45 protein-coding genes (1 of these 45 running past the window's edge) are annotated in these 57,671 nt (G+C 48.5%); 29 read left to right on the top strand and 16 right to left on the bottom strand.

Annotated elements, in window-relative coordinates:
* The 7 genes from ACYVGO_RS28370 to ACYVGO_RS28340 all read left to right on the top strand — a co-directional run.
* On the top strand, positions 1-589 hold the 3' end of the coding sequence (locus ACYVGO_RS28370) for a SusC/RagA family TonB-linked outer membrane protein (RefSeq protein ID WP_460972167.1). Its footprint begins 2,765 nt before the window's first position; 589 of the gene's 3,354 nt are visible here — the last part of the coding sequence; the start codon falls outside the window, past its left edge; it ends in the stop codon at positions 587-589.
* Positions 590-606: 17 nt separating this feature from the next.
* Complete coding sequence (locus ACYVGO_RS28365; RefSeq protein WP_460972166.1) at positions 607-2,130, top strand: RagB/SusD family nutrient uptake outer membrane protein; 1,524 nt, start codon at positions 607-609, stop codon at positions 2,128-2,130.
* 226 nt (positions 2,131-2,356) lie between these two features.
* On the top strand, positions 2,357-3,304 hold the full coding sequence (locus ACYVGO_RS28360; protein ID WP_460972165.1) for a dihydrodipicolinate synthase family protein: 948 nt from the start codon (positions 2,357-2,359) through the stop codon (positions 3,302-3,304).
* 22 nt (positions 3,305-3,326) lie between these two features.
* A complete protein-coding gene (locus ACYVGO_RS28355; protein WP_460972164.1) occupies positions 3,327-4,445 on the top strand; it encodes a Kelch repeat-containing protein in 1,119 nt (372 codons plus the stop codon).
* A 23-nt stretch (positions 4,446-4,468) separates the two neighbouring features.
* A complete protein-coding gene (locus tag ACYVGO_RS28350) occupies positions 4,469-5,737 on the top strand; it encodes an MFS transporter (protein WP_460972163.1) in 1,269 nt (422 codons plus the stop codon).
* Positions 5,712-7,277 (top strand): sialate O-acetylesterase, encoded by a 1,566-nt coding sequence (locus ACYVGO_RS28345; RefSeq protein WP_460972162.1) that lies wholly within the window; start codon positions 5,712-5,714, stop codon positions 7,275-7,277. Before ACYVGO_RS28350 ends, ACYVGO_RS28345 begins: the two co-directional genes overlap by 26 nt.
* Positions 7,274-9,271, top strand: coding sequence for a family 20 glycosylhydrolase (locus ACYVGO_RS28340; RefSeq protein WP_460972161.1), 1,998 nt, complete (start codon positions 7,274-7,276; stop codon positions 9,269-9,271). The genes ACYVGO_RS28345 and ACYVGO_RS28340 overlap by 4 nt, the downstream gene beginning before the upstream one ends.
* A gap of 48 nt (positions 9,272-9,319) precedes the next feature.
* Here the strand turns inward: ACYVGO_RS28340 and ACYVGO_RS28335 are convergent, their stop codons facing one another.
* From ACYVGO_RS28335 to ACYVGO_RS28325, 3 genes are read right to left on the bottom strand one after another with little or no spacing between them, the layout of a single operon-like run.
* Positions 9,320-9,937: a LutC/YkgG family protein gene (locus tag ACYVGO_RS28335; protein WP_460972160.1), complete on the bottom strand. Its 618-nt coding sequence runs from the start codon at positions 9,935-9,937 to the stop codon at positions 9,320-9,322.
* A 13-nt stretch (positions 9,938-9,950) separates the two neighbouring features.
* On the bottom strand, positions 9,951-11,345 hold the full coding sequence (locus tag ACYVGO_RS28330) for a lactate utilization protein B (RefSeq protein ID WP_142774162.1): 1,395 nt from the start codon (positions 11,343-11,345) through the stop codon (positions 9,951-9,953).
* Positions 11,345-12,082 (bottom strand): (Fe-S)-binding protein, encoded by a 738-nt coding sequence (locus tag ACYVGO_RS28325; protein ID WP_460972159.1) that lies wholly within the window; start codon positions 12,080-12,082, stop codon positions 11,345-11,347. Before ACYVGO_RS28325 ends, ACYVGO_RS28330 begins: the two co-directional genes overlap by 1 nt.
* Positions 12,083-12,346: 264 nt before the next feature.
* On the opposite strand from ACYVGO_RS28325, the gene ACYVGO_RS28320 reads away from it, so the two are divergent.
* Positions 12,347-12,745, top strand: coding sequence for a T9SS type A sorting domain-containing protein (locus tag ACYVGO_RS28320; RefSeq protein ID WP_460972158.1), 399 nt, complete (start codon positions 12,347-12,349; stop codon positions 12,743-12,745).
* Positions 12,746-13,018: 273 nt separating this feature from the next.
* Here the strand turns inward: ACYVGO_RS28320 and ACYVGO_RS28315 are convergent, their stop codons facing one another.
* Entirely contained in the window at positions 13,019-13,780 is a 762-nt protein-coding gene (locus ACYVGO_RS28315; RefSeq protein ID WP_460972157.1) for an NUDIX hydrolase, read from the bottom strand.
* Between the two features lie 508 nt (positions 13,781-14,288).
* Here ACYVGO_RS28315 and ACYVGO_RS28310 point away from each other — a divergent pair.
* The 8 genes from ACYVGO_RS28310 to ACYVGO_RS28275 all read left to right on the top strand — a co-directional run bounded on the left by ACYVGO_RS28310 (position 14,289) and on the right by ACYVGO_RS28275 (position 26,832).
* On the top strand, positions 14,289-14,672 hold the full coding sequence (locus ACYVGO_RS28310) for a hypothetical protein (protein ID WP_460972156.1): 384 nt from the start codon (positions 14,289-14,291) through the stop codon (positions 14,670-14,672).
* Between the two features lie 152 nt (positions 14,673-14,824).
* Positions 14,825-15,631, top strand: coding sequence for an SDR family NAD(P)-dependent oxidoreductase (locus ACYVGO_RS28305; RefSeq protein ID WP_460972155.1), 807 nt, complete (start codon positions 14,825-14,827; stop codon positions 15,629-15,631).
* Between the two features lie 3 nt (positions 15,632-15,634).
* A complete protein-coding gene (locus ACYVGO_RS28300) occupies positions 15,635-18,067 on the top strand; it encodes a glycoside hydrolase family 2 TIM barrel-domain containing protein (RefSeq protein ID WP_460972154.1) in 2,433 nt (810 codons plus the stop codon).
* Between the two features lie 28 nt (positions 18,068-18,095).
* Entirely contained in the window at positions 18,096-20,234 is a 2,139-nt protein-coding gene (locus ACYVGO_RS28295) for a beta-N-acetylhexosaminidase (protein ID WP_460972153.1), read from the top strand.
* Positions 20,235-20,274: 40 nt separating this feature from the next.
* A complete protein-coding gene (locus ACYVGO_RS28290; protein WP_460972152.1) occupies positions 20,275-22,410 on the top strand; it encodes a PKD domain-containing protein in 2,136 nt (711 codons plus the stop codon).
* Between the two features lie 58 nt (positions 22,411-22,468).
* Complete coding sequence (locus ACYVGO_RS28285) at positions 22,469-25,237, top strand: family 78 glycoside hydrolase catalytic domain (RefSeq protein ID WP_460972151.1); 2,769 nt, start codon at positions 22,469-22,471, stop codon at positions 25,235-25,237.
* Between the two features lie 515 nt (positions 25,238-25,752).
* Complete coding sequence (locus ACYVGO_RS28280; RefSeq protein ID WP_142774152.1) at positions 25,753-26,328, top strand: antitoxin Xre-like helix-turn-helix domain-containing protein; 576 nt, start codon at positions 25,753-25,755, stop codon at positions 26,326-26,328.
* Between the two features lie 24 nt (positions 26,329-26,352).
* Positions 26,353-26,832, top strand: coding sequence for an RES family NAD+ phosphorylase (locus ACYVGO_RS28275; RefSeq protein ID WP_460972150.1), 480 nt, complete (start codon positions 26,353-26,355; stop codon positions 26,830-26,832).
* A 100-nt stretch (positions 26,833-26,932) separates the two neighbouring features.
* Here ACYVGO_RS28275 and ACYVGO_RS28270 read toward each other — a convergent pair whose 3' ends face one another.
* From ACYVGO_RS28270 to ACYVGO_RS28250, 5 genes are all read right to left on the bottom strand, one after another.
* A complete protein-coding gene (locus ACYVGO_RS28270; protein ID WP_460972149.1) occupies positions 26,933-27,763 on the bottom strand; it encodes a sugar phosphate isomerase/epimerase family protein in 831 nt (276 codons plus the stop codon).
* 109 nt (positions 27,764-27,872) lie between these two features.
* Entirely contained in the window at positions 27,873-28,175 is a 303-nt protein-coding gene (locus ACYVGO_RS28265) for a hypothetical protein (protein ID WP_460972148.1), read from the bottom strand.
* Positions 28,176-28,180: 5 nt separating this feature from the next.
* The gene (locus ACYVGO_RS28260; RefSeq protein ID WP_460972147.1) at positions 28,181-29,122 is read right to left on the bottom strand and encodes an ATP-grasp domain-containing protein; all 942 of its coding nucleotides are present in this window, start codon (positions 29,120-29,122) and stop codon (positions 28,181-28,183) included.
* Complete coding sequence (locus ACYVGO_RS28255) at positions 29,119-29,904, bottom strand: hypothetical protein (protein ID WP_460972146.1); 786 nt, start codon at positions 29,902-29,904, stop codon at positions 29,119-29,121. The genes ACYVGO_RS28260 and ACYVGO_RS28255 overlap by 4 nt, the downstream gene beginning before the upstream one ends.
* A 57-nt stretch (positions 29,905-29,961) precedes the next feature.
* Positions 29,962-31,800 (bottom strand): M6 family metalloprotease domain-containing protein, encoded by a 1,839-nt coding sequence (locus ACYVGO_RS28250; protein ID WP_460972145.1) that lies wholly within the window; start codon positions 31,798-31,800, stop codon positions 29,962-29,964.
* A 785-nt stretch (positions 31,801-32,585) separates the two neighbouring features.
* On the opposite strand from ACYVGO_RS28250, the gene ACYVGO_RS28245 reads away from it, so the two are divergent.
* From ACYVGO_RS28245 to ACYVGO_RS28235, 3 genes are all read left to right on the top strand, one after another.
* On the top strand, positions 32,586-34,670 hold the full coding sequence (locus ACYVGO_RS28245; protein ID WP_460972144.1) for a sensor histidine kinase: 2,085 nt from the start codon (positions 32,586-32,588) through the stop codon (positions 34,668-34,670).
* Positions 34,671-34,815: 145 nt separating this feature from the next.
* Complete coding sequence (locus ACYVGO_RS28240; RefSeq protein WP_460972143.1) at positions 34,816-35,247, top strand: response regulator; 432 nt, start codon at positions 34,816-34,818, stop codon at positions 35,245-35,247.
* A 401-nt stretch (positions 35,248-35,648) separates the two neighbouring features.
* On the top strand, positions 35,649-36,152 hold the full coding sequence (locus ACYVGO_RS28235) for a hypothetical protein (RefSeq protein ID WP_460972142.1): 504 nt from the start codon (positions 35,649-35,651) through the stop codon (positions 36,150-36,152).
* Between the two features lie 44 nt (positions 36,153-36,196).
* On the opposite strand, the gene ACYVGO_RS28230 is transcribed toward ACYVGO_RS28235, so the two are convergent.
* Together ACYVGO_RS28230 and ACYVGO_RS28225 are read right to left on the bottom strand one after the other, a co-directional pair.
* On the bottom strand, positions 36,197-36,430 hold the full coding sequence (locus ACYVGO_RS28230) for a hypothetical protein (RefSeq protein ID WP_460972141.1): 234 nt from the start codon (positions 36,428-36,430) through the stop codon (positions 36,197-36,199).
* Positions 36,431-36,705: 275 nt separating this feature from the next.
* Positions 36,706-37,467 carry an SDR family NAD(P)-dependent oxidoreductase gene (locus tag ACYVGO_RS28225; RefSeq protein WP_460972140.1) on the bottom strand — a complete coding sequence of 254 codons (762 nt, stop codon included), beginning with the start codon at positions 37,465-37,467 and terminating at the stop codon, positions 36,706-36,708.
* A 562-nt stretch (positions 37,468-38,029) separates the two neighbouring features.
* On the opposite strand from ACYVGO_RS28225, the gene ACYVGO_RS28220 reads away from it, so the two are divergent.
* The 3 genes from ACYVGO_RS28220 to ACYVGO_RS28210 all read left to right on the top strand — a co-directional run bounded on the left by ACYVGO_RS28220 (position 38,030) and on the right by ACYVGO_RS28210 (position 43,589).
* On the top strand, positions 38,030-41,308 hold the full coding sequence (locus tag ACYVGO_RS28220; protein WP_460972139.1) for a LuxR C-terminal-related transcriptional regulator: 3,279 nt from the start codon (positions 38,030-38,032) through the stop codon (positions 41,306-41,308).
* A gap of 493 nt (positions 41,309-41,801) precedes the next feature.
* Entirely contained in the window at positions 41,802-42,764 is a 963-nt protein-coding gene (locus ACYVGO_RS28215) for an SDR family oxidoreductase (RefSeq protein WP_460972137.1), read from the top strand.
* A 30-nt stretch (positions 42,765-42,794) separates the two neighbouring features.
* A complete protein-coding gene (locus tag ACYVGO_RS28210; protein WP_460972136.1) occupies positions 42,795-43,589 on the top strand; it encodes a helix-turn-helix domain-containing protein in 795 nt (264 codons plus the stop codon).
* A 6-nt stretch (positions 43,590-43,595) separates the two neighbouring features.
* Here ACYVGO_RS28210 and ACYVGO_RS28205 read toward each other — a convergent pair whose 3' ends face one another.
* Both ACYVGO_RS28205 and ACYVGO_RS28200 read right to left on the bottom strand, forming a co-directional pair.
* Positions 43,596-44,438, bottom strand: a complete 843-nt coding sequence (locus ACYVGO_RS28205) for a helix-turn-helix domain-containing protein (RefSeq protein WP_460972135.1) — start codon at positions 44,436-44,438, stop codon at positions 43,596-43,598.
* 12 nt (positions 44,439-44,450) lie between these two features.
* Positions 44,451-45,260: an oxidoreductase gene (locus ACYVGO_RS28200; RefSeq protein WP_460972134.1), complete on the bottom strand. Its 810-nt coding sequence runs from the start codon at positions 45,258-45,260 to the stop codon at positions 44,451-44,453.
* A gap of 569 nt (positions 45,261-45,829) precedes the next feature.
* Here ACYVGO_RS28200 and ACYVGO_RS28195 point away from each other — a divergent pair.
* The 3 genes from ACYVGO_RS28195 to ACYVGO_RS28185 all read left to right on the top strand — a co-directional run bounded on the left by ACYVGO_RS28195 (position 45,830) and on the right by ACYVGO_RS28185 (position 47,887).
* Positions 45,830-45,994 carry a hypothetical protein gene (locus ACYVGO_RS28195; protein ID WP_460972133.1) on the top strand — a complete coding sequence of 55 codons (165 nt, stop codon included), beginning with the start codon at positions 45,830-45,832 and terminating at the stop codon, positions 45,992-45,994.
* A gap of 714 nt (positions 45,995-46,708) precedes the next feature.
* A complete protein-coding gene (locus ACYVGO_RS28190) occupies positions 46,709-47,116 on the top strand; it encodes a hypothetical protein (protein WP_460972132.1) in 408 nt (135 codons plus the stop codon).
* A gap of 144 nt (positions 47,117-47,260) precedes the next feature.
* A complete protein-coding gene (locus tag ACYVGO_RS28185) occupies positions 47,261-47,887 on the top strand; it encodes a hypothetical protein (RefSeq protein WP_460972131.1) in 627 nt (208 codons plus the stop codon).
* Positions 47,888-48,037: 150 nt separating this feature from the next.
* Here the strand turns inward: ACYVGO_RS28185 and ACYVGO_RS28180 are convergent, their stop codons facing one another.
* Positions 48,038-48,610 carry a hypothetical protein gene (locus tag ACYVGO_RS28180; RefSeq protein ID WP_460972130.1) on the bottom strand — a complete coding sequence of 191 codons (573 nt, stop codon included), beginning with the start codon at positions 48,608-48,610 and terminating at the stop codon, positions 48,038-48,040.
* A gap of 194 nt (positions 48,611-48,804) precedes the next feature.
* Here ACYVGO_RS28180 and ACYVGO_RS28175 point away from each other — a divergent pair, with 194 nt between their 5' ends.
* Complete coding sequence (locus ACYVGO_RS28175) at positions 48,805-49,818, top strand: thioredoxin-like domain-containing protein (protein WP_460972129.1); 1,014 nt, start codon at positions 48,805-48,807, stop codon at positions 49,816-49,818.
* Positions 49,819-50,875: 1,057 nt separating this feature from the next.
* Here ACYVGO_RS28175 and ACYVGO_RS28170 read toward each other — a convergent pair.
* Positions 50,876-52,255, bottom strand: coding sequence for an alpha/beta hydrolase family protein (locus tag ACYVGO_RS28170; protein WP_460972128.1), 1,380 nt, complete (start codon positions 52,253-52,255; stop codon positions 50,876-50,878).
* 770 nt (positions 52,256-53,025) lie between these two features.
* Between ACYVGO_RS28170 and ACYVGO_RS28165 the strand changes: the two genes are divergently transcribed.
* From ACYVGO_RS28165 to ACYVGO_RS28155, 3 genes are all read left to right on the top strand, one after another.
* Positions 53,026-54,018: a ligand-binding sensor domain-containing protein gene (locus ACYVGO_RS28165; RefSeq protein ID WP_460972127.1), complete on the top strand. Its 993-nt coding sequence runs from the start codon at positions 53,026-53,028 to the stop codon at positions 54,016-54,018.
* A 261-nt stretch (positions 54,019-54,279) separates the two neighbouring features.
* A complete protein-coding gene (locus ACYVGO_RS28160; RefSeq protein ID WP_460972126.1) occupies positions 54,280-55,308 on the top strand; it encodes an SDR family oxidoreductase in 1,029 nt (342 codons plus the stop codon).
* 143 nt (positions 55,309-55,451) lie between these two features.
* Positions 55,452-56,237, top strand: coding sequence for a helix-turn-helix domain-containing protein (locus ACYVGO_RS28155; protein ID WP_460972124.1), 786 nt, complete (start codon positions 55,452-55,454; stop codon positions 56,235-56,237).
* Positions 56,238-56,399: 162 nt separating this feature from the next.
* Here ACYVGO_RS28155 and ACYVGO_RS28150 read toward each other — a convergent pair whose 3' ends face one another.
* Positions 56,400-57,512: an acyltransferase family protein gene (locus tag ACYVGO_RS28150; protein WP_460972123.1), complete on the bottom strand. Its 1,113-nt coding sequence runs from the start codon at positions 57,510-57,512 to the stop codon at positions 56,400-56,402.
* Between the last annotated feature and the right edge of the window lie 159 nt (positions 57,513-57,671).

Raw genomic sequence — 57,671 nt, 5'->3', positions numbered from 1 at the left:
GGGCGACGCCCGCTGGCGGGATGTTGACAAGAACGATACACTGGACTACCGCGATAACGTGTATGTAGGCCGAACAACACCTACGATTCAGGGCGGGTTCTCCTCAAATCTATCCTGGAAAGGCTTTAACCTGTACGGTCAGTTTGACTATTCACTGGGCTTTATTATCGCCAATCAGTCGTATCTGCGCGGCATGTCGCAGGTGCAGGGTTCGCAGAATGGGCCAATTGACGTAACAAATACCTGGTCGCCCGAGAATCCGACGGGTACACTGCCTCGCTATTACTGGGCCAACTACGGTCGGAACTACTTTACCGATGCTGGTGGCAGCGCGACACCCCCCGCCAATTTCTGGCAAAAGGGCGATTACCTGGCCATGCGCGAAGTTACGCTGAGCTACGATATGCCCGCTAAGCTGCTCGAACGGGTGGCTCGCAATCGGGTCAAGAGCCTTCGGGTATTCCTGACGGGTTCCAACCTGGTGTATTTCACGGGGTACAACGGTACGTTCCCCGAAGTGGGCGGCAACGATGTCGGTCGATTCCCGCTGCCCCGAACCGCCACACTGGGTGCCACAATCAGTCTCTAATCGCCAAGCCGAACATCATGAAAACGTATAAACTAACGATTACTTTAGTCGGCTGCCTGGTTGCCAGTTCCGGCCTGTTTTCCTGCCAGGACCAACTTCGGGAAGTCATACCACAAACGTCGCTCAACCAGAGTCTGGTTTTGTCAGATGCCAACGCGGCACAAACCCTGTATACGGGCGTTTACAGTTCATTCCGGAGCTACCATAGCACGCTGTTTACGCTGGGCGAAATGCGTTCCGATATCTGGTCCGATGGATTGTTTACCGAATCGGAGGACACGGGGCTGAAACAGTACTGGTCGCATAACATCAGCGCCACGAATGTGCCACTCGACAACTGGGGCGGGTTGTATAATCTGATCGACCGTGTAAACACCGTTATCAAGCTGTTTCCGGGGGCACCTCTGGATGATGCCAAACGCAAAACGTATCTCGCCGAAATGTACGGCATGCGGGCCTTTGTTTATTACACCCTGCTCCGAACCTGGGGGGGTGTTCCCATCACGACAGAGCCCGTTACGGCGGTGGGTAATCTGACCGATCTCTATAAGGCCCGGTCAACGCCCGACGAAGTGATGAAACTAATCAAAAGCGATCTGGAACAATCGCTGACGCTTTTTGCGGGTAACAATGCCTTTGCCACCAAGCGGGTTAACTGGAGCCGGGCCGCTACGCTTACCCTGAAAGGCGACGTGTTTATTTGGTCCGGTACGCATATGGGGGGTGGTAATGCCGATTTCACGACGGCCAAATCGGCGCTGGAGGAGGTAAAAGCCCTGCCAACGCTGGGCTTACAGGCTACGTTCGCCGACATCTTCGATCCAGCTAAGAAGAGCAACAATAAGGAGATCATTTTTGCGATCAACTACGAGAAAAACGAAGCCACCCAGGGCGTGTACGGCAATTTTCTGGTGAACACGACGCAGGCCGGCACGCTGTTTTTCGATCCGGTTCCTGGCCCGGCCGTAGCTGTCAATGCGGCCTATCCGCTCGTTAGCGGAGCCAGTCGGGTTGGGATGTCCAGCGCAACCATAGCCAAGCTAAGCGATCCAAAAGACCAGCGCATTCGTCCTTCGTTTCGGGTGATGTACCGGAATACCGCTGGCTTCCCCATTGCCGGTGTTATGCTGACCAAATTCATTGGGCGCGTCGATTCGGGTATACAACTGTACGATACCGACTTTCCCATTTATCGGTACGCGGATGTACTACTGCTACTCGCCGAAGCAACTACGAAACTAGGCAATGATCCATCTGCCGACATCAATGCCATTCGGGCACGGGCGTATGGTACAGGTTTTACACCGTATACCAATGGAAGTCAGGAAGCCAACATGAACGCGATTCTGGATGAATACCTCCGGGAGTTTATCGGCGAAGGCAAGCGCTGGTGGGCTTTGCGTCGGGCTGGCAATGCATACGTATTCGCGGCTGTAAACCCGGTGTACCTTCCTGCTACGCAAGCCTTTAAGCTCGTGCTGCCCATTTCGATTTCGATGCTCAACACCGATCCGAAGCTGGTTCAGACGCCGGGATATTGATAGAACGCAACTTGGTGGTATCAGTGGTGCCGTTGGGTTCCGTGATGTCAGTTTCTTAAAACTGACACGGTATGTTTCTTAAAATCTACCGTGTTGGCTGGCAGCTAGAGGTTTTGAGAAACCTCGCCTGTCAGTTTTGAGAAACTGACAGCACACTAGCCGGTTCGCCGGTGTGGTTCTACTTTAATTTTCAACGATCAACTACGTTCGTTTCCCTACATTCTTTATGTCATATATTCCCAAAACCGAAGGGCTGGTGGCCGCTCCGTTCACACCCATGCAGGCCGATGGTCGCCTGAATCTGGCCCTCATTCCTCAGTATGCCCAATTTCTTGTTCAAAACGGCATTAAAGGCGCTTTCGTTGGTGGCTCAACGGGAGAGGGCGTTTCCCTTTCCTTTCCCGAAAAACTGGAACTGATTCAGGCCTGGGGCCAGATCGATGAACCCAGTCTGAAAAAAATCATGCTGGTTGGGGGTACATCCCTGGAGGAGAGTAAACTGCTCGCCCAGGAAGCCTCCCGCGCTGGTTTTCAGGCGGTAGCGGTGCTAGCTCCATTCTACTTCAAACCGGCCAACGTTGAATTACTGGCCCAGTTTTGCATTCAGATTGGTGAAGCTGCGCCCGATCTGGGACTTTACTTCTATCATATCCCCGCTCTGACGGGTGCCAATCTGTCGATGATTGATTTTCTGGCCTGTATCGACGGACGGCTTCCGAATTTTTACGGCATCAAATACACGCATAATGACCTGATGGATTTTCGCCAGTGCGTGTTGTTCGGAAACAAAAAATACGACATCCTGTGGGGATGGGACGAAATTTACCTGGCGGCTATGGCCATGGGTGCCCGTGGCGCAGTAGGCAGTACGTTCAACTACGCGGCTCCGTTGTATTACGACCTCATGGCTGCCTTCAACGCGGGTGATCTGGACAAGGCCCGGCTGTTGCAGGACAAATCCATTGCTATTGTCCGTATCCTGGGTAAATACGGCGGCATTGCCACTGGTAAAGCATTTATGCGGGCGGTGGGTATCGACTGCGGTGGTTTCCGGCTTCCGATTGCCAATATGTCGGCTGAACAGTATCCGCATTTTCTGGATGATCTTAACGCCATCGACTTCTACGCTTATGCCTCACAAATGCCCGTATCGACGGCTGTTAGTCAGGATTAAACAAGCTGGGATAGGACTACTTATGACTCAGTTAGCAGTGTTATCAGCGAGTGCGCAGGCTCAGTTGCACTATGTCCGGCTCCCGGATTTGCCAGTCCTGAATGGCCAGCCAAATCCGGGCGTTGCCGGGGCTTTTGCGGGTGTCAGTCACGACGCCTTACTCATTGCGGGAGGGGCCAATTTCCCGAATGGCTACCCCTGGCAGGGCGGCACGAAGGCCTGGCATTCGACTATTTATGTGCTTGTTCGCGAAGGAAGTTCCTACCAATGGCAATCCACGTATCAACTGGATCGGCCACGGGGATATGGCGCTTCGGTAGTCTGGAATGAGCAACTGATTTGTGTGGGTGGTAATGAGGCTAACCAGCGTTTCGCCGATGTGTTCAGTCTATGCTGGAATCCGTCAACAGCTACGCTCGACCGGCAACCGCTACCTGAATTACCCATGCCCTTAGCGAATCTGGCTGCTGCTGTTTCCGGAAATAGGTTGTATGTGTTCGGCGGTGAATCGGATCGGGGTACGGAAGCAAGTTTGCATGTACTCGACCTAAAAACCCCGGCTAATGGCTGGCAAAAACTGGCTGACTTGCCTGGTCCGGCCAGAGCCTATGCCGGGATGGCGGCTCAGTCAAACGGGACCAGTCAATCATTGTATGTGGTAGGCGGACGGCAGACGGTAAATGGCGTAACCACTATTTATTCCGATGCCTACGAATACCAGATAAGCCAGAATCGCTGGCACCGGTTGCCCGATATGCCTTCCCCGCTGGCGGCCCATCAGGCTATTGCCAGTGGTTCACGGTCGCTATTGGTATTTGGCGGTGATGATGGAAAACGACTTCAACAAATTGAAGCCCTGTCGAATCAGGTGAAAGAATTACCCGAAGGGGCTTATAAAGAGAAACGTACAGCGGAACGGAACAGGCTACAGATCAATCACCCCGGCTTTATTAAAACGGTCTGGCAGTTTCGAACGGATACGAAAAAATGGTCGGTTGTGGATACGCTGCCCTTTCAAACACCTGTGACAACCCCCTTGGTACGCTGGGGCGATAGCGTCATTATTCCCAGTGGAGAAATTACGCCCGGTATCCGAACGCCTGCCAGCTGGAAAGTTGATATTGACCAAACGAAATACTGAGGTAGGCTACTCTATATAAGCGAATGAACGACAAGACAGTAAGTCAACAGGGGCGATTCTATCCCTGGGTGGTGGTGGGGCTTTTATGGGTGGTAGCCATGCTGAATTATATGGATCGGCAGATGCTGGCTACTATGCGGCCGTCCATGCAACTGGATATCAGCGAATTGCAGTCGGCTACCAATTTTGGTCGGTTAATGGCTATCTTCCTTTGGATCTATGGCTGCATGAGCCCTGTGTCGGGAATGGTTGCCGATCGATTCAACCGGAAATGGTTGATTGTGGGCAGTTTATTTGTTTGGTCTGGGGTTACGTTTTCGATGGGATACGCTACCACCTTTAATCAGCTTTACTGGCTGCGCGCCATCATGGGCGTTAGTGAAGCCTTGTATATTCCGGCGGGTCTGGCGCTGATTGCTGATTTCCACACGACTAAAACCAGGTCGCTGGCCATTGGCATTCACATGACGGGCCTCTACATGGGGCAGGCGCTGGGTGGCTTCGGCGCAACCGTTGCGGAATCGTATTCCTGGCCAACAGCCTTCCATTGGTTCGGGATTGCAGGCCTGGTGTATGCCGTTGTTCTAAGTTTCTTTTTACGGGAGATCAACCGGGGCGCGTCAGCCCAGAGCCTGGCTACAGATGCGCTGAAACCGAACGAAATACCCTTGACGAAGGGACTGGGTCTGCTGCTGGCGAATGCGTCGTTCTGGGTCATTCTCTTCTATTACGCCATTCCAAGTTTACCCGGTTGGGCAACTAAAAACTGGCTCCCCACGCTCTTTGCCACGAATCTGCACATCGACATGGCTACGGCTGGGCCTCTTTCTACGATCACGATTGCTGCATCGTCCTTTCTGGGCGTGCTGTTTGGTGGCATCTTATCCGACAGGTGGGTGCAAACAACTAATCGGGGGCGGATTTATACCAGCGCCATCGGTTTGTCCTTAACGATACCCTCTCTACTGCTGATTGGTTTTGGCGATTCTCTCCTTCATGTGGTGAGTGCAGCCTTGTGTTTTGGGTTCGGCTATGGCATGTTCGACGCCAACAGCATGCCCATTTTATGCCAGTTCGTTCCCGCCCGCAACCGCGCAACGGCTTATGGCATCATGAACATGACGGGTGTGTTTGCGGGTGCACTGGTTACCAACTGGCTGGGGAAGTCGATGGATTCGGGCCAATTGGGGGCTGATTTTGCCATGCTGTCGGGTATCGTGTTGGTGGCGTTGCTGGTGCAGTTGTATTTTTTGAGACCAACCGTCAATGATTTTGTTACAACTGACCGTTAACGTATTTAAATCGTTGACGTATGCACTGATTTTCGGTGTTGTGTTCAGCCCGGTTTATGCCCAACTTCGCCTGGCCGACGTCTGGCAAAGCGGGATGGTCATCCAACGCGATAAACCCATACCGATCTGGGGGTGGGCTATTCCCGGTCAAACTATCAATGTTCAGTTTGGCAACGAACAGCGGCAGGCCTTGGTGAAGGCAGATTCAAGCTGGTTACTTCAATTCCAGCCTCGTGCTGCGTCGGCTATTCCCACTCGCCTGATCATCAGAACGAATCAGGACTCGCTCCAACTGACTAACCTGCTGATTGGCGATGTGTGGATTTGCGCGGGACAGTCCAATATGGCCTTCCCGGTGATGAATGACCAGTTTGCAGCTCAAACACTTCGGCAATCGAAGAACAGAAACCTTCGGCTTTTCAACAAACTTCCTGGCCTGTCAACCTACAACGTAGCGTATAACCCGGCTGACCTTCCGCACCTGAACCCGGCCGGATTTTATAAGTCGGCAAGTTGGCAGGAAGCGGATTCGGTGTCTATCCGGTTGTTTTCTGCCGTTGGATACTACTTCGGGCAGGTGATTCAGCAGGCACTCAACATCCCTATTGGGTTGATTAATCTGGCCGTTGGCGGCTCACCAACAGAAGCCTGGATACGTCCGGCCAGTGTCATCTCAGACCCAACGGTGCCGCCGGTGTTCAACGGGGATTGGTGGCGAAATTCCTTTCTGGAGCCCTGGTGTGTTCAACGAGGGCATGAAAATCTGGACAAACTGATCCATTCCGGCTACAACCCGCCCGCTGATTCACTAGGGTATAATCATCCGTTCAAACCGGGTTTTCTGTACCAGTCGGCCATCGTGCCGTTGCTTCGGTTACCCATCAAAGGTGTCATCTGGTATCAGGGAGAGAGCAACGCCTTAAGTCTGGTGAGGGCTCAACAGCATGAGCACCTGTTTCCGCTTTTAGTTAAGGATTGGCGCCAGCAGTGGCAGCAGGGCGATTTCCCTGTTTATATCTGCCAGCTTTCCTCCATTGGTACTGAAAAAGGCTATAAATCTGAGAACTGGCCATGGTTTCGGGACAGCCAGCGTCGATTGGCCCAACGGCTGCCTAACGTCGGCATGGCCGTTACCAGCGACGTTGGCAATCCCACGGATGTTCACCCTATCAACAAACGGGTTGTGGGCGAACGACTGGCGCGCGAAGCGTTGGTTAAAACCTATGGCCATAAGGCTCTAATAACGCCTGAGGCTGTGGCTGTCTCTCGGGTCAGGGATGGAATTAAATTACGCTTTCGGCAAACGGGGACGGGGCTTCGGACCGCCGATAATCAAGCCATTCGTGGCTTTGCGGTGGGTGACTCTATAGGTCCTCAAACCGATGTGCTAGCCCGAATTCAGGCCAATCAGGTCTTTCTTGATGTGCCCAAAGGTCAACCGTACTCCCATGTATATTATGGCTGGACACCCTATACCACGGCTAATCTTGTCAACAGTGCCGGTTTGCCGGTCTCTACATTTGCACAGTCCATACCATGAGAAATCTCGTTTGTTTCCTGATTTTGCTTAAGACACTCGATTGCCTGGCTACTCATCCGCCATTACTGCCAGCACCTCAGCAAGTTGTCTGGACGGAGAAGTCGGTAGGAGTGAAGGGCGTAGTTAGCATACTGGCCCAATCGCCCGGTAGTGCGGCTGTTGCCGATTCGATTCGGGATTTTCTCAAAACAGTTGGTGGGGCAAGCGTACGCCTGACATCGCAAGCATTGCCTGCTAAAGGCGCTTTAGTGATTACGGTTTCGCTGGAAAATGAGTTGCCGGCACTTCGGCAAAATCAGGAAGGCTATCAACTGCTCGTGTCGCCTGGTCGTATTGACCTCAAAGCACTGACTGCGACTGGGCTTTTCTGGGGCTATCGAACCCTTCAGCAGTTAACGGATGTGAAACGCAAATCAATTGCGGGTTGCACAATTATCGACTTTCCAGCCTTTCCTATTCGGGGTTTCATGCACGACGTGGGGCGTAGTTTCATTCCGATTGAAACCCTCAAACGACATATTGATCTGCTCTCTCACTATAAAATCAATACGTTTCACTGGCACCTGACCGAAGATCTGGCCTGGCGATTACAGAGTGACGTTGTTCCCCGCCTGACCGACTCATTAGTAACGACCCGGTTTCCGGGGCAGTTCTATACCAAACAGCAAGCCCGCGATTTGGTCGATTATTGTAAACAACGCCATGTACTGCTTATCCCCGAAATTGATATGCCGGGACACAGTGCGGCCTTTCGTCGGGCCACCGGGTACGATATGCAATCCGGGGAAGGTAAAGAACTCGTAAAGCAATTACTGCGGGAGGTGTGCGACCTGTTTGACGTTCCTTACCTGCATATTGGCACCGATGAGGTGGCGTTTAAAGACTCCCTCTTCGTGCCCGAAATGGCGAACGTCGTGCGTGACTGTGGCAAAGAAGTGATTGGCTGGTTACCCGGAGCCCGATTGGATAAAAAGATGATCCGACAATTGTGGATGAGTACCGTAAAGCCAACTGCCGGACAGCCAGTAATAGATTCCCGAAATCTGTATCTGAATCACTTCAGCACACTGGCCGACCTGATCAGCGTTTATCAACGAACGATCTGCGATACAACCTGGGGCTCATCGGAACGCCTGGGTGCCATTGCCTGTGTCTGGAACGATCGGAAGCAGCAGAACGAAACGGAGATCGAACGGCTGAACGGATTTTACCCGATCATGCTGGCCCTTGCCGAACGAACCTGGCGTGGGGGAGGATTACCTGAAACCCAGGCCGGTACCGTCATACAAAATCGAGCTAATTTCGCCGAATTTGAAGACCGATTGCTAGCCCATAAACGGCAGCATTTTAGTTCGTTGGAATTTCCCTACGTTCGCCAAAGCAATATTCACTGGCGAATTAGTCAGCCTGTTGCCAATCAGGGTAAACTGGACGCTGTTTTTCCGTCCGAAACAAGAAATCTTGATTTCCAAGGTATAGATGCAATAGGGGGCACTATTTACCTGCGTCACCTCTGGGGGCCGGATGTGGTACGGGCGTACCTGACCAACCCACAACCGAATCACACTGTCTATGCGTATACGTATGTGTTTTCGGCCCGAGCCCAGACGGTGGGTGCCTGGATTACTTTTCACAACTATGGCCGATCGGAGAAAGATGCCAGCCCACCCCAGGGCCAGTGGGATTACAAAGGCAGTAAAATCTGGGTTAATGACCAGGAGCTAAGGCCACCCATCTGGACAAATGCAGGCTTACACCCGCTGGATAATGAACAACCCTACACAAACGAGCCCTACGAAAATCGCCCGCCAGAGCCAGTTACGCTAAAAAAGGGCTGGAATAAAGTGCTGATCAAACTACCGATCGGCGAGTTTCGGACGGATGCCTATCGTTTAGCGAAATGGATGTTCACCTGTGTTTTTGTCAGGCAAGTAAACAATCAACTGGAAGCCATTGACGGACTGGTTTATTCGCCTGATAAAAAGAAACGGTAGCGTTGAAGGTACGGCATTTACCGGTCGGGAGTCTGATTTGGCATAGCACTAGTTTATTCGTGACGAATCCGCTTTATCCGTTGCTTTCAGAATAAAGACGGTCATCGAGATTGGGCCGTGGGCGCCCAGCACCAGCGCCTGTTCAATATCCGCCGTTTTAGAAGGCCCACCAATAAAGGCGGCAAAGCCATAATCACCCGCCCCAATTTTCTGATAGGCTTTGTGTAGGGTCGGCACAATACGTTCGGCAGGTACCACTACAACCAGATGCTGGCAAATGTAGGGGATGATTCGTTGGCCCATCCGTTGTTCGGGTAGCCATACGGCTCCGTTTTCGGCTACAGCCAACTCTGCTTCAATCACGGCTACCTCTACATCATCAAACGTATGGGGATCAGCCTCTGGCGAGAGCAGTTCAAACGAATTGCCTAACTCGGGTAAGGTAGTGATAATACGCAGTGTCCCATCAAAGTTTTCCTGAATCAGGCTTGTGATCCTGGCTAGGCTTTCAGCTAAAAAGACGGTGCCACCGATGCTGGTGAATGTATCCGCGTATGTTGAAACAATATGCTGGTCGGCACCTTTAAAGGCACTGATACTAGGCAAAGGACTGGCTGGCGGCTGGTTCTTGATAACCGCGGCCAATATGCTTTCTCTCGTGTTCATTCAGTTTCGTTGATTAACGTTTCTCGGTGCCGTCCTTTGGCTCCTGTTTTGCATACCACTCACCAAACGATTCTTTTGGCGTATCAGGCATTTCACGTTGTTTGTACCAGGGGTTGAACTTATTGTTGACCGCAAACGGGATGTTATTCAATACCCATCGTCCCGCTTTTCCAATGGTTGTATAGGATGATGGCGATGAGAGTGTCCAGGCCATGGCTTTAATGCCCAGTACTTTTGTATTGGCGGCATAGCCTTCCTGAACAATCACTTGACGCCATTTATACAGTTGCTCATGAATGTTGATTTTTACCGGGCATACATTGGAGCAGGAACCACAGAGCGTCGACGCAAAGGGCAAATCCGCATGCTTTTTCATGTCGAGATTCGGCGCCAGAATCGCACCGATCGGTCCAGAAACGGTGTTGTGGTAGCTGAGACCGCCACTTTTTCGGTACACGGGGCAGGTGTTCATGCAGGCGCCACATCGGATGCATTTTAACGAATCCCGAAAATCGGCCCGGCCTAACTGGCGACTCCGACCATAATCGACCAGAATCAGGTGCATTTCCTGCCCTTTTCGCGGCTTTTTGAAATGGCTGGAATAAATGGTGATAGGTTGACCCGTGGCACTGCGGGCCAATAGTCGTAAGAATATACCCAGATGCTGTTTCTGGGGGATAATCTTTTCGAGCCCCATCGACGAAATCTGTACTTCGGATAAATGAGCGCCCATGTCGGCATTCCCCTCGTTGGTACACACGACGTACTCACCGGTTTCGGCCACGGCGAAGTTCACGCCCGTAAGGGCAGCCCGCCGGGTAATGAAGACTTTACGCAGGTGTCGGCGGGCAAATCGGGTCAGCGTTGTGGGATCGGATACCCCTTTTTCGGTACCCAGATGTTCATGGAAAATTTCGCCGATTTCTTCTTTTCGTTTATGAATACAGGGCAGAACGATGTGGCTCGGCGGTTCATTATCCAATTGCTGAATATATTCACCCAGATCAGAATTGATCACGTCAATTCCCCGCTCGATCAAATATTCGTTCAGATGGCATTCTTCCGTAAGCATGGATTTGCTCTTTACCATCTGTTCAATCCCTTTTTCTTTCAGAATACCATACACAATTGCATTGTGCTCTTCGGCATCGGCAGCCCAGTGAACGTTGATACCATTCTTGATAGCGTTGGCTTCAAATTCCAGTAAATAATCGTGCAGGTTGGACAGTACATTGCTTTTGATTTGGGAAGCTGCTTCCCGTAAGGCCTCCCATTCCGGTATGTTTTTGGCTGCCATGTCGCGTTTTTGCCGTATCCACCAAAGTGCTCCGTCGTGCCAGTCGACACGCTCTTCGTCTTTAATAAAGATCTCGGCTAAGGCAGCATGGTCGTTGACTAGTTTTTCCATTACAAGGTCGAGTTTAAAATTTGGGCAATATGTACGGCTTTAACGGTACTCTTGTTTCGCTGTAAAATTCCTTCGAGGTGCATCAGGCAGGAAAGGTCGACGGATGTGATGTATTCAGCCCCATGTCGTTCGTGATCAGAAACCCGGTCTTTGCCCATTTTTACCGATACGGCTTCTTCGGCCACGCAGAATGTTCCGCCGAAGCCGCAGCACTCGTCCGGGCGGTCCAGCGTAACCAGCTCCAGGCCGTCTACCATGTTTAATAACTGGACAGGTTTGGAGAAGGGTGCGGCATTTAGTTCGCTCATCTGAGCCAGATGCAGCCCGCGTAACCCGTGGCAACTCTGGTGGATACCCACTTTGTGCGGAAACCGTGCCTGTAGATTTTCCAGGTGCAGCACATCGGTCAAAAACTCAACAAGTTCATACGTTTTCGATCGGATGCTGTCTGCTCTGGCCGGATCGTTAACTGACTTGAGGTGTTCTTTTACGTGAAGCACACAACTAGCGGAAGGAGCCACGATATAGTCGAATTCCGAAAAGTTTTCTATGAAAAGGTTGTTGCACTCCTGCGTGAGGTGTTCAAAGCCTGAATTAGCCATAGGTTGGCCGCAGCAGGTTTGTTTGGGTGGATACACCACGCTTACCCCAAGCTTTTGCAGCAATTGCAGCGTAGCGATGGCTGCCTGCGGGTAAAACTGGTTTACATAGCAGGGTATAAATAGTCCGACAGTCATAGGAAAAAGTGATTGAATCAGCAGTAAGGGGCTCTTTCCTTATAAGGCGCTGGAAAGGCCGATTTACTAGAAAATAGTAGTAAGTAGTTTAAGTAGGGCGCATACGACCGTTTACTCAACCACCCTGTTTTTATTCCATTCATCCCGGGGGTCAACCGTTCCGGTAGTTTGTTATGCATAGTACCATCTATAACCCATACCTTTGACACATCAATCGGGAAGAACCCGACTCAATTTTAACGCAAACAACAACTACATAAAGTCATGAAATCCCTCATCAAACCACTGCTCATTGCCGTTACCCTTAGTGCCGTTACGCTTTCTACTTCCTTTGCTGCCGTTAACCCTGGTAGCCGCCCAGCAGCCGTTGCTGCCTATAAAGCCGGTATTTATTCAACTGTAGAAGGTAAGCTGAACATTGCCCTTGATAAAGAAACGACGGGTAAAGTAGACATCAAACTGAAGGGTACATCCGGTAAGGTTCTATTTGTTCAACATCTGGGTAAGAACGAAAAAACAGCGCGCATCCGCTTAAATCTTAGTGAGCTGGAAGATGGTGCCTACCAGGTAGAAATCACGAACGGTGTTGATGTAACAACCCATACTGTCACGCTGTCGACCACCCAGCCCAGCGCCCCGAATCGTCTGATCGCGGTCAACTAATTTTAGATAGCCCCATACTGCAAACGCCACGCTCCTGAGTGTGGCGTTTGCAGTATGGGGCTATTGCGCTCATTCACGACTGTCTAGTTCCAGTTGCAATGGGAGGTTTTCGTGGACGCTTTTTACAATCTATAAAAATAAATCAAATCACTCATTGTCAATAGAATATATGCCCAGATCTACCAGTTAAACTCCCCTTTTATTGAACGGAAAGCTCGATTGTGGATTCAAGAGGATTCATCCAGTAATATGAGATATTGTAACTATTTTTAATTAAAAAATAGAATTGATCGTCTGCTTAGTTGTTCTCACTTTAGGAAGTCGGTATAAGTAAGGTGCTTTGTTAGCCGCCCCGGTAAATTTCTTCTCCAAACGCTCTAATCCATTGATCTCTAATATCTTTTTCTGGAAGTTATTCCGGGCTAACGGCTTTTCTAAAAGTGCTTCGTAGAGTTCCTGCGCTTCTTTCATCGTAAAGGTTTCGGGTAACAGATTAAACACATCCAGTTTTCGATCAAGATTGATGAGTAGGGTTTCGTGGGCATTAACAACCGTTTCCCCGTGGTCCATAATCAGGGGCGGTAAGGCTTTGACATTATACCAGTCAACGGATTGATCAATGTCATGCTTTTGCGGAACGACCCGGTTAATATCAACCAGGGCGTAGTAACCAATGGAGATAAATCGCTGGGTAAACCATTCATACTCTTGCTTTTTGCGCTGTTTGGCGTCCAGCTTTTCGGGGTTAAGTTCAATTAACCGATCCAGGAAAGCCTGACTGTTGCGACTCGCTTTTCCTCGCACCTGAAACTGTTCGAGATAAATGTGTTTCAGCCCAGTCCGGTCTTCTAAGATTCGAGCAGCCGCTGCGTCAATATCCTCTTCTTGGTAGACAAATCCACTCGGCAGGGCCCAAAAATCACCGGTAAAGTAAAGTTTAGGAAGTAACACTTTTAGCTGCCCGTTCTGGTAGCCAAAAATGACGCAGTCAATTGACACCTGTTGAATGTAGCCTTGTTCACTGAGCGATTCCATATGCATTGATTATACCTCCTTCAGAGAAGGCAAAATTAGCTAGTTAATAAAACGTACTCTGCATAAACCTCAGGGTTGTGGTGCAGATTGCAGGGGAAGCGTCTTTCACCTTCAATCTAACCGAAACCAAGGGAGGCCTATGTCGGATTTAAAAGCTTCCCTGAAGGCCCGTTGCCATTGGTAGCTCAAGCATCATCCGTATCAAAAGTGGGGTTTCGAAGCTTAAATAAGGTATTGTTCCACAAAGATAGATGAATTAAAAATTTATTGTCTAAAAAATTAGACAATAAGAAAATTTCTTTTTTACCTTTGTAAAGTCACTTTTCAAATTCTATACCGCGATGCCTCTGAATGGTTTGGCTCTTGCTAGTTTGTCCGCAGTAGGTTAGGTCTTTTTGGTGACGAATCTCAAAATGGTTAAGCATTCGGTGGCATCCAGGCAAGCAAGGCGATTTTAAAAACTTCATTTAAACCACAAATTGGCAACAGCCAGTATATAAGTCAAACCATGAAAACAGCCAGTTTCATTCTCGTCCTTCTTCTATCAGCCATCACCTTTGGCTACGCGCAGACTACGGCACCGGCACCTGCTGATTTTTTTGCCGGCAAATGGGAAATCACCATTATTGGTACCCCGGCAGGAGATGCTAAAATGGTGACTAATCTGGTCCGAAAAGACGGTAAACTGACGGGCGAACTAACTGACCCAACGGGAGTTCGACCTGTTACCCCGATTAGCAAGGTGGAAGAAGGTACCGATAAGATTACCCTTTCATTCGAAAGCCCGCAGGCAGGGGAGGTTTCCATCGAGCTTGCCAAAGCGGATGCCGACCATTTGAAAGGGCAGCTCATGAATATGTTTGAGGCTACCGCCGTTCGGGCTAAACAGTAACCGGCTTTATTCGGAATAATAAGATCGAATCAAAGGCCGCTACTAAGCCCTAGGGAAACAACCCCGGGCTTAGTAGCGGACAGTCGTACCGAGTTGATCAGTCCATTTACTGCTTGTCCAGCAAAGAATTTGATCGCCGAATAAATTATCAAATGCAACTAACTACCAAAACGTTTGTGGTAACAGGTGCTGGCAGCGGTATTGGTCGCGAACTGGCTCTACAACTCCTTAAAAAAGGAGCCAGGGTGGCTGCCGTGGATATCAATTCCACGAGCCTGCAACAAACTGGTCAACTGGCTAAGGTGGGGGAGGATCAGTTCAAATCGTTTACGCTTGATGTGACCGATAAGCAGCAAGTGACCGCCTTTCCAGAGTTGGCCATTCAGCACTTCGGTGCAGTAGACGGTCTGATCAACAATGCGGGGATTATACAGCTGTTCAAGCCAGTACAGGATTTGTCCACGGCCGAAATTGACCGCGTTTTTGGGGTCAATTTCTTTGGTACGCTCTATTTGACCCAGGCCTTTTTAACGCACTTTTTAGGCCGCCCCGAAGCGCACATCACGAATGTGTCGAGCATGGGCGGCTTTTTACCCGTACCCGGCCAGACCCTGTATGGAGCCGCCAAAGCCGCCGTTAAGCTCCTGACCGAAGGCTTATATGCTGAGTTGATTGGCACGAACGTTCGGGTAACGGTTGTTTTTCCTGGTGCCATTGCGACCAATATTAGCGAGAATTCGGGCTTAGGCAAACCTAAGTCTAAAGCGGCCGGGGAGTCTAAGCTAAAGCCGCTGTCGGCTGGCGAGGCCGCCCGGCAAATCCTGGCCGGTATTGAAACGAATCAGTTTCGGGTGGTTGTGGGAAAGGATGCTCGCTTCCTGGACTGGCTGTATCGGTTGAATCCCCGGTATGCGACCCTATTCATTCAAAAGAAAATGAAAGCCCTTCGAACGTCCTAATCCATGAAACGAACGCGATTACTCGTTACGATCTTTTGCTGCCTTAGCTTCGCTCTGAACACCGTTGCGCAGCAGGCCAGACTGGTTCCCTTCGATGCCAACTGGCGTTTTGAAAAAGGTGATCTTATCGGAGCTGAAGCAGTAACGTATAGGGATGATCGTTGGCGTAAAGTAGACTTGCCGCACGATTGGAGCGTTGAAGACCTGCCGAATCAACTGCCCGATAGCATCAGCGGGCCGTTTTCCAGGGCTAGTATCGGCGGAACGGCCACTGGTTTTACAGTCGGTGGAACGGGCTGGTACCGGAAAAAATTTAGAGTGTCTAAAACGGGTCAGGCTGAAAAGGTTTCCATTTATTTCGATGGGGTCTATATGAATTCGGATGTATGGCTGAACGGACATCACCTGGGTAACCATCCTTATGGCTACACGGGTTTTTACTATGATCTGACTCCCTTTCTCAAACCTGTCGGTGGGGAAAATGTATTGGCTGTCCGGGTACGTAATGAAGGCAAGAATTCGCGCTGGTACCCAGGATCGGGCATTTATCGCCACGTGTGGCTTTTACAAACAGGCCCAGTTCATATAGCTCCCTGGGGTCTAGCCATCACCACGCCGGACGTAGCTGACGATAAGGCAACTATCACGCTGAAAACTACGATCAATAATGGGTTATCATCCGGGCGAACGATTCAGGTAGTGACTACTCTGATTTCACCCACCGGAAAGACCGTTGGCAGCGCGCAGCATTCCCTGACCCTATCAGGTAATGGATCGGGTGAACAGACGCAATGCATTATGGTTTCCCAGCCTGCTGTATGGTCCGTAAATTCGCCCCAACTATACAAAGCCATTACCGTACTCAGGGAAGCGGACGGACACGTTTTAGACAAGGTAGAAACCCCGTTTGGCATTCGCAGTATTCAACTGGATGCGGAAGGTGGTCTACGGGTCAATGGCAAACGTGTGCTGCTGAAGGGAGGCTGTATTCACCACGACAACGGTCCCTTAGGCGCGGCTGCCATCGACCGGGCCGAAGAGCGTAAGATTGAACTCTTAAAGTCAACTGGTTTTAATGCCGTCCGGCTTAGCCACAATCCACCCTCTCAGACATTGCTGGATGCCTGCGACCGGCTGGGCATGCTGGTCATTGACGAAGCCTTCGACATGTGGGAGCGTGCCAAAAATCCCCAGGATTACAGCGTTTATTTCAAGAACTGGTGGCAGCGGGATTTGGAGGCTATGGTGCTTCGGGACCGCAACCATCCCTCCGTGATTATATGGAGTATCGGCAACGAAATTTCTGAACGGGCAGATGCTTCGGGGTTACGAATAGCTAAATCGTTGCGCGATGCCGTGCGTCGGCTGGATACCACGCGTGCGGTGACTCAGGCGGTCAATTTGTTCTGGGACCATCCTGGTTATAAGTGGGATACGACAGCGGCTACGTTTGCCCTGCTGGATGTAGGCGGTTATAATTACCAGCTATCCGAATACGAGCGGGATCATCAGAAACATCCGACGCGCATCATGTTGGGCACTGAGTCGTACCCCCGACTGGCCCTGGAAAACTGGAACATGGTCGAGAAACACCCCTATGTCATTGGTGACTTTGTGTGGACGGCCATGGATTACCTGGGCGAAGCTTCCATTGGTCACACTAAGCTGGACAAAGCAAAGAAGTTTAGTGTGTTTTTAGGCTGGCCCTGGTTCAACGGGTACTGCGGTGATCTCGACTTGATTGGCAACAAAAAACCTCAATCCTACTACCGGGATGTTGTTTGGCGAAACAGCCCCATCACCATGGCCGTTCATGCGCCCATTCCCGAGGGTATGGTCGAAAATGTCAGTATCTGGGGATGGCCTGATGAGCAGCAAAGCTGGAGCTGGGCGGGGGCCGAGGGGAAGCCCTTCCAGGTACGTATATTTTCCAGAGCTCCCCTGGTTCGGTTGCTGCTCAACGGCAAGGTTGTTGGCGAACAGAAAGTGCCAGAAGGCAAAATAACCGCCGTGTTCAACGTGCCTTATCAACCAGGTGTGCTTAGGGCGGTCAATGTGGTGGAAGGTAAAGAAACCGACGCCACTGAGTTCCAAACGGTGGGCACTCCCAGCCGCCTTCGTCTGGTGGCTGATCGGACAAGGCTTAAAGGCCAAAATGACTTAGCGTATGTGATGGTGGAAGTAACCGATGAGCGGGGACAAGTGGTACCCAATGCCGAACTGCCTATTCAGTTTTCCATCAGCGGAGCTGGCCAGATTGCCGGTGTCGGTAGTGGGAATCCAACCGATGTCGCCAGCTTTCAACGCCCGGAGCGCAAAACCTGGCGCGGCAAATGCCTGGTCATTGTCCGTCCAACCGGAAAGGCAGGGTCCATCTCGTTGCAGGCAACGGCCACCGGCTTGACGGCGGCAAAGGTTATTTTATCTACCGACTAACGTCATTCAAAACACAAGGCAACTATTCATGAAAGGACACCTTTCGTTTCTGACCGGATTACTCGTTCTGTCGGTAGCCCTCCAGACTCTAGGGCAATCGACTAGCACCCTTGCACAACCGGCATCGGAGCAGACGTTTAATCTAATGCCTTACCCCCGGAGCCTACAGGGGGGCAGTGGTAAACTACGACTTACCGCAGCGTTCTCTATCCAACTTTCCGGTGCGGCAACTGACCAGACGCTGGATGCAGCCACAAATCGGTTTCTGAGAAAACTCAACGCCCGAACGTTGGTCTATGTTGAACAGCAGCGTGTTGTCCTGAACAATCAGTCCGGTGAGCCACTACTGGCTATAGAGGTCAATCGGCAGGCCAGTCCCTCCATCGGTGGCGACGAGTCGTACCAACTCACGATTGATGGTACAAAAGCTTCGTTGTCTGCGCCAACCACCCTCGGCGCTCTTCGGGGACTGGAGACGGTTCTGCAACTGGTTAAAGCGGATGAGAAGGGCTATTATCTACCCGAAGTGAGCATCAGTGATTCGCCACGCTACCCCTGGCGAGGTATGATGGTCGACGTAGCCCGGCATTTTCTACCCCTTGATATCCTCAAAAGAAACATCGATGCCATGGCCACGGTGAAGCTGAATGTGCTTCATCTGCATTTGTCCGACGACGAAGGATTCCGGGTAGAATCCAGGGTGTTTCCCAAATTACAGGAACTGGGGGCGAACGGACAGTACTACTCGCAAGCCGAACTAAAAGAGCTAATCCGTTACGCAGCCGATCGGGGCATCCTGGTTTATCCTGAATTTGACCTGCCGGGACATAGCACCAGTTGGTTTGCCGGTTACCCGGAACTGGCCAGCGCTCCGGGCCCCTATACCCCTGGTCACCGGTACAAGATAAAGCCGGGCGCGTCCAGGGGAGAGGCCATTGCGACGATTATGAAATCGGCTACCCCGACGATTGATCCTACAGAGGAGTCGACGTATAAATTTCTGGATAAGTTTATTGCCGAGATGACCACCGTTTTTCCGGCACCGTATCTGCACATTGGCGCGGATGAAAATAACGGGGCCGCCTGGAAAAACAACCCTCAGATCGTGCAGTTCATGAAGCAGAAAGGGTTCAACGAGGTGCATCAGCTGCAAGCCTATTTTGTCAACCGGATGCATGCCCTTCTCAAAAAACACCACCGGACAACAGTTGGCTGGGAAGAACTCTACGGGGCTGATTTACCCAAGGATGTGGTGGTTCAGGTATGGGGTGCACTCGGTGGCAAACGGCCTTCACCCCTGGAAATCGCCCAACAAGGCAATCCGGTGCTTATCTCCAAGGGCTTTTACCTGGATTATTTTTACCCGGCCTATTTTCATTATCTAAATGCAAATCTTCCCTCCGCTACCGATCCCAACGTGCTGGGCGGAGAAGCTGCCCTTTGGGCCGAAGTGGTTGATGAAAATAGCTTTGAAACCAGAGCCTGGCCCCGAACCGCGGCCGTAGCCGAACGGCTGTGGTCACCCGCCACGGTCATCGATGTCGATGCGATGTATCGCCGGTTGTTTATCCTCAGTGAGCAATTGCAGGCAGGGGGCTTGAATCATCAGCTAAATACGGAGCGACTACTGGCGAGCCTGTGCAACGGGCAGGACCCTCAACAGCCGCTTCAACTGCTACAAACGCTGGCACCGGCCCGAGGCTTCGGCCGAATTATGACCCAGTTTACGGCCCCGGTAGCAACCAAGTATCAAAGCGTCCCCCTGGTAGATCTGCCGGATTTAATCAGCCCGGATTCAAAAGCCGCCTGGCAGTTTCGGAAGGCGGTAGACACCTATCTTAAGACGAAAGATCCTATAGTCAAAATGACCCTGACCAATCAGCTTATGGCCTGGAAAGAAGCGGCTGAACACATTCCATCGCTCGTGCCGACAGCACCCAATCTGACCCTGTTGGCGACGTATGGGGCCAAAATTGCACAAGCGACCCAAATTGGCTTACAGGTGCTGGAACAGTCACCCAATGAAACAGACAAAGCCGCCCTGCTGCAAACCCTTAAGGGCCTGAAGGGTAAAGGGGATACCCTGGAGATGTTAATACTACCTGAGATTCAGGCGCTGGTAAGTGGCACACTGACTACCTTGCCCATGAACTTCGGCTCTTTCTGAGTCGTGAATAATGATACGATCATTCCAAAAAACAATAGCTATGATGAGGTTAACGCGTTCTATTTTCTTCCTGGGTCTGTTGTTGGGGCCATTCATGAAGGGGCAGGCACAAAGCAGCCTGGTCCCCCTGAGCCAGGAGATGGCCAGTAAATTTTCAACCAGGGACACGCTGTTTAAAGCGCCGTATGTGGATGTGGATGAGTGGCGGGATAAACCCGTGCGGCACCGCTACGTGCATGGTGGTTTTAAAAACACCGGCACCCGTTTCTCGTTTTATTTTCCGTCAAAAGAAGGCTACCAAGGGCGTTTCTTTCAACTCCACACGCCTTTTCCCGACAATGAAAACCTGGCGCAAAACGATAATCGAGAGGATAATATCATCGGTTTTTCCGTTGCCAGCGGAGCCTATTTTATTGAAACGAACGGCGGAGGAAAAACAGACTTTTCGAAACCCAGCTTTGGCAACGACCCAACGATTGGCGCTTACCGGGCCAATGCCGCTGCTGCCCAATTTTCCCGGGTGGTGGCGATGCAACTTTTGGGGGGCAAGCGTCCGTATGGCTACGCATTTGGGGGTAGCGGAGGGGCGTACCGAACCGTTGGTGGTATTGAAAATACTGAAGGGGTTTGGGATGGTGTTGTCCCGATTGTTATGGGTTCACCCATGGCGCTTCCCAACGTCTTTACAGCTCGCATGCATGCCATGCGAATCTTGAAAGACAAGTTCCCCCAAATTATTGATGCTCTGGAGCCCGGTGGTAGCGGGGATATGTATGCCGGGCTGAACGAAGAAGAAAAAGAAGCGCTTCGGGAAGTGACAAAGATGGGTTTTCCTCCCCAAGCCTGGTTTGCCTATAAAACTATGGGTATCCATGGGTTTGTTGCCTTGTATCAGGCGATGACCCTGATGGACGCCCCCTATTTCAAGGAAGATTTCTGGAAAAAACCGGGGCATCTGGGTGCCAATCCACCGGCTTCGCTGCTAAAAGCCCGCCTACAGCAAGTGAGTACCATAAAGAGTGTCATTGGGATTGACCAGGCCGTAACGCTCGGTTTAACAGAACCCATGTCACCGCAGGATCGCGGCTCCATAGACCAGGCCTGGAAAAGCTTGGGTGAAAAAGAGGGCACCATGCCAGCTGGTTACCAGTTGGTAAATACGCTGCCTGAGGTTGGTTTTTTGGGTGGTGATTTACTGATAAAGAGTGGTGCAGCGAAGGGAAAGACTTTACAACTGGCAAAAATCGCCGGGGATAAGGTGGTTCTGGGGCCTGCTGACGCGTCTACACTAGCCCTGATCAAACCAGGCGATACGGTACAAGTTGACAATTCTAATTTCCTGGCGGCCCAAACTTACCACCGGCATCAGGTGCCCCTGTCGAGGGACGAATATCCCGAGTGGGATCAGTTTCGCGATGCCGCCGGAAAACCAACCTATCCGCAGCGGCCCATGCTATTAGGACCTCTGTTTACCATGGGCGCATCCGGGGTGGTGCCTACTGGCAAGTTTACCGGCAAAATGATTGTGCTGGAGTCGCTTTGGGATAGTGAAGCGTTTCCCTGGCAGGCAGACTGGTACCGCAACCGGGTAAAGGCAAATCTGGGTGCTAAAGCGGATGACAACTTCCGCCTTTGGTACACGGACCATGCCAATCATGCCGATGCGCAGCGCTTTGATCAAACCAAGATTGTTAGCTATGAGGGCGTCTTTCAGCAGGCCATGCGTGACCTGACGGCCTGGGTAGAAAAAGGCATAGCGCCCCCACCCAGTACGTCCTACAAAATCGAAGATGGCCAAGTGATCGTTCCCGCTAAAGCCTCCGATCGCAAGGGAATCCAGCCCGTTGTTTCGGTAAAGGCAAATGGAGCTGAACGGGCTGATGTTCGCCAGGGGCAACCCGTAACGTTTACTGCCGTAGCCGATCTGCCACCCAACACGGGAAAAATTATTTCCGCCGAATGGGACTTCGACGGGGCAGGTACTTTCCCGGTTAAGGGCAAGATCATACCGTCAGGAAACACAGGTTCGTCGGTGAGCTTAAAAACGGCCTATACGTTTTCTAAGGCAGGAACGTATTTCCCGACGCTCCGGGTGACTTCGCAACGGCAGGGAGACGCAAAGACGCCGTTTGGGCGCATCATCAATCTCGGACGGGTTCGGGTCGTGGTTAAATAATCGGCCCTACAACGCCATTCAGAACCGATACGTAGACGCTCTTTTTACCCGCTATTTGATGAGAAACCGTTTTTCTTTTTTGCCGCTGTTCCTTCTTTTTGTTGTTTCGGGCTTTGCCCAAACGAAGGTAGCCAACATGGTTACTGAACATCTGGTTAACTCGATTGGGCTGGGAACGGCGCAACCCCGCTTTAGCTGGCAACTGGTCAGCGAGGGGCGAAGTGTACGACAAACCGCTTATGAAATCCGGGTGGGCCTTAACGCGTCGCCCGCCACTTCCGGAAAGGGATTGGTTTGGCAAACCGGGAAAGTAACGGCTGATTCGTCTATCAACGTATCCTATCAGGGCAGTCCGCTGCAATCGGGTAAACGCTACTATTGGCAGGTACGGGTGTGGGACAATTCGGGCAAAGCCTCAGCCTGGAGTACCCCCGCTTTTTTCCAAATGGCGTTTTTGACCCTTTCCGACTGGAAGGCCAACTGGATTGAACCTGGTTTTAAAGAAGACAGCCTGCAGTCATCTCCCCTGTTTCGGAAAGAGTTCAGCAGCCCGAAAGTCATCAAATCAGCGACAGCCTACATTACCGCCCATGGGTTGTACGAAGCCCAGATCAATGGCAAACGGGTAGGAGATGCCTACCTGACACCCGGCTGGACCAGCTATGGAAAACGACTTCAGTATCAGGTGTATGATGTGACGGATCTGGTAAAGCAGGGGCGTAATGCAATCGGGGTTACCCTGGCCAGTGGCTGGTACCGGGGCAATCTCACCTGGGATATGAAACGCAATGTGTACGGAACCGATATTGCGCTGCTGTTTCAACTGGACATTACGTATGCGGATGGAACCGTAGAAAGCATCTCATCGGATAAAAGCTGGAAATCATCGACTGCCGAAATCCGCTTCTCAGACATCTATCACGGGGAAACCGTCGATGCCCGAAAACAAAAGCGGGGCTGGGCTACAGCTGGCTACAACGACCAGGACTGGCCCGGCGTAACGGTGGCCAGCCACCCCATGAATGTTTTGATACCAACGGTGAATGAACCGGTGAAGAAACACGAAATGATTAAACCGGTAAACATCTTCACCACGCCGAAAGGGGAACAAGTGGTTGATTTTGGGCAAAATCTGGTGGGTTGGGTGATTCTACGGGTGAAGGGTAAAGCTGGCGATACCATCCGGCTCAATCATGCCGAGGTGCTCGACAAGCAGGGAAACGTGTACACGGAAAACCTGCGCTATGCCAGAGCAGAAGATCGCTACGTGCTGGCGGGAGCGGGTGAAGAAATGCTGGAGCCCCGCTTTACCTTTCATGGCTTTCGGTATGTTCACGTGCGGGGGTATCCGGGCGAATTAAAGCCCGAGTCGATTACGGCAGTTGCGCTGTATTCTGACATGTTGCCAACCGGCACGTTTACTTCGTCTAACCCGCTCATCAATCAACTGCAACACAACATTGAATGGGGGCAGAAAGGCAATTTTCTGGACGTACCTACCGACTGTCCCCAACGCGACGAGCGCCTGGGGTGGACTGGCGATGCGCAGGTATTTTTCCGCACCGCCACCTTCAACATGAACGTGCAAAATTTCTTTGCCAAGTGGCTTAAAGACCTTGTGGCTGATCAGTTGCCCAGTGGAAAAGTGCCGGATGTCATTCCCAATGCCCTGGCTTACCCCAATGGCGGGGCCACGGGCTGGTCGGATGCCGCCACGATTGTTCCCTGGAACATGTACCTAGCTTATGGCGACAAACGGTTACTAGCCCAGCAGTATCCCAGCATGAAAGCCTGGGTGCAGTTTATGAGTGATTCGAGTCGAAATTATTTATGGAATAAAGGCTATCACTACGGAGACTGGCTTTCGTACATGCAGGATAATGACTTGCAGGGCCGTTCGGCTATCACGGATAAGTACCTGATTGCGCAGTGTTTTTATGCCCATTCCACCCAATTGCTAATTAATACGGCCAACGTATTGGGTCAGGTAGAGGATGCCAAAAAGTACACTGAATTGCTGGCACACCTAAAAGACGCCTTTGTTCGGGAATACGTGACGGGCAACGGTCGCCTGGCTTCCAATACGCAAACGGCCTATGTGCTGGCCCTGCACTTCGATATGTTGCCGGAATCGGTACGAGAACAGGCGGTCGAGCGATTAGTGGAAAACATCTGGAGTTATGATAATCACATTACAACCGGCTTTTTGGGTACACCCTACATTTGCCATGTGCTCTCCCGCTTTGGGAAAACCGATGTGGCTTACGACCTGCTGCTGCAACAGACCTTCCCTTCCTGGCTCTACCCGGTCAAGATGGGAGCTACCACCATTTGGGAGCGCTGGAATGGCATACGGCCCGACGGTAGTTTTGAGCCAGCGTCCATGAACTCCTTCAACCACTATGCCTACGGGGCCATCGGCGACTGGCTATATCGGCAGATGGTGGGATTAGATACCGACGAAACAGGCGTTGGCTATAAGAAAATCAACATTAAACCCCACGTGGGTGGTGGCTTCACCTATGCTGCGGCAAGCTACCAAACGCCATACGGCAAGGTAAGCACCAGATGGAAGATAGAGAACGGTAAATTGTTACTGGATGCCGAGATCCCAGCCAACACAACAGCAACTATTTATATCCCAACCAATACCGCTGATGCGGTATTGGAGAACGGCAAGAAGCTTTCTCCTGGCAAAGATGTTCAGATTGGAAATATCGAGAAGGGCTACCTGATGGTAAACGTTGGTTCGGGCAAATACAGCTTTAGCACGAACTGGACCAAAGACACGCCAAAGAAAGAACAAGCCCAAAGGGTAGAGAAATAAGGCACGTAGTAGCCAATTCATCACGTAACTTACAAATAGCCTGTCAGCAGAGCCAATTCGACCATACCAAGCAACGCTATTCAAACTGGCACTACGCAATGAGATAGGTTAAGCCCTCTTGTTTAAAGGGATATAGCCTTGACTTGCTTCAGGCACATAAACAAATGGTTCATAAAATGGCTCTCTGAGTTTTTTGCCCGAATTGTATTCCAGTAGAGTAGCAAAAACAACCAATAGGGCTGCCCATGCGGAGTACGGATTGATTTAATGAGTTGACTGATTAGACGTGATTATTGAGTCTTGTCCTGAATTTATTCGGACGTTTAAGTGGACGATTTCTGAGCAGGAGAGCGGGTATTTACGCCCTGAATTCAGTTTATACCTGTCAACTCTATTTCGTAGTATACGCGCCAGAAATTACTACCTGGATTTCTAATGAAGTTCTTGCGGACTAAGGTCTCCTGAAATTTGTTTTGAAATAATTCAGTTATATTCATGCAAAACTTCATAGAACTATGGTGACGCCATCCATAAAGCAGTCTGGTCTTGGCTGGGGCTTTTCAACCACTGATCTAATTCTACAGGCTCGTCAGAAGTTACCCCGTAGCCGGGTCGACGAAGTAGCCCTATTAGGAGGTTTAACCAAAAAGCAGATGGCGCTTGTTTTGGGGATCACCGAACGGAATTTATATAATCATCATCAAGGGGAATTATCCGTTCCACTTTCTGAACGGCTATTATTACTGGAGAAATTATTTCAGCACGGACTGGCTATCTTTGATGGGCACCGGGAGGGATTTTACAACTGGCTTCGTACACCCTTAGCTGAGTTGGCAACGCCTGAGGTAGGTTTTGCTCCCCCTGTAACAGACTATGTCCCCCGCCCCATGGCCGAGATGGGTACGAAGCAAGCGCCCACCGACCTGTCGGCGGCCGCGCAGGCCCGTCGGGAGCGATTGGCCAATCCTGGCGTAGTTGCCAGAGAATCTATGCCGCCTTATCCGACTCCTTTATCGTTACTGGATACGGTGACTGGGTGTAAACTGGTTGATAATGTCTTTACCCGCATCGAGTCCGGGGTATTTAGCTAAGTCCGGTAGCAACAAGGAATTGGTGTGGAAGTCTATCGCATTCTAAAAGAGCCTTATTGGCATGATCCGTTATCGGTGATTGGGGCCGAGATGGCCGGTGGACGTTGGAATCCATCGGGTATAGGTATTCTCTATACAGCTACTTCACCAGCTTTAGCGTTGCTGGAAACGTTAGTTCATTTCCCTAAAATACCCTATGACCAGCTTCCTGCCTTGCGCATCTTCACGTTACAAATTCCAGACGGTGAGGTCCGATGGATATATCCTGAATTGTTGCCCGATGAGTGGGCTTACCCAACGGCTTTACCCTTAACGCAGTCAATTTTTGCGGAGTGGCTGCAAAGTCCACTTGACCTGGGAATAGGCGTACCGTCAGCGGTTATGGATATCTCTCACAATGTGCTATTGCATCCCAAACACCGCCTATATCAGGACATAACTATTTTGGGTAGTCAAGATCTGATTCTGAATCAGCGCTTATGGAACAATCCAACCACCTATTGAGGGCAACTATAGAATTCAATGGGATGATTACCTAAACGATTTTTACGTAGAAAAGGGGATAAATGACTGTCAACCCTACCTGTAACATGTAACATACGGTTTATCGACCCAGGACTTTTGTTGCGCCAAAACTAGTGGTTAAACTAGGCCATACTGAGGGGTGGAAATGGCCGTCCTGCTCCACGATGGAGTACTGTAAACCTGCTTGTTTGGCGTGTTTAAAGAGCCGTTTATAATCAATACTTCCTTTCCCAACCTCTGTATTGGCCGTACGATCCTGCTTGTCCATATCCTTGACATGCCAGATGGGAAAACGACCCGGATAGTTCTGAATGTACGTCAGAGGGTCAATATTCATACGGGCAAACCAGTAGAGCTCCATCTCCATGATCATCAGCTTGGGATCAATCTGTTTCAGAAACAACTCATAGGGCACAACGCCATCGAAGGTTTCAAAGTCGTACCCATGATTGTGATAGCCGAACTGAACGCCGTGTTTTTTACATAACTCACCTAACCGGGTATATTCATCCACCGCCCGCTTGGTCGTTTCCAGATCAGTCAGTTTGTTATACGGAACGATCATGTACTTGAGTCCTATTTCGGCGGCTTGTGTGATCGAGGTTTCGGCCGTTTTACCCAGGTTAAAGTGACTGGCAAAAAGCGTCATTCCCAGATCATGGGCTATTTTGGTAAACTCAGCGGGTTTCAGACCAAAATATATGCCTTTGTCGCCCTGGTAGGATTCGAGTAAGGTATAGCCAATGGCAGCTAATTGTTTGAGCGTTCCAACGGGGTCCTGATTCATCCACTCCCGAACGGTGTAGAGCTGAATACCAATCGGGTAATTACCCAGGGCCTGGGCAGAGCTAAAGGGGAGTCCGGCTGCCAGTGACCCGGCTGCGACAAGAAAATTTCGACGTGAAAGCATGCAAAGAGAACCAGAAGTATAGTATCTATTGGCCAAAGCCAGTGAAGGCCGCATTCCTACCCGTTACAAGGGCGTAGTATTAAAAGGCAATAGGGTAGGAGCAAACACATCATTCATTCAGTACGTGGAGGCTTCCTGGCTGGGCATACAATCGGCCACTGGCTGTTATGTGCAGAATAAGCTCAACCGCCTGCCCAGGTGTAATCGTAATCGTAGTGTCTGCCAGATCGGCTGTTGGTACATAGACCCGAGCTTTGGTAAGTGCTTTAGGCGAAATGAGATCCGCAATCCCTTCAAGGCTACTCGTTTGTTGAATGGACAGGGTCATTTCGCCGAAATTATCCGTAGCACTTTCGGCAGAAAAGGTCTTGATAATACCCCGGACTCGTGTCCAGTTTTCGATGATTTGCATAGACTTTACCGGGCAGTACCCGTAGAAAGGTAACGGACAATAGCATCTGAAATAGGTAACCCGGCCTCATGTTGAAAATAAGTATAACCGGGCGACGGATTTACTTCAAAACAATAGTATTCACCTGAATCGGTCTGGAAAAGATCAATTCCACACAGTGGTAAATTTAGTTGTTTCGATAGTGCAAAGCACTGTTTTTGCACACGTTCAGGTAACTCAACCGGATACATCGTTGTTTGCCCTCCGGCTGAATGAGCATACCGATAGTCAACGTTTGTGCTGCTGATATGAGCTGAAAAAAGCTGATCTCCCACAACATGCACCCGAATATTGTGCCCTTGCAGGCAGGCCTGAAACTGTGTTGGTAATGCCGACAGGTGGTTCAGGCGGGTCCGATAGCTTGCGTCGAGTACTTTTACAATTGACCGGGTCGAACTGATCGACTTAAAAATTAGGGAACCCTGTTCTTCTTCAAACGCGTTAACGGCGGCTGGCTGATTGGTGATCAGAGTAGCTGGAACTCCCAAGCCCACCTCCCGAATTGTTGCGAGCTGATAGGGTTTTGAAAAATTCGAGCCCATCGCTTCGGGTCGATTCATGACCCGCACCGGCAGAAAGTCCGTAAGCTGGCTAAACACGGTATTGATAAAAAAACGTCGCTGCTTCATATCGGGCGTGAGCGAATGACGTGTACCGTTAACATACGTATCGGGGAAGGTTTCCGGTGGCATCATGCGTACATAAATCCCATCGAGTGCCATCAGGTCGATCCACTGTCCGGCAATGCATAAATCAGCCTTAAGACAATTGTTCGTTAGACTAGTGTGCAATTCATAATGACCCGCATCCCGCTGGTTGAACACGGCAAAATCAATGCCTAAGGCTTCTGCGCTTTCAATAACCTGCGCCGTAGGATCTTCGGAGACAATACCCGCAATGAGAATCATAGTACATGGTCAATAAGGGTAGTAGACGTGGCGTAGTGGATAAGGTACTGGGCCAGCGCCGATAACTCATCCGGGGTTCGTAGTACAACCTGTGTCTGGTAATCGGTTGCCTTCCAGTCGCCCTGAACTGTACGGATAAAGTAGACCTGAAGCAAGTCGGAACCAAGATCGGCCTGTAACTGATGAATAGCGGGCTTGAACCTACCTGCCAATGAACCCGTCAGACTTTTCCCCGTTGCCAGCACCGAGTCGGACTGTATAGAAAGGGGCTCCTGTTGCCATTTCCCCGTCCGATTATCAAGCTGGCCCTGTTGAGAAAGTGATCGATCCATTGTTGATACCGATAAGTTGGTTACGGGTAGGCCGGCCTGCGCCAATTGGTAGAGTCGTAGTAAGGGATTGGCGGAACTGGCCGCTAGTGAGGTTGGGAGTAGCGCGCCAACCAGTGCCGATCCCAGATGGCGAAGCCACCCGGCTATCATAGCGTGCCATTCTGCCTGAGCATAGTCCGTGTCTGCCTGATGGCGAAAAGCGGCTGATTGCAGGTACGATAGGCGCGAATACACCGTATCGACCGTATCAGATGACAATACCCGCCCATCGGCCAGGACAATGCGCCACTCAGAAGTTGCCGTCGAGAGCGAAATCTGCCAGTCGGGTGCCGTAATCAGGTCCAGATCGGTGACAAACTCAACCCGTAACGGGCTCTGCTGCCGGATATAGTTAGCTAAAGCCAAAGCGATTGTGTCCTGGCTCTGAGCAAGAATGACGAGTGTCTGCATAGGTTAATGAGTTCGCTAGGCGTAGCCGACACGTGCGGCTACGCCTAGCGAACTCAGTTAGAGCGTGTCAGGTACTTTCGAATCCAACGTCCGTTTACTGTCTGCATCCAGCTCAGGGTCAACGGCTGCCTGGTCGGTTTCCTGTCGGTAGGCTCCATTGATCAAGTCGGGACGTAACGACTGGCTGATAAAGGGTTCCAGCGCATTCATCCGATTCTCGAGAGCCGATACACGCCCCAGCACGTCGGGCGTGCCAGTTCCTAAACCAAATCCTCCTCCCTGTTCTGCCAATTTCCCTTCGGTCAATTTGCCATCGCCGGGCTTCTCAAAGTTTTCCTTGACTGGCTTATCGAATTGCGGTTTCTCAAGTATCAGATCTTTTTGCTCTTTGGCGAATTCCTTTTCTTTTATCAACTCCTTTCGTTCTTTGGCCAGCTCCTTATCCTTGACTACGTCTTTATCCTTTACTTCTTTTATAAGCACTTTACAACGAACCTGAAACTGCGCCGACATGGTGGCCGCCGAATCGCTGATTGATGTAATGGCAACGCAGGTACTCGAGCCTGCATACGAATTTGAGTTCGGCGTACTGGAGTTAGTAAATGAGCGATTGTTCGACGAGCCAGGATAAGGATCACCCGCGTCGCCCCGGTTAAATCCATTAATCTTCTCAAGATCACGAAGACCATCGGCCTGCATCAGCGCCACTTTGTAATGGGCTTCATTGGTATTATCGGCAACCGCATCATCGATATGCCAGATCAGCAAACCACCCTGGGGAAGATGATCATCAAAACCGGTTTTCTGGCGGTTTTCAACCAGAAAATACTCACTGCCTGCTCCCCCGGTTTTCCAGAGCCGATTCACCCGAAAGCTGGACTTTACGTCGGGAATGCTGACCAGGCCATTGGAGGTCTGATTCACCACCGTCACCCAGCCCTGCTGAACCTTGCACCAGGCTGATGGATGGGCAGGTCGGTTACCACCTCCATTCCAGCTACCACCTGCCATGAGGCACCAGTTCCCAATACCTTCGCTGGCGTTTATTTCATCTGTATCATACAGGTCTGGAAAGCCGAACAGCAGATGCCCCAGTTCGTGGGCACATACCCCTAATTTACAGTCTTCCGGAACGGTCAGGTAGGCGTAGATACTTTTGCCATCGGCAGCATAAACACTGGGCAATACCCATTTATGCGACCATATATCTGTAAGTGCCGTTGTTTCTTCGGCTCCACGCCCAGCGTGAATGACAATGAACGCGTCGACGAAACCGTTGCCATCATTATCATAACTGCCAAAATTAATGAGAGGATTTGCCAATTGAGCTGCCTCCTGCGCCATTGTACGGGCATTGGGCAAGACGTTCCCTCTGCCCGATGCACCGTGTGCGTAGTAAGACATTGGGTGTGAAAGCGTAACCGGGCCAATTACCTGGCCCTGAATGTCGACGGCATTGTTCGACACCTCGCGGTAATACTCACGTAGGCTACCCGTAGGCACAACACCCAACGAGAAGAACAAATTGGTATAATGACTGACTGGCTGCGTAATTGCGCGATCCGAAAAGTTGACTAACACAACAGCCACACGGACCGCTCCCCGTAACGGAGCACGGTCTGCTGCCGCATTGCTGGCTATGGATGCAGTTGTACCTAACGGAAAGAGCGTGCCCGGAAAGATCAGCCCATCGTCGAGACCAACCGCTTTCGTTTGCCTGAAGGCAATATTTGCCGCAAATGGACTGTCTCGCTTTTGAAGTTTATCCAGTTCCTTTTTAATTTTTTCCTGTGCTTCAGGCGAGGGAGGGACGAGCATGCATGACTCGTTAACGAGGGCCGGTACACCTGAAACCGATTGCATATCGGCTACGACAGGTTTTGTTTTCTTGTTCATGATTTACTGGTTTTACTGGTACGGAATAGACTATATTGAACATCAATACAAACCTACAAATACCTATAACGCCAGTAAACCGGAGTTATACGGATTGTGCTAAGTAAAAATACTCATATTTTTACCTGATATTGTCCAGTAAAAATAGGGGGATAACCACCGTAAATCCTGCAACGTTTGCCCTATAAACGCCACGACCTACAGGCACATATACTTGGTTACCCAGCTAACGGTTTGATCTTGTAGCCATATATTTTCGCAGAAAAGGTTCAGATGACGTTGCGCACAAGGCCTCATGATCAACGTGGGAACCCCTTGGTTATTGATGAATTTTGCCGATTCGATCGAGCCAGAGAGCCATTTGGGCTAGGGTGGAGGTAGACACCCCAAGTAGTAAGTAGCGACTCACTGTTGCCAACTGATCAGGTTGGAACAACCGTTTCTAAAAAACAGCTCGAATTAGAGGTTTAACTGAACGGTAGTATACCCAAAAGAGGGATAACGATGAACGAGAGCCGTTTTAGTCACTAGTAACCCTAATTCGTAGCATACACATCCGAGTAGGTTGACAGACGAGCGAGGCTTATTGATCCCGTTCAGTAACTAGTATCCTGCTATTTTCGGGTGTTAATAGTTTTAATGGCTGAACAGATGATAATTGGTAAAAATAATGTGATTATATTCCGCTTTGAGTAAGCAAAACGGAATATAATCACATTATCTACCAATTACGGTAACGTGCTTCTTACTTCGCTGATCTTTTTAACCTTCTTTTCCCTAGCTACATGATACCTCACCATTGGTGTATTGCCAGCGTGCTTCTTCTGCTGACACTCGTGGTCTATCCAGCAATGGCCCAGCAAAAGAATACGGATAGACGCCCCATATTGCTTTCCCGTAATTTACCGGACACGAGCCGGGCTCAGTTGTACTATGATATTGCCAACGCTTTCTATAAACAGGGGCAGTCGGATTCGGCTGAGACCTACCTAAAATTGGTGGCCCAACTTAGCCAGCAACTAAATTACCAAGTAGGATTAGGCGACTATAACCGGCTACAGGGCGTAATACGAATGCACCAGGGGCTATACGAAGAGGCTCTGATTTGCTATCAGGCTGCTATTACGCACTATACCAAAGCGGGAAAACCGGCTCTATCTTCTCCGGTGTATAATAATATGGGCTGGCTTTATAAGATGATGGGCGACAGTCAACACGTTCTTAATCTGACCAAACAGGGTCTGGCTCACATTCAGCAGGCTATCGCCCTCAATCAGCGTTTTAACCTGACAGCCCAGTTGGTCGATAATTATATCAACGCGGGTATTATCTACGAGGATATGGGGCAGTACCCGATCGGTCGAGACTATTTTTTTAAGGCCATCGCCATCAACGATCAGCTGCATGCAGGCGCCGAAGCTTACCGCGTTCTGTATAACAACCTCGGCAAAAACTATAACGTAACAGGCCAGTATCAAACGGCTATTACCTACCTAAAAAAGGCAATAACGATCAATCTGCCCCTAAAAAAACTCAGTAGTCTGGCCCATAACTACCGCAATCTGTCCTTCGCCTACCGGGGGCTGAACCGCCCGGACTCGGCTGTTTATTACGCCGAAAAATCGCTGGATGCCGTAAAAGCTGCTAAGGAATCGCCATTGACAAGTTCAGTGTATGGTGAGTTAGCTCGTGCGTACGCAGCCGTCGGAAATTATCAGAAAGCATACGCGGCCGTAACGATGCACAAACGGGTAGAAGATTCCCTGATGACGCTCGACAAAACCCGCACGATTGCCCAATTGCAGGGCCGCTACGCCCTGCAACAGGCTAATGCGCTGGCAACCATTAAAGCGAACCTGGAACTGGCCGAAACGCAGGCCATTGCTCAGGTAGAAGCCCGCAAGGCAAAGGAGATTGCGCTTATTGAGTCGGAGGAGACCCGCCGGATTGCGCAGATCAAAGCAATGGCCGAGGTCGAGAAAGCCAAAGCGGTGGCCGAGCTGGAAACTAAGTATGATACCCAGAAGAAAATCACCCAGATTGCGCAACTTGATCAGCACAATCAACAGCGCGCGCAGAAAATTAAGTACATGACGGGGGGATTGGGGATACTGCTGGTGTTGCTGAGTACTCTGGTCGCTCAATACTTCATTATCCGCCAAACAAACCAGCGACTATCGATTCAGAACAGTATCATTACCGCGAACAGTCAACAACTGGGCAATCAGGCGGATCAGTTACGTGTACTGATGAAGGAACTGCACCATCGCGTTAAAAATAACTTGGCCATCGTGTCCAGTCTACTAAAACTCCAATCGAACCGGCTCGACGATGAAAAGGCCATTCAGGCAGTGCGGGTTGGTCAGCAACGCGTTGAGGCTATGTCATTGATTCACCAGCGGCTTTACCAGACCGATCAGCTCACGACCGTAAACATGGCTGAATACCTCACCGATCTGGCCGACAGTCTGATACAAGCGTATGGATACCAGCGTGATACGTTCGACCTGCAACTCAATGTCGATCTGCCCGAACTGGATGTCGATGTGGCCATCCCTTTGGGATTGATTGTGAACGAACTGGCTACCAATGCCTTTAAATATGCCTATTTGGCCGGGCAGCGGCCGTTGCTTCGGATTGAGCTTCAGCAGAATCGGCACGAAGGTCGAACGGGTATGACGTTGGAAGTGCAGGATAATGGACCGGGCATTGATCTTTCCGACGGGCAGCAACTCAACCCGCGAAATTCATTTGGTAAACGCCTGATTACCTCCCTGAGCGAACAACTCGATGGGCATGGCGAATGGTTACTACAGAATGGTACTCTGTTTCGGCTTTCGATTCAGGACACCCGACTGGCGGTAGCGTAGGTTACGGCTATAGCTCAATGCCAGGCGACTGTACGCCTGATCCTACCTTACTTTTGTTATATTTGTTAGTCTGCCCTTCAGAAAATCGAACGATCACTGTGGCTGACAACTTACAAAAACCGTAATTACGTTTGACCTACATACTATGACGAGCAAAGCTCCAATTGTTGTTATTGAAGATGACGAGGATGATAAACTCTTTATTCAGGAAGCAATTAAAAGTTTGGAAGTTATTAATCCACTGGTCTTTTTTAGTAACGGCGTTGAGGCCATTGAGTATTTAATTGCTACCCTGGAACCCCCTTTAGTGATTTTATGCGATGTAAATATGCCGAACATGAATGGTATAGAACTTCGTCAGCTTATTGATCTGAATGCGTATCTAAAAATGAAGTCTATTCCGTTCGTTTTTTTAACAACAGCTGCCGACCAAGGTCTTGTCAATCAGGCTTATAGCATGACTATTCAGGGATATTTTAAAAAAGAAACCACCTTTGCCCTCCTGAAAGCACAGATGAGTGCTATCATCGATTATTGGGACAAGTGTTTGCATCCCAATAGTAGTTTTAACGATTAACCAAACTCTGCTACTACCTGAAAGATAAAGTTACATCGAACTGTCCTTTTATAAAGAGGTCAATTTTAAACGGATAGCCACACGCAATATACTACGAAGGACATCAGTCTAGCTATTTATTCACCTGTTAATGGTTGCATACAGGATAACAGATAGTTCAACCCAAGACCATATCCTGATTCATATACACGTGTATTGATTTTGCCGGTCAGAATTTTGTTTTGCAGGAGATCACCCCCGATTTTTTGAATGACTATACGCTTCTTCTCGTGTTCCGGCCCAAAGAGTACGTATCACGAATGCAGCTAGGGTAGGAAAGATTGGGAGTCCTGTTTTTAGCAGATGGGAAGGAAAACATACTTAATTCGTAAAGCGACAGGTTTATTTAACGTTAATCGGGCATGATTTTCTATTTAACCGCGGTTAATCAACAAGGAGAACGCCAGAAGTTCTATTTTGAAAATTCAGAATTAGAAAAAGGCTTCGAGGTTTTAACCAATATCTCGTCTAGAGGCCATATTCTGCTAAACGCTTCCGTGTGTGATGGAGACAGTTTACTTCAACTGCCTGTTGAGGCTTTCGATGGACAACCCTGTCTGCCAGCTATCCGAGCCTTAGAGCAAGAATGGCTGACCGTTCTAAAATCCCCAACCCCTGTTAAATCCATCTGCCATTCCTGGGCTAGTGAATTTATAACCAACCGGATCAATCGACACGAAAGCAGTATTGTCAAGTTAGAAATGGCCATTAGTCGAACGCAGTATCGGCTTGCCAATGTGCAGTCTATCAATTCTAAAGAGTCTTACCGAAGTACTTCACTCCGGCAACTTGAGCGTACCCTTAACCGATTTCAATCCAGCCTGGCTACCGAGCGAGCGAGTTTAGACAGGCTGGCAAAACGATAACCTTGATTGTGGTTGACTAGTGCATAATTGGACGAAATTCGGCCTTAGGCAACGGCTGGTCGGTTGACGCGGAGTTTGACGAGCATCCCGTTCTGGCTCTGGTAGATTAGAATACCATCGAACTGGCGGGCGAGCAATTCCACCAACTGGGTGCCGAAGCCCGTTTCGTTAACTGCTTCCACAGGCTGCTTGCCGATGTCATATTCGATAGCCCGTTGTAGCCCAATTGTTCGAATTGGTTTGGCGATGTAGGCATAGGGATGGGTTGTTTTGGCCACTCAAAAGCCAAGCTCAAATTCAATGGACCGGCTTCTTATGTTGCTGATTTTTCGGCACAGTAGAGTAGACTCGAACAGTATGTGCCAGCAGGGGACCGAACCACGGCGTCGAAGCCAGGGAATAAAAATCAAATTTTTCTTCCCATTCACACCCTAGACAGATCGGGGATGCACTTCAATTGAAGATTCGACCTACTTATCTAACCTGCCACTATGGCAGTTGTAATGCATTGTGTGTAGGAAATTGAAAGAAGGTTTAAGCAGTAGCCAACCAGTCATTGTCTTGATGCCCGGAGGGCTGGCAGACCGATACCCGTAGCATCGAACCCGCCATCAACGGCAATCATCTGCCCTGTAATAAAGGAGGCCTTTTCAGAGCAAAGAAAGACGACTGTTTCGGCGATATCCTGCTCAGTTGCCGAGCGATTCAATGGGATGCCATCATAATAGGCTTTGATAATTTCTGGTGAATGAACGGCTTCCGCCAACTTAGTCTTTACCGGGCCAGGTGACACGCAGTTGACCCGAACACCATAATCTCCCAGTTCTACGGCCAGTTGCTTGGTTAGGTGAACAACAGCTGCTTTTGAGGTTCCATAGGCGACACGCAGGGTACTGGCGCGAAGAGCAGAAATAGAGGCTATATTGACGACGCACCCCCGACTCTCTTTCAACGCTGGTATAACTGCCTGTGTACAAAGAAAAACGCCATCCAGATTTGTAGCCATAATCGTTCGCCAGGCGTCAAAATCCGTTTTTTCGAGCGGTTGGAAAATGGCTACCCCTGCGTTATTGATCAATGCATCGATACGTCCGAACGTATCGAGTACGTTTGATACCATTTCTTGAACCATGATCGGTATAGAAACGTCACAATAAATCGGCAGGGTACCTGGCAATTCTTCCGATGCTTTTTGTAATTCCGCTGCGTCATAGTCAACCATAGCGACACGCCAGTGATCATTCAAAAATAATTTTGTTGTTGCAAGCCCGATCCCGCGGGCCGCCCCTGTTACAATGGCAATTCTGTTTGTCATAATGTTTAGGTAACGCTATACTGTTTCTTCATTGAATGGGCTTTTTCCCTGGTAATGTATGGTACCAACAACCCCTTATTTATTAGGGAAAGGTAGTGCCTGATTTTAAGGATCAAACCAACTGAACTTGATCGCAAAGAAGTGATTTTATTTGTTCTTTTCGTACTGCTCCCGGAAAGAGTGTTCGCTAAGCGTTACTACCCAGTAAATACTGATTGATATTATCAGCCGAAAACCAGCAGATGTGAGGTTTCTAAAAAGAACTACCTGGGTCGAGTAAACTAAAACTGGCCGTTGATCAAACACGCTCGTTCAGATTGCCAAGGCACACCGGTAGGTGGAGAACGGGCGCTAAAAAGGAAATGGAGCCCTAACGTTGGCCGAGACGTAAGCGTTTAGGCCGTTTGGATTCGTCAGAACCGGGATTTTTAATCGAGCATCTCTCGGTGCCTGTCTGGTACCTACCTAACCGGTTGTATCATCTTGCCTGACAAAGACTTATATCCGCTTCATAGTCGATTTCTTTCGATACCTTGTGCCCACGCCCCCAAACGAATAGGTCATGGATGAAAATAAAGTGCGGCAATTAGCTGCGATCATGTTTGCCGACATTATTGGCTATACAGCGTTAACGCAGCGAGATGAACAGGTTGCCTCACTTGTTCGGGCGCGCCATCGTGGGGTATTTGAGCAACAACATCTGGTACACCAGGGAAGGATTATACAGTATTATGGCGATGGCGTATTAAGTGTGTTTAAAAGTGCCGTCGAAGCCGTTCAATGTGCTATTGCCATTCAAAAAAGCTTGCAGGAGGGAGAGCCTGTTGCCCTCCGCATAGGCCTGCACATGGGCGATATTGTGTTTGACCAGACAGAAGTGTATGGCGATGGCGTGAACGTAGCATCCTGGATTGAAAGTCTTGGCGTGGCTGGGGCTATTCTTATATCAGGGAAATTAAATGATGAACTGAGAAATCAGCCAACGATTTCAACGGCCTCTTTAGGCCATTTTGCGCTAAAAAATGTAACAGACACCGTAGAAGTATTTGCCATTACGAATCCAGGTATCCAGGTTCCTCTGCCCACCCAACTCAAGGGAATACAGGTCCTACCTAACAAACTCAGTGCTGTGCTTCCTGTGGCCAATAGGAATAGCCATAAAGAGAACGATGTGCTGTTAACAAAACTGCATATTTCTCCACCCGGTAGCCAAACCGTTCATCGCTCAGAGCTTTTTGATAAACTGACTGCGGGTCTGAAAACTAAATTAATGCTCATTTCGGCACCGGCAGGGTTTGGGAAAACAACGCTGGTTAGTGACTGGATCATTCTGCAGCAGATTCCTGCGGCCTGGTATTCTATCGATACCAGCGATAATGATGCGGCCGAATTTTTGAGTTATCTGATTTCCGCCATTCAGGGACTCTTTCCTCAATTTGGCGATAATGCGATGAAACTGCTGCACTCGCCAGGTCAGATAAGTCAGCGGTCTGTTGTTCAGCTTTTGCTGAATGAACTGCTGGCATTACCCACCCACTTCTGCCTTGTACTGGACGATTTACATGTCATTACGAACCGGGAGATTTTAGACCTGTTGGCGTATTTTATCGAGCATATACCCTCTACCATCCACCTGGTTATTCTCACCCGGGCCGACCCCAGTTTACCCATCGCAAAACTGAGAAGTCAGCACCAGTTAGTCGAGTTAAGGGCAGCTGACCTCAGTTTTTCGCCCCCTGATATTCATCTTCTATTTAACCGGACCCTTAAATTAAAGCTCAGTACGGCAGATGTTCAGGCCCTGGCTTATAAAACCGAAGGTTGGATTGCGGGTTTGCAACTCATTGCCATTGCCCTGCATGGGCGAGACGATAGCGCTGCTTTTATTCAGAATTTTAAGGGAGATAACCGGTATATCATGGATTATCTGATTGAGGAAGTGCTAAAGATACAAGCCCCCGAAGTCAGAGAATTTTTACTGCAAACCTCCCTCTTAGACCAATTGTCCGGCCCGCTTTGCGATGCTGTTCTGGATCGTCAGGATAGTCAAACGATTCTCGAAACGCTGGAGAAGAATAACGTTTTTATCATTTCGCTAGATACGGAGCGCAAGTGGTACCGGTATCATCACCTGTTCGCCGATTTATTAAAACAACGCCTTTACACAAAAGAGAAAGCGCTTGTGAGTAGGCTACATACTAATGCAAGCGCCTGGTTTGAGCAGAACCACCAGATTCCCCTGGCCATTGAGCATCTGCTTCAAACCCAGCATTATGATAAAGCCATTGAGTTGCTGGTCGACGTAGCGGAGAGCCTGTGGGAAACTGGTCTCCACTCGTCTATTATGACCTATGGCGACCGATTGCCGGGCGAGCTTATAAAAAAGAATCCGGGCTTTAGCTTATTCTACGCCTGGGTATTGATTACGGCCGGACAACTTCAAAAAGCCGCCCCTTTTTTGGTCAGTGCCGAACAACTGACCCGGCAGACGATCGCAAACGGGTCAGCTACACCAGACCAGCATAAATTAATAGGCAAACTGGCGGTAGCTATGGCTTACCAGCATTCCTTCCTGGGCAAGCCGGATATAATCCTTGACTACTGCCGGATCGCGCTGGACAATCTTTCGGAAGAAGATCCTTTATGGTTCAGTTGGGGATGGTATGCGGTAGGAACGGCCCAGTTAGCCAATGGAAACCTCCAGGAAAGCACCGAGGCCTTAAAAAAGGCCTTGGCCTTTGGTAAGAAATCGGGCAACATTTACCTCATAACCACCATTGCTACCACCCTGGCTTTCAATGAGGGGAGATTAGGATACTATAAAGTTTCCTACCAACGTAGCGTTGATCTTCTGGAATTTCTGAAAGAAAATGGGTATGCTTCCCTGGTAAAAACAGACTGGACGTTTGCCGTTTTATTTGCCAACATGGCGGCTATCCAGTACTTCTGGGCCGATCTGGACGAGGCTGCGGAAAACATAAAAATAGCCTATAACCTATGTATTCAGGAAGCGGATATGACCTCCAAAGTGTTGGTGTTGGTCGTTTATGCGGTGGTGTTGCATGGGCAGGGAGATCTGGTAGGGGCGGAACAGAAAATAAAAGAAATGGAAACGATCATGCAAAAACATAAGGTCAATCCATTCCGGGAGTCCATGTATATTGGCATAAAAGCCACGTTGCTGGTGATCCAGAACGAGCTGGAAAAAGCCCGCGCTTTTCTTGACATGCATGGCGTTGAAATAGGCAAGCCCATTTCGTATACCGAAGAGTACCGCTACATGTCGCTGGTTCAGCTGCTCATGGCCGAACATAAACTAGAGGAAGCCTTTCAACTGCTGTCCCAGCTCTATGAGATGGCCAGCGCTCAGAATCGAATTGAGCGCATGATAGAAATCAACGTGTTTCTTACCCTGGTTTTCCTGGCGACGGGCGAGCGGGAAAAAGCGCTGTCGAGCTTAACCGACTCGCTGCGCTATGCGGCCACCGACGACATTTTAATGTATCACCTCAATTACCTGGATAAGATCAACCCGCTGCTCCAGGAAGTATTTAAAAGTCAGGCAACCGCAGCGGAAAAACTCCCCCAACAGTTTATCGATAAACTCAGGCGGAAGATCGAAAAACGCAAAAACTCTCCCGCTGTCCAGTTCAACCTGACTACCCGCGATCGGGAAGCCCTCCAGTTGATGGCCGGGAATCTGACCAACCAGGAAATAGCCGACACGCTATTCATCTCCCTGAATACGGTGAAAACCCGGCTGAAAGATCTGTATATAAAATTAGATGTGGACAGCCGCAGTAAAGCTGTAGAAAAAGCCAGGCAACTGCGTTTGCTTTAAGGTGTCGTGCGCTAAGGAGCATAAGGCTGCACATAAACGCCCACTAATCAAGGTTAGTACATCCGAATAGAGCCGGGCCGCTGGGCAGATCATTCATGGTTCGTCTTGGAGTCGCGTTCGACTTGCGGTCGTTTTAAAGCCCAACGTTATGTCTCATAAACTCAGGCGTATTATTGCAGAGACATTGATTGGCGAGATGACAAATTGAGACAGTAGTTAGCTCAAAATGGCAGTGATAAAGAACTGCGGCAAGTATCTCGTAAACGGTCGTTTGCTGTGCATCATCTGAAAGTAGTACAGTCGTCGAATCGCTACGTCAAAAAATCTGCCTAGCTACTCGGTGGCTAAGAGTCGTCAGCCTCAAACATAACCAACCTTTTCGTGCCCCCTTGCTGATAGTTGACCTCCACAACAAACAAAACTTGACCTTTACAACAAACCTCTCCGCCAGTTTATTCCCCAATTTTGGGCCTGTATTCAAAAACAGGAAACAATGGATAATCAAACCGTATTAGTAACCGGGGGCACTGGTTTTGTTGGGATTCACACAATTTTGAAGCTGCTCCAAAAAGGATATACCGTTAAAACGACACTGCGCTCGTTGGCTAAAAAAGAAGCTATCGTTCATGCCCTGAAAGAATCCGGAATTGTCGATTTTGAAAAATTGTCCTATGTGGAAGCCGACCTGACCTCTGATGGGGGCTGGGAAGAAGCGGCCCAGGGATGCACCTATGTGTTGCACGTAGCCTCCCCTTTTCCATTAGTACAGCCTGAAGACGAGAACGATCTCATCATACCGGCTCGTGATGGTTCATTGAGAGTCTTGAAAGCTGCCCGGAAAGCGGGTGTCAAACGAGTGGTGATGACCTCTTCGTTTGCTGCGATTGGCTACAGTATCGACCCCAAAGGGCATACGTTTACGGAGAACGACTGGACCGATGAAAACGCCCCTGTTCAATCCTACATCAAATCCAAAACAATCGCTGAAAAAGCGGCCTGGGATTTTATTACGCATCAGGGAGCGGGGTTGGAACTGACGGTTATCAATCCGGTAGGCATTTTTGGCCCTGTTATTGGCGGAATTTATCCGGCTTCGTATGCAGGAGTGATTAAAGCACTCGTTGACGGTACGGTTACCGATAGCCCCCAATTTACGTTTGGGGTGGTTGATGTGCGTGATGTGGCCGATATTCATATCAAAGCGATGGTGCTACCCCAAGCCAATGGCCAACGCTTTTTGGCGACCTCAGATGGCGTGGTCAGCTTTTATGACGTGGCCCAGCTTATCAAAAAAGAACGCCCTCAACAAGCCGGTATGATGGCCGATCTGAAGCCTATTGATCCAACGTATTTCATAGATATGTCGAATCAAAAAGCGAAAGACATGTTAGATTGGCACCCACGAAGTAAAGAAGAGGCTATTTTGGCCAGCCTGGACAGTGAGATTACGGAGTAAATTTGTGCGCTACCTTCAGCCGTCAAAAAATTGACTATCAATCAAATCCATTCCTGCCATTTAGGGCCTGAAATTTCACCGGAACAGGTTATATCCGAGCATTACTTTATGGTCCTGCTGAAGGGATCGATGAAGGCGTATGACGGAAGAAAGCGCTATAGTATGCAATCAGGCGATTGCTTCATCGCCCGGAAAAATCATTTGATTCGCTATACCAAGTTCAAAGAAGATGACCAGTTTGTCAAGATCATCATTACGTTGGATGAGCCGTTCTTAAAACGCTTTACCGAACGGCATTCTTACCCGACAGGCACCTCAACCTACGGTGATTCGTTCCTGTTTGTCAACAAGAATCCATTCATAAAGCAGTATATACAATCGCTGGAACCCTATTACACCAGCGATTCAGAGCTGGACGAAACCTTTGCCGATATTAAACGGGAGGAGCTATTGTTAATTTTGTTGAGGTCACAACCCGAATTAGCGTCTATCTTTTTCAATTTTAGCAGTCCCCACAAAATTGATTTGGAAGAATACATGCAGCAAAATTTTCGGTTTAATGTGAGCCTGGAACGATTTGCGTTCCTGACCGGACGAAGCGTTTCATCGTTTAAACGGGATTTTAAAAAAACCTTTGGCATGCCGCCCGGAAGATGGTTACTGAAGAAACGATTGGACGAAGCGTATTTCCAACTTAGCCGTCAACATCAGAAACCAAGCACTGTCTATCTGGAAGTAGGTTTTGAAGACTTGTCTCATTTCTCATTTTTATTTAAAAAAACCTTCGGCAAAACGCCTTCGGAAGTGGCCACAAGCGGGGCGTAAATCCCCCTAGGCAGTAGATGGGCTGTTGGCCGACGGGGGCGTAACGCTGGTGTGGCGTAACAACACGGAGGGGTTTACGCCATACTCTTTTTTGAACGCTATGGAAAAGTGAGAAAGATTTTCAAAGCCGGTTTCTAAATAAACGTCGGATGGTTTTCTCTTTTTTTGTGCAATGAGAAAGTAGGCCATTTCCAGCTTCCTTTTTTGTAGCCATCGTTCAGGGGTTGATTGAAAGATGATCGCAAAGTCGCGTTTAAACGCCGAAAGACTCCGGCCTGTCAGTTTCGCAAATTGGGCGAGGGGTACGTTGTATGAAAAATGTCGATTCATGTACGCTTCCAGATCCTGTTTATGCGGTTCGCTGAAATCGAATAAAAAGTTTTTCAGCGGAGCGTTGCGCAATAATAACTCAATGGCTTCCATTGTTTTTATCTGCGCGAGGGCTGGGGTCAGTTTTTCGGGCTGCGCGAAATACGGCATCAGCGAATCAAAATAGCTTTTCATAAACGGATCGACGTCCATGATCACATTCGATTCACCGATGTACGTACTGTCTGCTACTACGCCATAGTCTGTGCTGAATTTCTGTAGCGTTTTTTGATCTAAACAAATGCTGATCGAGGAAAACGTGTGGGTATCGCCAACCCTCTTCACCGCTTTTACCAGCTGATTTTTTCTGATCAAGCCCAGTGTTCCAGCAGGATGTGAAACAATGCCCTGCTGCGAAAATAGGTCTGAACTGCCCGAAACAATCAGTACTAGCCAATGCTCGGACACAAAAGGATCGTGTCCGAATTCATCTTTTGTACAGGCGTACAAAACGATATGTTGCTGAGCTTGCTTTTGCATATACGTCGGATATCAGCCGTTTGTTTGACTCAAAATCACCTTCTGAAACAAATTGTCAGACAAAATTTTTCGTAAAAAAAGGATTGGTTTTGCGCCATAGCCACCGACATAGCGCGTTTTAGGGCGTTTCGCTTCAATGCCTTCTTTAATCAATTTTGCAATAACGATTGGTTCCGGGAGTGCCAGATTCGTAGTCGCTTTCTGCATAGAGTCCACCATGTCTTTATAGGCAGTATGTCCCGAGACGGCTGTCATTTTTTCACTGGAAATGTCGGCCCACTCTGATTTTATCCCACCCGGTTCAATGACAATTACGTCAATTCCGAATTGTTTTACTTCCATTCGTAAGCTGTCACTTAAGGCCTCCAGTGCAAATTTGCTGGCATGATACCAACCGGCCAGCGGAAAAGCAACTTTGCCGCCTATGGAAGAAATATTCACAATTTTACCCCATTTAGTTGCCCGCATGTTCGGTAGTACCAATTGAGTCAACCGCATGGCACCAAACAAATTTACGTCTAACTGATACCGTGCATCATCAATGGATAGATCTTCTACCGCTCCACTCGAACCGAAACCGGCATTATTGACCAGAATATCAATCGTTCCTGCTTCTTTCGTAATTTGTTGCACACAATTAACAATACTTTCCTCAGAAGTTACGTCCAACGCAATTGGCTTGATACCGTAACTTCTGAGATCGTGCATTTTCTCGGTCCTGCGTGCAGCCCCGTAGACATTGTACCCGTTCTGGGCTAGTAAAATAGCCGTTGCTTTTCCAATTCCTGCCGAAGCGCCTGTAACTAAAACTGTCTTTGCCATAGTTGTTAATTTTTATAAGGCAAAATTAGAGTACGTTCCTTCGCACGACTTTTCTGAAAAGTCCAAATCCGTTTGCTGAGAAGTCCAGTGTACGTTTGTTACGCTGACTTAGGCGAGATTCTTCTTCCAGGTAGGGGAGTCGCACCGATTACCTTACTTGACCGGGAAGGTTAGGCGGTTGACCCATAGCGCCTGATGATCCAGCTCCTTAGCGTATTGTGCCATTAAAAAAGCCCGGTCATATGCGACAGGGCCATTGTATACCCGCTTGCCATTGATGACCACTTGGAGAGGTTGACCGAAGTTAATGCGGCATTTAGTTAACCAACCTATCGCTCGTCCGTTTATGGAGATCCGGGTTAGGGCTAACTCCAGCTACTGGTTCAGAAGGGCTTCTTTAGGCTTTGGCACAGTAGTTAGACCTATCTGATTGATTTCACCAGTGCCTTAACCAGGCTGAACTAATCACCCGGGCATGAAACACGTCCTTCTACTTGTAAGCTGTCTGTTGTCGCTTTGGGCGACAGCCCAACAAAACAAGTATAATTCGAACCGAGAATGGCGTGGGTGTGGCCGACTCGTACGCGAAAGGCCATCGGTTTATCCCTTCCACGCTCTACGCGCCAGGCGAAGAAGCTAACGAAACCAACGGTTTTACGTTAGCGCCCTACGCCAATCGGAAAAACAGTATCCCGTCGGCACGGCGGTTATGTAGCAACCAACGAGCCGGTTGAGCAGATAATGCGGGGCGACTGGCTGCGAGGCAAACCCTTCCTGACGGTTAGTGCCGGAGACGAAGGCCGGACGGTAAAGCTTGTCCATTAAAGCCGTAATCGATCCCTAACCCAGGGTCCGCTCATAGTGTAAAGTTGTCCTACTAAACCTGCTCATAAATCGGATCTTTTTAAATATGGCCGGAGTAGGTCTGGGCCTTGCGGTATTTAGGCTGATTCTGGGATAGGTCGCTTTTGAACACAACGTCAACCGGGCCATTCGACTGGGCCGCCGGGCGGATTTTAGTAGCTCAAAAGACACAGCCTCTGGCAAGCAAGGTCACTAAGCCGTCTTGGATAAACGGGCGTTTTTTGTCACAATATATTCGCTCGTTTATATTGTAACAAGATAGTTAAAATGATGTATTGTATCTTAACACATACGCCCGTTTGTATTAGGACAAGATGGGCAAAATAAATCTCTTTTTGGGAGTTTGGGTCGCTTTGCCGTTTCGTACAAAATCCGCCACTTGGGTTATAATTTGTCGGTTGTAGGCTTTAGGTAAACATATTGGCACTTATACAACAGAATTTGATATTTATACTCTTCTGTTAAAAGACCTTAATTGCTTCTCTGATAACCTCACCTAGTGTAGCTTTCGCTTAGCTAAGCCATTTATATTCATGGGTCAATTCGCTACGAAGTTGCTGCTACTGGTAATAGTAGTTCTAAGCATGAGCTGTAATTCAGCTCGTCGTATATTCAAAAACTACTATGGTGCTTTGATCAACAAAGATTACCCTAAAGCTGTAACCTATCTATCTGATTCTTGTAAAATAAAGCTTACCAAGCTTAGACCCGGCATGGACCTTAATCAAACCGTCCAGATAGCCTTTTATAGTAATTTTAGATCCTATAAAATTGGCCAACTACAACCCGTTGGGGATTCGCTTCTTTTAGCGATGAAAGTTACCACAACCGATGGAGAGGTCCATGTGTTTGATAAAGACCAAGGAGGAAGTACAGTTTCAGGTGGTAACCGAGATAATGGAAAAAGAATGGTATATGATTCTAGGTATCGTTTATATAGAGTGGGCGGTCAATGGAAGGTAGACACTCCTTATTGCCGTAACTTCCGCTAACTAATTCGCTGTTGTCTGTGCCGCATTTTTGCTTCATCAATTGTACTTATTATTGAATATCATTCGGCCACTTAGCTGAGATAAACTTTCTTTATTTCATTTACATAATGGCACTTATACAACAATAGAATTATACTTAACACTATGAAAAATCTATACTTTCAAGCACTGACCCTATTAGTACTAATGGCCCATGTATCTCGTGCTCAAACAACGGCCAAGGTAGATTATTTTGGCATTCGAGCCGGCTATCTGAAAGCATCAACCGACTTGACTAGCTCACGTAATGATACAAGATTAGGCGGTGTGGCTCCAATAAATAGCTTCTATATAGGCGGTTTTTATCATCATAATATACTGTCTTGGCTGGCATATCGGGTTGACCTTAATTATCAGCAGAAGGGCATCGAGTTGCAAGACCAAAATGGTAGTATAGTCGGTCATCAAAGACTTCACTACGCAGGTTTGACTCCTCTAATTGGTATTACCCCTCTAAAAGGTTTGGGTCTTTTTGTGGGTCCAGAGGCTAATGTTTATCTCGGACAAAGTGTAGAACGAGCCAATTATGGTCCTAATGTGACACCAATTGAATTTGGCATCACTAGTCGGCTATCTTATCGCTACAAGTGGATTGGTTTGGAAGTAAGTTATTTCGAAGCTTTGAACGAATACAAATCGGTGGATTTAGGAGCTCGATTTGGTTTCAAGAATCGTACTTGGCAGGCTGGTCTATTATTTGTACCTGCCCTACTGAAAGAAAAGGGTAAATAGAATTTTAGCAACAATGCACCTGTCTGACTTTACTCGATCTGTCTATTTTAATTCACATTACATAAAGTTAGTTATAAAACTACCCTATAGAAAGTACAATATTTGGCTCTTAACTGATATGAATAGTAATTAGATTTTAGTCAGAGCTAGTCAGCGAGCATAATGGTAAAAATGGGGAGCTATCGCTTTAAATAGTCTATACTGGGAGGGATTGGCCATATCATCTTCCTCATACAATATGCCTTCTTCGTCATACCACCAGGAGGCTTCCTGCCAACGGTAGGTGATGACTTTATACGTAATTTCTACGTACACTACATGGGTTGTCTTCATCGCGGCTGTGATCTGATAAACCCGGGTACTATCCAGGTGCTGAGGGGCCAGTAACGAGTCGAGGGATGAAAACTTATGTTCACTACTTGCTTCATCTGATTGGTAGATCCCGTGTTCTCGGTCGCTGCCGAACGTTCGCTTAGCCAAATTAATGGCTAACTTATCAATGACTATATACTCCTTCTTGGGTTGCACCACAATATCCCTGGTATGATCGAGCTGATAGACGAGCTGGTGGAGGTGTTGGAACGCTTGGCTGTGCACGAGTTCCTGACTATCCACTCTTGGTATGCTGGGTAGTAGAAAGAAGATAAAAATAAGAAGGGGTACAATCAGCAAGCAGAGCAGAGCAATGCCCATTGCTTTTAAAGCGATCACGAATATTTTCAAGATGGTAGGATTAAGACAAAGTGCAAAATGACGATAACCTTCTCATTAATCGCGTTTTGTATTTATTAAAGGGTAGTTCTATAACTAACAATCTGTAAAGAAATTATTTGTAGAAAGACTCTCTTAGCGGCATGAACAATTCTTCGAAATAATTATAACTTGACTGATCTCATTAGTTTAGATTTATCGGTTTGATGAAAGCTATTTTGACGTTACTACTTATCGGTCTCAGTCTAGTTAGTCAGGGACAAAATAAAGGCTTTGTACTGATTGGCCGAATTGTCGGAGATGATTCTTCCAAAAAGGCTACCTTGTATCAGCACGACATTAGGCGATTCGATACCACACTCATCCATCAGGGGCAATTCACCTTCACGGGTAAGATCCATCATCCCTACATTGCCACAGTTGGTACCGATAAAGCCTTACAGGGACGTGGTGTATGGCTGAGTAATGACACCATACGAGCCAGCTTTAAAATAGATAGGGGGTATCTGCAACCCATTAAGGTCAGTGGTCCCTCCGAAACCGTGGATTACCTAGCCAATATCGACCAAATCAATGCCTATAATACCTCCACGCTTAGTCGAGCCCAAAAGAACCAACAGGTGGCTGATCTAATCAGTCAGTACATACTTAGTCATCCTGCTTCCCCTTATTCCTTTTTCTTGGTGAGGATGAACACCAGAACGTTAGGAGCTAGTTTGAGTAGAGATTTGATCGCCAAGCTCTCCACTGCCCTTCAGGAGTCAGAGGATGCCCAAGACTTAAAAAAGCAACTGCTGAATGAAGAGGCTACAGCACTCAATAAGACCCTCAATGGTTTCAGCTTGCCCGATACAAACGGCGTGCTCCAACGCGTTCTTCCTTCTGGAAAGCCCTACACCTTACTCGCCTTTTGGGCCTCCTGGTGTCCACCTTGCCGGATTCACAATCGTCGAGATTTGGTTAAGTTATACCAGCGCCTTGACCACAGTCAGGTTGAGTTAATTAGTATTTCGCTGGATGATAATCGAGCCGCTTGGCTAACCGCCATCGCGAAAGATGGCCTAATTTGGCCACAGGTTTCGGACCTTAATTATTTGTCAGGCCCTATCGCCAAGCAGTTGGCACTCTACTCTGTACCTCAATTTATCTTGGTTGATGGCTCAAATAAAGTGCTGGCGACTAGTCTTGACAGTGCGATTCGAGTAATTGACAAGAAATAAACTGTTGTATAATCTACAATATGTTTACCTAAATCCTACAATCGACAAAATATAACTGAGGTGGCGTTCCGTACTTTGGGAAGTTTATCACGAAATGAGCTAGTTTTACAAGAGTATGACCAACATCATACTCTTGTAAAATCACTGGCACACAAGTCTCGCAAAAAGGCTCTTTATGGAAACTGCTGAAATCTGTCCATCCGTGAGTAGGAAGTTTTTATGAGATCGACGCAACCTGTTGGAAGGCAAAATCATATATAATTGCCGCCAAGCTACAATCCAGTAAGGCGGCTCATAGCTTGGCGGCCCTGGTGCTTACCTCTTTTTGAGATAGGTGATCTGGATGGGCCCACCTGGAGCAGGTAGTCTTAATTCAGGATGGGGACCTAGGCAGGTTCTTTTAACATTACCCGAGATGGTGTAATTCCAACGGGTTGTATCCTTACTTACTTCCCAGGTAGTATCCACATCACAAGCATACAGGCGCAGCAAACCTGTTATTGAATCGGCAACAACGAAGGTGCCCTCACCGGTGTATCTGGCTTGCAATTTCTCAAGGGTACGGTATGCTGAGCCACTACATCCACAGTCTTCCTTTTCAGTAGTGCATGAAAAAGCAACTGAAAAAAGTAAAATAAAGCAAAAGGAATCCTTGCTAAAAAGCCGCATGTATAAGGTTGTCTGGTGTTTCACCATAAAGACCCACAAAGAGGCAAGGAGTTGGAAATAGACAAACAACTAGTTAATTAAACAACTAGTTGAACTCGTTGAAGCTGCTGAGAACAATCTGCTCAGGTTCAACTGGCTCTCACAAAACCCTCCCGAATGAGACGAACGAGTTTACATGTGTCTGCTTCTTAAATTGGGCGTTTTACGTGACACAACCTATTTTCATACTTTCCGGGCAAGTACGAAAACAGGCTAGTAAAAATTGGGGAGACAGACATCGTCCGCTTAGCCCGCTAAACGTTGAGTATTTTGTTAAAGCCAAAGCCGATGGATGGAAGTGGGTCAACGAAATGAAACAGGCCTGTATAGCTTGGCGCTTGAGTAAACCCTAGGGAGCAACTTGTTTCCGCAAAATACCCGCATAGCGGTTGGCAACGGCCTCAAGCTGGGACGGATTACCCCTTAACGTATGATCAAAAAACGCGTCTAATAGGCTGATGGTCGCCATATGCGTTTTTGTCGAGACTTGACCAAGGCTGAAGAGGTGCCCGGCCAAAAAGCGGGCAGGAGGGGCTAACAGGAGTGGCACATCCGTAAAACTGTAATGATCGGCGTCTTCCAGCTCGTAGCGATACCCACCGCCAACTTGCTTGAATAACAATTGATTGCCGGCTTCGTATCGGGCGAAACGACCTGGTTCACCTTTATTACTTTCTATCAATAGAAAAGGACGAGAGCCCCTCGATTTGGGCAATCCCCCGTACAAGGTGCCATCGATGTTGACTGCGGCTTTAATTCGTGAATCATGAGCCATCGCATCACCACCCGTGGCACCCCCTAAGGAATGACCAGCGATACCAATCCGATTCAGGTCAAGTGAAGGAAAGAAGGTAGTAGCAGAAGATTTTTTATTTTCTAATTGATTGAGTACGAACTGCACATCGGCCACGCGAATGTCGAGCCGATTCTTCATAAAGCCAAGTCGGTCTGGAGCATCCGGTTGAAAGTTTTCAATGGTGGTGGCCAGTTTACCATTAGCCAGTTGAGTAATAGCGGCTTCATAGGGATGATCCATACTGAGAACCACGTAGCCATGACTGGCCAGGCCAACGACAAGGCTCGTGTAAAACGCGCGCGCGGCTCCATAGCCCGGTAGAAAAAGCACAACAGGCCATTTTCTCGGTGCGTTGAGTGGTGTTGCATTCCCTACCGCATAGATGTCAATTTGATCGTAGTGGTCCAATAAAAAGCTCGGTAGAACACTCACCTTTGGGGGTAAATGAGGCAACCCATCCAGATAAAGGGAGTGGCTACCTTTTCCGTCCCCCTGGGCTGGATACCAGGCTTGAACAATGACATTTCGTTTGTCAAATGGGTCTTCCGTTATTTGTTCAGTTCTTGATGAATCTACCCAGCGAAACACTTGGGTGCCAACGGCATACTTGCCTAAAGGCTCCGGTAAAGTAGGAACCGGCAAAAAAATACTCCAAGGCATTAAGGCAACGACCAGGAACACCCCCAAGCTAATGTGCTGAAGTTTTCGATATAATGCTGAGTTAACATACACGATGAGTATCAACAAACAGATTAGCCAATAGGTGGGAATGTATTGCCAATAGAACCCTTTCCAAAAAAATTGAATCACGACTAACAGGGCCAATAAGCTAATTGAGAGGGGGAGTACGCCATTGGCCCGATTAGAAGCGACTATTGTATAGACCGTAGTTAGTACCAGTAGTACCAAAATCAAGATATCTAAGCTATTCATCGGTTATTAGTAACAGTTTTAGTATAAATTGTTAGCTTAATTAATTGATGGCTAAAACTAGCCGTCTGATCAGCACAGAATTGGTTAAAAGGACAAAAGGAACAAAAAGCGGATAGTTGGTGTCCACTTCTGGCTAGCAAGGCTAACCGGCTGTGGCTGTTACCAAAGCCCGACAGAGTCTCATGAAAATGCTCCAACTTGAGACGAAGGAATAGTTATGTATCTGATTGTTTACTTTCCGGGTTGAGGCCGGACATCCTATGATCTGGTTAGGGGTGGAGCGTGTCAGATGGGGTCACTGGTGCGGCTCCTTTTTCCTGGCCGAAAAGTCATAAAACAGAATGACGCCGAAACAGACTTCGATGAATCCGCCAGTGAGCGTGGTGACCATCGCTTGCGTGTTGGAGGTAAATAAGCCAGCCGAAACTTGCACCCCGAATAGTCTATCGATCAATATGCTAATGGGCTGCTTGTAGGGAATCGATCGAGTAGGGGTGCTCCATAAAAGGACTATCTGTTCAGGATTAAGTTGGCTTAAAGTAACTACGCTCCTCTCGCTGAACCAAAAGTAACGGGCTTATAGGTAACTGGGCGGTATAAATGGCTTAGCCGTTGATTGATTTCACAAAGTCAGTTACTTCTTATAGGCGGTCAGCTAGTAATAGTGCACTCCTGGCGTGTTTTTCATTTCGTTAACAACCCCTTAACAAAAGCTCAGCACAAAAACGAGTAGGTTTGGTGAAGCAATCAGGCCATAAAAAGAACTAAGGATGAAACACGCACCCGTATGTGCTTTGCTGTTGGTGTTTGTCTGTGCTCCCTGTAACGGACAAAACAAAATTGACCTCCTAAAAGACACGATAAAGCCCCAAACCAAAGACGTAATCACTTCCTGCGGGCCTACCACCTCGGTTCGTACCATCAAGCAAGATCGAAAGGGCAACATTTGGCTTGCTTCAAACGAAGGTATTATTCGATACGATGGAAAATTGTTCACCAACATCACCGCTAACCTGAGTTCAGACCGCTTCTTTTCGATGGTAGAAGATAGAAACGGAAATTTTTGGTTCGGTACGTATGGCTCAGGTGTTTATTATTACGATGGGAAGTCCTTTCAACACGTTACAACAGAGAAGGGTCTTGCTAATAACCAGGTTTCTACTATTTATGAAGATAAAGCCGGTACTATCTGGTTCGGTACCAACGGAGGTGTAAGCCGCTACGATGGAAAATCGTTTCGAAATTTTACAATAGAAGGAGGACTTTCCACTAATGACGTTAATTCTATTCTTGAAGACAAAACAGGAAAATTATGGTTTGGCACCAGGGGCTATACCTACGTGTATGATGGAAAAACCTTTTCCGTTTTCAGCCATAAGGGTACCTCTTTTGGGGATATTTGGTCGATAATCGAAGATAGAAAAGGGACTATATGGCTTGGTGGTGGGAATGGCCTTTGGCGCTTTGACAGCGGTGCAATTACCCAATTCACCCAGAATCCTATTCTTCATGTCTTTGAGGATAAGAAAGGAAACATCTGGACTAGTTCGCAGATTGCTCCTGGAAGGTTTGGACTTTTTCGTAATGACGAAAAGTCCTTGTCTGATAAAAAAACAGCTGTAACTGAAATAGCCCAATCACTAAACCTTTTTGGGATTTTAGAAGCTACTGATGGCCGTATTTGGTTTGGGGCCTATGATGGCGTATATCGGTATGATGGAACGACTATTACCGACTTCAAAAAGATAGCGGATCAGAAATAATGGGTATAGCTGGTTCTTGAAACACCCGATTGAAGAAGCAGATTATGAAGATTCTTTCGGCTCACTTTGGGGCTGATTTTGTGAGAAGGTATCAAACTGCAAATGGCGCTCTGTAGTCAGGTGATGTTATGATTATACCCCTGCATCATAAGCACTTCTTTCGAAATAATTGGCTTTCTCAACAAACTAGTTTGGACTTTTAAACAAACCCTAATCGCATTTCCTACTTGAACTTTGCACGATCAATAGTTCAATTCGGAAATGGAGAATAAACAAACTGTATTGGTCTCGGGAGGTTCGGGATTTATTGCGTCCTATTGCATCATCGCCTTGCTCAGGAATGGGTATAACGTAAGAGCCACGCTGCGCTCACTTAAAAAAGCTGAACTGGTAAAACAAATGCTGAAAGAAGGGGGACTTCACTCAGTTGACGATTTAACCTTTGTCGAAGCCGATTTAGAGAATGAATCGAGCTGGGAAAAAGCAATCATAGGTTGCCAGTATGTGATTCACGTAGCCTCGCCAACTCCGCTTACGGAGGCAAAAACCGATGACGATTTCGTTATTCCGGCAAAAAACGGCGTGCTGTTCGTTTTGCGTGCGGCCAAAAAAGCAGGCGTCAAGCGCGTGGTGCTCACGTCGGCGTTTGGTGCAGTGGGTATGGGTACGGTAAAAACTACGCCCTACACGGAGGAAGACTGGACGGTGCTGAATGACAGCGTGGCGCCTTATCAACGGTCGAAAACGATTTCTGAAAAAGCTGCCTGGGCGTTTATAAAAGAAGAAGGCGCTGGTATGGAGCTGGCCGTAGTCAATCCCACAGGTGTGTTGGGTCCCGTTTTGTCAAGCGATTTTTCACATTCCATTCATACGATTAAACAAATGCTGAATGGGGAGATAAAAGCCTGTCCTAAACTAATTTCGGGCTACGTGGATGTGCGGGATGTTGCCGACTTGCATCTGAAAGCCATGACCCTGCCTCAGGCAAATGGACAACGCTTTATCGCCGTTGCCGGAGAAGGGTATTCGGTTTTGGACATAGCGAATGTGCTGCGGAAAAATCTGGGGCAAAAAGCAGCGAAAGTGCCAACCCGAGAATTGCCGAATTGGCTCATTAAACTATTGGCCCGATTCAATCCGAAATTGAAAGCGGTTATCCCTTATTTAGGCATGGTCAAACGCGCCAGCAGCGAAAAAGCCATTACCCGATTAGGCTGGAAGCCTCGTTCTACCGAAGAAGCCATTGTAGCGACTGCCACTAGTTTAATCAAATTAGGTATTGTCAACTAAACAACCATGAGACTAATCATTACGGGGGCTACCGAACCGGACCTGTACGATGCGGGAAGTAGGTCTGGCCATGATTTGTTGCGTATCCAGAGGCTATGATAAATCCATTTTAGACGTACAGGATATAAAATTCCAGGCAAGTCATGAGAATTACCGAACTAAAATCGTGTTTTATTGGCCCTGCGCTCTCTCCCGAGCAATTCATTGCCGAACATTTCTTTGTCTTTCTGGTCAAAGGGATCATGAACGGGTATGACGGCAACAAACAATATATCCTTAAAGCCGGTGAAAGCTGTCTGGTTCGCAAAAACAGACTGGCCCGCTACAACAAAGTGAAAGTGGATAACGAGTTCGAAAAAGTCATCCTCTTTTTTGATGAATCCTTTTTGAAAAACTTCCAGAAAAGGTACACCGTACCCTTTCAGAAGCACCCCTCTAAGGATGCTTTTATTCGGCTTAAAAAAGACAAACTGATCAACAACTTTTTGTTGTCGCTGGAGCCATATTACACGGGTTCTGGGGCGATCAGCACCACGTTTTCTGATGTGAAAAGAGAGGAATTGTTGCTGATCCTGCTGGCTTTACATCCCGACTTGTCCGGTATATTATTTGATTATGGGGTTCCCGGTCGGGTAGACCTGGAAGCGTTTATGCAACGAAATTATAAATTCAACGTAACGCTGGAGCGCTTTGCCTTTCTGACGGGGCGCAGTTTGTCGGCCTTCAAGAGGGATTTCAAAACCATCTTTGATGAAACGCCCAATCGTTGGCTGGTGAAACGTCGGTTGCAGGAAGCCCGTTTCCTGATTGAAGAAAAGAGACAAAAAGTCACCGAGATTTATCAGGATCTGGGCTTCGAAGATCTATCGCATTTTTCCTTTGCGTTTAAAAAGGAGTTTGGGGTAACCGCAACAGCGCTTTCTGAGTAGCGGTCTGAGTTCCGCTGCTAACAAGAGCTGTCTCGCTGGCGCGGCTCCATCCCGGTCAACTTGCCAGCCGCGCTGAATCATTTTGACTGTTATAGATGAGTTTGTAAAACAGAAGGAACGCTTATTGGCCGGGTGAATTTGAATCCTATACGTTCCTGTTCGCTACTTCAACTTTTTGCGCAGCCAGGCCCTTACTGGTTCATCGTACAACCTTAAACTGCCATAAGCCAACACCATAGCGCCTGAAAAGGTGAGCAGGGCATAGGGCCAGGCCTGCCATAACTTAATGCCCTTGTGGTTGCTGACCCAGGCCACGTAAAAATAAACCAGCACGTAATGGGTCATGTATAAGGGATACGAAAGATTGCCCAGGAACGTACAGATTTTATCTTCCGTTTGATTGTGCACCACACCACTGGCACCGATATAGACAATGAGTGGAAAGACAATAATGATGCAAAAAGCTTCGTACAACCCATTCATCCAAAGATGGTCTGCACCACCTATTCTTGGCATAAGCAATACAGCCGCCACCAGCAGGCTACACCATACAAAAGCATGTTTGATAGAGGCAGGTCGCGCTACCCGTGATAAAAGCAGACCGGCAAAAAACGGGAATAGGGTACGTATTGTCCCAATACGCATGTGTTCCGCATTGAGTGTCCAGCCGCCGGTAACGTCTCCGTTGGGGTTAGTAACCGCAAACTGCAATAGCACGGCACCTGCCAGTACGACCAAACAAGCCAGTGCTTTATTCGATAATTTACGTAAACCCAGGGCGTACAGAATATTAACGATATACTCGAAAAATAAGGACCAGCCAACGCTATTGAGTGGATGCATTTCTTGCCAGCCGCGTATATCCATAGAAAGGGGTACGGGTAGAAGAGTATAGCCGATCAGCATAACGACGATCAGCTTCCATACCGGAACCGTATGAATAAGCGGCCAAATCGTTGAGTCGGTCCAGTAAAAGCCTAGGGCACCGAGCGTCATGCCCAACACAACAAGTGGTTGCAGCCGCTCGAACCGGCGCCGAAGAAAGCCGCCGATGGTTAATTTGTCCCATCGGTCGTCGTAGGCATACCCAATGACAAAGCCGGATAGAAGAAAGAAAAAATCAACAGCCAGGTACCCGTGGTTGACAACATTATCAAGGTGACTGCTGGCAAGCGGCTCGGTAAGGTGAAAGCATACTACGATAATAGCGGCTACCCCCCGAAGTCCATCTAATAGCTTATAGTGCGGCTTTGTGCCAAATTCGTTATTGTTCATTGAGAGCAGCAAATGTAGTACTACACGATGGCTTAGCCAGGGAGTAAAAAACGCCCAATTTAAGAACCATTACATGTAGATTCATTCGTCTCACCTTACATCCAGGTTAAACGCATTTAAATCTTGAGTAGCATCCTAATTAGGTATTGATCATCCCAT

Source organism: Spirosoma migulaei, from assembly GCF_054776855.1.
The sequence above is the reverse complement of the archived record's forward strand: the minus strand, read 5'-3'. Positions and strand labels throughout refer to the sequence as shown.

What these genes read in the sequence shown, in the direction of transcription:
- ACYVGO_RS28365 (WP_460972166.1), top strand. Translation starts at nt 607, where the DNA reads ATGAAAACGTATAAACTAACGATTACTTTAGTCGGCTGCCTGGTTGCC.
- ACYVGO_RS28360 (WP_460972165.1), top strand. Translation starts at nt 2,357, where the DNA reads ATGTCATATATTCCCAAAACCGAAGGGCTGGTGGCCGCTCCGTTCACA.
- ACYVGO_RS28355 (WP_460972164.1), top strand. Translation starts at nt 3,327, where the DNA reads ATGACTCAGTTAGCAGTGTTATCAGCGAGTGCGCAGGCTCAGTTGCAC.
- ACYVGO_RS28350 (WP_460972163.1), top strand. Translation starts at nt 4,469, where the DNA reads ATGAACGACAAGACAGTAAGTCAACAGGGGCGATTCTATCCCTGGGTG.
- ACYVGO_RS28345 (WP_460972162.1), top strand. Translation starts at nt 5,712, where the DNA reads ATGATTTTGTTACAACTGACCGTTAACGTATTTAAATCGTTGACGTAT.
- ACYVGO_RS28340 (WP_460972161.1), top strand. Translation starts at nt 7,274, where the DNA reads ATGAGAAATCTCGTTTGTTTCCTGATTTTGCTTAAGACACTCGATTGC.
- ACYVGO_RS28335 (WP_460972160.1), bottom strand. Translation starts at nt 9,937, where the DNA reads ATGAACACGAGAGAAAGCATATTGGCCGCGGTTATCAAGAACCAGCCG.
- ACYVGO_RS28330 (WP_142774162.1), bottom strand. Translation starts at nt 11,345, where the DNA reads ATGGAAAAACTAGTCAACGACCATGCTGCCTTAGCCGAGATCTTTATT.
- ACYVGO_RS28325 (WP_460972159.1), bottom strand. Translation starts at nt 12,082, where the DNA reads ATGACTGTCGGACTATTTATACCCTGCTATGTAAACCAGTTTTACCCG.
- ACYVGO_RS28320 (WP_460972158.1), top strand. Translation starts at nt 12,347, where the DNA reads ATGAAATCCCTCATCAAACCACTGCTCATTGCCGTTACCCTTAGTGCC.
- ACYVGO_RS28315 (WP_460972157.1), bottom strand. Translation starts at nt 13,780, where the DNA reads ATGGAATCGCTCAGTGAACAAGGCTACATTCAACAGGTGTCAATTGAC.
- ACYVGO_RS28310 (WP_460972156.1), top strand. Translation starts at nt 14,289, where the DNA reads ATGAAAACAGCCAGTTTCATTCTCGTCCTTCTTCTATCAGCCATCACC.
- ACYVGO_RS28305 (WP_460972155.1), top strand. Translation starts at nt 14,825, where the DNA reads ATGCAACTAACTACCAAAACGTTTGTGGTAACAGGTGCTGGCAGCGGT.
- ACYVGO_RS28300 (WP_460972154.1), top strand. Translation starts at nt 15,635, where the DNA reads ATGAAACGAACGCGATTACTCGTTACGATCTTTTGCTGCCTTAGCTTC.
- ACYVGO_RS28295 (WP_460972153.1), top strand. Translation starts at nt 18,096, where the DNA reads ATGAAAGGACACCTTTCGTTTCTGACCGGATTACTCGTTCTGTCGGTA.
- ACYVGO_RS28290 (WP_460972152.1), top strand. Translation starts at nt 20,275, where the DNA reads ATGATGAGGTTAACGCGTTCTATTTTCTTCCTGGGTCTGTTGTTGGGG.
- ACYVGO_RS28285 (WP_460972151.1), top strand. Translation starts at nt 22,469, where the DNA reads ATGAGAAACCGTTTTTCTTTTTTGCCGCTGTTCCTTCTTTTTGTTGTT.
- ACYVGO_RS28280 (WP_142774152.1), top strand. Translation starts at nt 25,753, where the DNA reads ATGGTGACGCCATCCATAAAGCAGTCTGGTCTTGGCTGGGGCTTTTCA.
- ACYVGO_RS28270 (WP_460972149.1), bottom strand. Translation starts at nt 27,763, where the DNA reads ATGCTTTCACGTCGAAATTTTCTTGTCGCAGCCGGGTCACTGGCAGCC.
- ACYVGO_RS28265 (WP_460972148.1), bottom strand. Translation starts at nt 28,175, where the DNA reads ATGCAAATCATCGAAAACTGGACACGAGTCCGGGGTATTATCAAGACC.
- ACYVGO_RS28260 (WP_460972147.1), bottom strand. Translation starts at nt 29,122, where the DNA reads ATGATTCTCATTGCGGGTATTGTCTCCGAAGATCCTACGGCGCAGGTT.
- ACYVGO_RS28255 (WP_460972146.1), bottom strand. Translation starts at nt 29,904, where the DNA reads ATGCAGACACTCGTCATTCTTGCTCAGAGCCAGGACACAATCGCTTTG.
- ACYVGO_RS28250 (WP_460972145.1), bottom strand. Translation starts at nt 31,800, where the DNA reads ATGAACAAGAAAACAAAACCTGTCGTAGCCGATATGCAATCGGTTTCA.
- ACYVGO_RS28245 (WP_460972144.1), top strand. Translation starts at nt 32,586, where the DNA reads ATGATACCTCACCATTGGTGTATTGCCAGCGTGCTTCTTCTGCTGACA.
- ACYVGO_RS28240 (WP_460972143.1), top strand. Translation starts at nt 34,816, where the DNA reads ATGACGAGCAAAGCTCCAATTGTTGTTATTGAAGATGACGAGGATGAT.
- ACYVGO_RS28235 (WP_460972142.1), top strand. Translation starts at nt 35,649, where the DNA reads ATGATTTTCTATTTAACCGCGGTTAATCAACAAGGAGAACGCCAGAAG.
- ACYVGO_RS28225 (WP_460972140.1), bottom strand. Translation starts at nt 37,467, where the DNA reads ATGACAAACAGAATTGCCATTGTAACAGGGGCGGCCCGCGGGATCGGG.
- ACYVGO_RS28220 (WP_460972139.1), top strand. Translation starts at nt 38,030, where the DNA reads ATGGATGAAAATAAAGTGCGGCAATTAGCTGCGATCATGTTTGCCGAC.
- ACYVGO_RS28215 (WP_460972137.1), top strand. Translation starts at nt 41,802, where the DNA reads ATGGATAATCAAACCGTATTAGTAACCGGGGGCACTGGTTTTGTTGGG.
- ACYVGO_RS28205 (WP_460972135.1), bottom strand. Translation starts at nt 44,438, where the DNA reads ATGCAAAAGCAAGCTCAGCAACATATCGTTTTGTACGCCTGTACAAAA.
- ACYVGO_RS28200 (WP_460972134.1), bottom strand. Translation starts at nt 45,260, where the DNA reads ATGGCAAAGACAGTTTTAGTTACAGGCGCTTCGGCAGGAATTGGAAAA.
- ACYVGO_RS28190 (WP_460972132.1), top strand. Translation starts at nt 46,709, where the DNA reads ATGAGCTGTAATTCAGCTCGTCGTATATTCAAAAACTACTATGGTGCT.
- ACYVGO_RS28185 (WP_460972131.1), top strand. Translation starts at nt 47,261, where the DNA reads ATGAAAAATCTATACTTTCAAGCACTGACCCTATTAGTACTAATGGCC.
- ACYVGO_RS28175 (WP_460972129.1), top strand. Translation starts at nt 48,805, where the DNA reads ATGAAAGCTATTTTGACGTTACTACTTATCGGTCTCAGTCTAGTTAGT.
- ACYVGO_RS28170 (WP_460972128.1), bottom strand. Translation starts at nt 52,255, where the DNA reads ATGAATAGCTTAGATATCTTGATTTTGGTACTACTGGTACTAACTACG.
- ACYVGO_RS28165 (WP_460972127.1), top strand. Translation starts at nt 53,026, where the DNA reads ATGAAACACGCACCCGTATGTGCTTTGCTGTTGGTGTTTGTCTGTGCT.
- ACYVGO_RS28160 (WP_460972126.1), top strand. Translation starts at nt 54,280, where the DNA reads ATGGAGAATAAACAAACTGTATTGGTCTCGGGAGGTTCGGGATTTATT.
- ACYVGO_RS28155 (WP_460972124.1), top strand. Translation starts at nt 55,452, where the DNA reads ATGAGAATTACCGAACTAAAATCGTGTTTTATTGGCCCTGCGCTCTCT.
- ACYVGO_RS28150 (WP_460972123.1), bottom strand. Translation starts at nt 57,512, where the DNA reads ATGAACAATAACGAATTTGGCACAAAGCCGCACTATAAGCTATTAGAT.